Source organism: Serratia ficaria, assembly GCF_900187015.1.
Lineage (GTDB): Bacteria > Pseudomonadota > Gammaproteobacteria > Enterobacterales > Enterobacteriaceae > Serratia > Serratia ficaria.
The window spans coordinates 2,891,849-2,948,450 of sequence record NZ_LT906479.1 but is presented as its reverse complement, the minus strand read 5'-3'; the positions used below and the strand labels follow the sequence as shown (position 1 = coordinate 2,948,450).

The window sequence follows — 56,602 nt, the reverse complement described above, 5'->3', positions numbered from 1 at the left end:
ACCAGGGTCAATACCACAGTATAGGGCAACGCCATCCACACCATGCGGCCGTAGGATAAACGCACCAGCGGGGCCAGCGCCGAGGTCAGCAGGAACAGGAACGCCGCCTGGCCGTTCGGCGTAGCCACCGACGGCAGGTTGGTGCCGGTATTGATGGCCACCGCCAGCATTTCGAACTGCTTCAGTGAAACGGCGCCGCTCTCGAACGCCGCGCGCGCTTCGTTGATGTAGACCGTGCCGACAAACACGTTGTCGGATACCGAAGACAACAGGCCGTTGAACAGATAGAACAGCGACAGTTGGGAAGAGGGTTCCGACTGCAGGACGAACTGGATCACCGGGCTGAACAGGTGCTGCTCGATAATCACCGCCACCACGGTGAAAAATACCGTCAGCAGGGCGGTGAAGGGCAAGGCTTCCTGGAAGGCTTTGCCGATGGCGTGTTCGTCGGTCACGCCGCACAGCGAGGTGGCCAGTATGATCACCGACAGACCAATCAGGCCGACCTCCGCCAGGTGGAACGCCAGCGCCAGTACCAGCCAGACGCCGATCAGCGCCTGAACCACCAGCTTGAGCCGTTCCTGCTTGCTGCGGCCGGCGGTGGCCTTGCGATCGAACTCTTTCAGCACCTCGCGCACCGGCTCGGGCAGCTGCGCGCCGTAGCCGAACAGGCGGAAGCGCTCGACCAGCAGGCAAACCAGCAGGCCGCATACCAGCACCGGCAGCGTCACCGGAGCCATGCGCAGGAAGAAATCGATAAACCCCCAGCCGGCGCTTTTGGCGATGATCAGGTTCTGCGGCTCGCCGACCATGGTCATGACGCCGCCCAGCGCGGTGCCGACGCCGGCGTGCATCAACAGGCTGCGCAAGAAGGCGCGGAACTGCTCCAGCGTCCGCTTGCGTTCGTCGCAGCTGAAATCGCTGTCATCGCCGATATCGCCGTCCGCGCGGTTGGAGGTGACATTGTGATAGATGGAATAAAACCCGGTGGCGACGCTGATCACCACCGCTACTACCGTCAGCGCGTCGAGGAAGGCCGAGAGCAGCGCCGCCGCCAGGCAAAAGGCCAGCGACAGCAGCATCTTCGAACGGATGTTAAGCAGCAGCTTGGTGAAAACGAACAGCAGCAGCTGTTTCATAAAGTAGATGCCGGCCACCATAAAGATCAGCAACAGCAGCACTTCCAGGTTATGGGCGATTTCATCCGCCACCTGAGCCGGGCGGGTCATGCCGATCGCCACCGCTTCGATCGCCAGCAGGCCGCCGGGCAGCAGCGGGTAACACTTCAGCGCCATCGCCAGGGTAAAGATAAACTCGACCACCAACAGCCAGCCGGCCACGAACGGGCTGGCCAAAAAGAACACCAGCGGGTTGACGATCAGGAAAACGATAATGGCCAGTTTGTACCAGTCGGGGGATTGCCCGAGGAAGTTTTTCACCAGGGCGCTGCGCAGGGTTGTTTCCATGGTCCTTCATGCATCCTTAATAAATTAAATCATCAGCCCGTACCCTAACAACGCCGGATAGGCGGGCGCAACCGAAGCTTGTTTCACGGCGACAAATTTCTCCACCGCGGTGTTTTTTCCTATTTTTTGCCAGGTTATGCACACTTTCGTTTATTGTTTTCCGCTCACGCTATGTCATGCCATGGCGATCTGGTATGATCAGCCGACTACTATTACTGATTATCGTCGCAACGGAACGTCAAACACATGGTCATAAAGGCGCAGAGTCCTGCCGGTTTCGCGGAAGAGTACATTATCGAGAGTATTTGGAATAATCGCTTCCCTCCTGGCTCTATTTTGCCCGCGGAGCGTGAGCTTTCAGAGCTGATTGGTGTCACGCGCACCACGTTACGTGAAGTTTTACAACGCCTGGCGCGTGATGGCTGGCTGACCATTCAGCATGGCAAACCCACCAAAGTAAACAATTTCTGGGAAACCTCGGGCCTCAATATTCTCGAGACCGTGGCGCGCCTCGATCATAACAGCGTCCCGCAACTGATCGATAACCTGCTGTCGGTGCGCACCAACATCGCCTCAATCTTTATTCGCGCCGCGGTGCGCAACCACCCGGAGCAGGCGCAGGAAGTGCTGGCGAAAGCGACCGAAGTGGAAGATCAGGCCGATGCCTTCAACCTGCTGGACTACGAGATTTTCCGCGGTCTGGCGTTTGCCTCCGGCAACCCGATCTACGGGCTGATTTTCAACGGCCTGAAAGGGCTGTACACCCGCGTCGGCCGCTACTATTTCTCCAACCCGGAAGCGCGCAAGCTGGCGCTGACCTTCTACAGCAAGCTGTCTACCCTGTGCCATGAAAAATCGCACGATCAGGTGATGGACACGGTGCGTAGCTACGGGAAAGAGAGCGGGGCCATCTGGCAGAGCATGCAGGGCACTATGCCGAGCGATCTGACCGAAGCGCGCCGCTAGTCGCGTGGGGAAAGAAGGGCGCCTGTCGGCGCCCTTTTTCGTTGATGGCGGTTACAGCGGCGCCGGCCGCGGCGGGCAGCGGTCCAGCAATTCCACGCTGCCGTCTTCATTCTGCTGTTCGAGGATAATGTCGAAGCCCCACAGGCGATGCAGGTGCTTCAGCACTTCGCGGCGGCTTTTGTCCAACGGCGCGCGTTCCTGCGGGATGTAGCGCAGCGTCAGCGAACGATCGCCGCGCAGATCCACGTTCCAGATTTGAATGTTCGGCTCATGGTTGCTCAGGTTGTACTGCGCCGACAGCTCCTGACGGATCGCCCGGTAACCGGCTTCGTTGTGGATCGCCGCAATCTCCAGGTAGTTGTTGCGATCGTCATCCAGCACGGTGAACAGCCGGAAATCGCGCATCACCTTGGGTGACAGGAACTGGCTGATAAAGCTCTCATCCTTGAAGTCGCGCATGGCGAAATGCAGCGTCTCCAGCCAGTCTTTGCCGGCGATGTCCGGGAACCAGTAGCGATCTTCCTCGGTGGGCGATTGGCAGATGCGCTTGATGTCCTGGAACATGGCGAAGCCCAGCGCATACGGGTTGATGCCGTTATAGTAAGGGCTGTTGTACGGCGGCTGGTACACCACGTTGGTGTGGCTGTGCAGAAACTCCAGCATGAATCGCTCGGTGACCCGCCCCTCGTCATACAGATGATTGAGAATGCTATAGTGCCAGAAGGTCGCCCATCCCTCGTTCATCACCTGAGTCTGCTTCTGCGGATAAAAATACTGGCTTACCTTGCGCACGATGCGCAGCACTTCGCGCTGCCAGGGTTCCAGCAGCGGCGCGTTCTTTTCCATAAAGTAGAGGATATTTTCCTGCGGTTCGCTCGGATAACGGCGAGCCTGCTCCGGCGCCTCTTCGCGCTCGACCCGCGGCAGGGTTTTCCACAACGTGTTCACCTGGCTTTGCAGGTATTCTTCGCGGCTCTTTTGGCGCGCCTTCTCTTCGACCAGCGATATTTTCTGCGGCCGTTTATATCTGTCCACGCCGTAGTTCATCAGCGCGTGGCAGGAGTCCAGCAGGCGCTCTACCTCCTCCACGCCATAGCGTTCTTCGCACTGGCTGATGTAGCGGCGGGCGAACAGCAGGTAGTCGACGATCGAACTGGCGTCGGTCCAGCTGCGGAACAGGTAATTGTTCTTGAAGAAGGAGTTATGGCCGTAGCAGGCGTGCGCCATGACCAGCGCCTGCATGGTGATGGTGTTTTCTTCCATCAGGTAGGCGATGCAGGGGTTGGAGTTGATAACGATCTCGTAAGCCAGGCCCTGTTGCCCATGCTTGTAGCGCTGCTCGGTTTCGATGAATTTTTTGCCGAATGACCAGTGGGTATAGTTAATCGGCATGCCGACGCTGGAATAAGCGTCCATCATCTGCTCGGAGGTAATGACCTCTATCTGATGCGGGTAAGTGTCGAGCCCGTAATGCTTGGCTACGCGGTCGATATGCTCCAGGTAAACCTGCAGCAGGTCGAACGTCCAGTCCGGTCCATCGCTCAGACGTTTATCTTCCTTAACCTTTTCATGTGTCGAAGTAGTCATCAGCGCACCCTCGTTATTCACGGGCCTTGCTCAAACGGCAGGCCCTGTATCAATCGTAGCTCAATCTGCAGAGAGGGAATAATGATATAAAGCTTAAAAATTCAACGGTCTGCTGCCTTTCTGCCGTAAAGGGGAGCTTCGGCGGGCATCGGCGCCGGGTTTTTTGTGCTGCCGAGGCTCTGGCCGTCACGAGCGTCTTGTGTTGGTTAAGTGGCTTTTTATTGGTGTTTTATTCTGTTGTCTTGGGTGGGTTTCATTTTTATGTTCTGTTAAATCCTTGTTGCGGGCGGTGGCTTCGTGAGGTGCTTTCAATGATTGCATTGACGTCATAATGGGGCGGGTTTAGCGCTGGAAAACGCCTTTTACCGCAGCTTATCGCCTTTTGGGCTGAGCTATTGCAAAAAAAGCCGCCATCAACGATAAATTAATTGTGAATGTTGTCACGTTTGATAACGAAGTTGTTGGACGGATTTTTCCACTGAGTTAATTTCCTGTGAGCAGAAGATTATGCTTTGTGAAGCCTTGGGCCGGAGTCAGCGATGCGTGTGGTAATTTTAGGTAGTGGAGTGGTGGGCGTAGCCAGCGCCTGGTATTTGGCGAAGGCGGGTCACGAGGTGACGGTGCTCGATCGTCAACCGGGGCCGGCGATGGAAACCAGCGCAGCGAACGCCGGGCAGATCTCGCCGGGCTACGCCGCGCCCTGGGCGGCGCCGGGCGTGCCGCTGAAGGCCATCAAATGGATGTTCCAGCGCCATGCGCCGCTGGCGGTCCGCCTGGACGGCAGCAGCTTCCAGCTAAGCTGGATGTGGCAGATGCTGAAAAACTGCAACACCGAACATTACATGACCAACAAGGGCCGCATGGTGCGCCTGGCGGAATACAGCCGCGACTGCATCAAGGCGCTGCGCCAGGAAACCGGCATCCAGTACGAAGGCCGCCAGGGCGGTACGCTGCAGCTGTTCCGCACCCAGCAACAGTTTGAAAACGCCGCCAAGGACATCGCCGTGTTGGAAGACGCCGGGGTGCCTTACCAGCTGCTGGAGTCCAGCCAGCTGGCCACTGCCGAACCGGCGTTGGCGCAGGTGGCCCACAAGCTGACCGGCGGCCTGCGGCTGCCCAACGACGAAACCGGCGACTGCCAGCTGTTTACCCAGCAGTTGGCGAAAATGGCGCAACAGGCTGGCGTGACCTTCCTGTACAACCGCAGCGTCGATCGCCTGCTGGTGGACGGCGACAAAATCGCCGGCGTGCAGTGCGGCGAAGAGGTGTTCAACGCCGACAGCTACGTGGTGGCTTTCGGCTCTTACTCCACCGCATTGCTGCGCGGCCTGGTCTCGATCCCCGTCTACCCGCTGAAGGGCTACTCGCTGACCATTCCCATTACCGATGAAGCGGCGGCGCCGTTTTCCACGGTGCTGGATGAAACGTATAAAATCGCCATCACCCGTTTCGACCAACGCATTCGCGTCGGCGGCATGGCGGAGATCGTCGGTTTTAATACCCAGCTTGAGCAAAAGCGCCGTGAAACGTTGGAAATGGTGGTGCGCGATCTGTATCCGAACGGCGGACGGGTGGAAGAAGCGACCTTCTGGACCGGCCTGCGCCCGATGACGCCGGACGGCACCCCGATCGTCGGCCGCACGTCGTTGAAGAACCTGTTCCTCAATACCGGCCACGGTACGCTGGGCTGGACCATGGCCTGCGGGTCCGGGCAGCTGCTGGCTGATTTGATCTCCGGCGTCACGCCGGCGATCCCTTCCGAAGACCTGGCGGTGGCGCGTTACAGCGCCGGGTTTCGCCATCCGCATGCCGCCCCGTTGAACGACGCGCATGCCGCGCGTTAATCGCTGAATCGACATTTATGATGTTTAGGTCACCGGCAACGACCGGTGACCGGCATCCGCAGGTCCGAAGGAGAACTCATGCCTCGCCCGATAAGCGCCACGCTGCACCTTGGCGCAATTGCAAATAACCTACAGGTGGTTCGCCGCTTCGCCCCCGGCGCCAAAGTCTGGTCGGTGGTCAAGGCCAACGCCTACGGCCATGGCATCGCACGCGTCTGGCGCAGCCTGGCGCAAACCGACGGTTTCGCCATGCTGGATCTCGCCGAAGCGGTGCTGCTGCGAGAGTCCGGTTGGCAAGGGCCGATCCTGCTGCTGGAAGGGTTCTTTCAGCCGCAGGATCTGGCGCTGCTCGACCGCTATCGGCTGACCACGGCGGTGCACAGCGATTGGCAGCTGGCGGCGATAGCCGAAGCCCGGCTGTCAGCGCCGCTGGAGGTGTATCTTAAAGTGAACAGCGGAATGAATCGTCTGGGGTTCGCCCCCGAGCGCCTGCACGGCGTCTGGCAGCAGGCGCAGGGCATCGCCAATATCGCCGGCATGACGGTGATGAGCCACTTCGCCACCGCCGACGGCCCGGAAGGGGTGCAGCAGCAGATGGCGACCATTGAAAACGCGGCGGCGGCGATCCCCTTGCCGCGCTGCCTGGCCAACTCGGCCGCCACGCTGTGGCATCCGGATACCCACGGCGGCTGGGTGCGGCCGGGGATCGTGCTCTACGGCGCGTCGCCGAGCGGCCGCTGGCGTGACATCGCCGCCAGCGGGCTGCAGCCGGCAATGACGCTGAGCAGCGAAATTATCGGCATTCAGCGGCTGAAAAGCGGCGATCGCGTTGGCTACGGCGGCCGCTACGGCGCCACCGGCGCGCAGCGCATCGGCGTAGTGGCCTGCGGCTATGCGGATGGTTATCCGCGCCATGCGCCAACCGGCACGCCGGTCTGGGTGGGGGGCGTGCTGACGCGCACTTTGGGCACGGTGTCGATGGATATGCTGGCGGTGGATCTGGCGCCTTGCCCGCAGGCTGAACTGGGCACCGAGGTGGAGCTGTGGGGACGGCGCCTGCCGGTGGACGATGTGGCCACCGCGGCAGGCACGCTGGGTTATGAACTGCTGACGGCGCTGGCGGCGCGGGTGCCGGTCGCCAGCGAAATCTGAGCCTTACGCCACCTTCCTGATGTGTCCTTTAATCTGTTTGCTGCGCTGCCGCGCGTGCAGCGCCAGCAAGCAGCCCGCCAACATCACCAGCGCCAGAGAAAGCTTGGGCTGCAGCGGCAACGCCATCGCCATCAGGCCCAGCGCGGCGCCGCCCGCCATTTGCACAAAGCCCACCAGCGCCGAGGCAACGCCCGCTTCATTGGAGTAGGGCTCCAACGCATAGCTGGTCGCCGGCCCCATCATGAACGCCAGCCCGGCACAGGCGCTGGCCACCGGCAGCATATAGGCCAGCCAATGCGCCTGAGCCGCGTCGGGCAGCAGGGCGACGCCCAACAGCAGGCCCAGGCAGCCTAATCCCATCAGAACGCCGCCGGTCGCCAGGCAAACGGGGCGACCGACCTTATGGATAATGCGGTTGGCGAAGAAGCTGACCAGCATGATCCAGAAGCCGTTGGCGCCGAACGCCAGCGAGAACTGCAGCGGCGTCAGGCCGGCGGTGCCCATCAGAACGTTGGGCGCCAACGAGACATAGGTCAGCGCCATCCCCATGGCGCCGGCGTTTACCACGGCGAAGGACAGGAAGCGGCGGTCGCTGAGAATGCGGGCATATTGCCGCACCGGCAGTCCCTTGACCGGCACGGTGTCGGCCGGCCGCGTTTCCGGCAGGCGCAGGGCGATCAGCACCAGCACCAGCAGGGCATAGAGCACCAGGAACCAGAATGGCGCGCGCCAGCCGAAGGCTTCCGCCAGCAGGCCGCCGAGCAGCGGGGCCAGCGCCGGGATGATATTCAGCGTACCGTTGAGGAAACCGAAGGCGCGGGCGGCGTCATCGCCGTTCATGCGATCGCGCACGCCGCTGAAGGCGACGACGGCGGTGCAGCATACCGCCACCCCTTGCAGCAGGCGCGAGGCGATAAACACCGTCGGCGTCGTCGCCAGCGCGGCCATTGCCGCGCCGATCATATAGATGACGACGCCGGCCAGCGCCACAGGTTTGCGGCCATAGTTGTCCACCAGCGGCCCGGCGATGATCTGGCCGAGCCCCAGCACCAGGATGAACAGCGAGATGGTGGATTGGATCAGCGCTTCACTGCTGCCAAGGCCGACGGCGATGGCGGGGATGGTCGGCAGATAGAGATCAATGCCTAATGGGCCGAGCAACACCAGGCTGAGAAGCAGAAACAGAAACTTTTGCATAACGAAAAAGGCACGTCCGAGTGACAAAGAGGGCTAGAGTAGAGACTCCGGCGGAAAATGGAAAGGGGCAAGCGGGTCAGGCGTCCGGCGTCCGGCGGTAATACAGCGCGCAGACCGTATCCGCCACGTAGCGAGCCTGGTGTTTGGCGTCGTCCAGCGCGCGATGCGGCGTGCCTTCAAAGGGCCGCGCCTTTTTCGGGTTGAAGCCGTGCAGCTCCGCCAGGGTGATCACCGTGCGCACATCCTGAGTATCCCAGAATTTCCACGGACAGGGCATTGCCAACTGCTGAAAGGCGTGCTCGAGAATAGCGCAATCAAACTCTTTGCCGTTGCCCCACACTTTCACCGTATCGGTGCTGTGCATATGAATAAAACGGCTCAGGCCGGTCAGCACGCGCTTGAGGCTTTCACTGCCGCCGAACGCCAGCCTGCGCGCCTCATCGGACTGTTTCGCCCACCAGGCGACGGTATCCAGGCTGATGGTTCTGCCGGGCTGATCTTTCTGGCTGCTGACCGCCGCTTCGAATTCCGCGCCCAGCTCGCCGCTTTTGGGATCGAAAAACACCGCCGCGACCGCCAGGATCACCGCGCTGGGTTTTATATCCAGGGTTTCAATGTCTAACATCAGATGGTGCATCGGCGCTTCCTGCTGTGGGGATTATCGCCCTATGTTACTACAAAGAAAGCGCTTCAGCTCGCGGCGGGATCTGCCCCTGATGCGCGATAACGGCCGGTAGACTTATGAAATACTTCGAAACAGGTTAAAATGCGCGAATCAGGCTATGATGCTCTGGGTGCAATTTCAGGTTGGTCATTATCAGTGAGAACGCTTATTTTTGTTTTATGCATGCTGGGTTATCTGCTGGTACTGGGCTACCTTGGCGTGTTCGTCACTGACAAAATTTGTGAAAAATCGAACAACTACACCAAGGTCTGCCGGCTGGTGGACATTTCTGAACCCCATATTCCCGCCGTTCAGGCCAAATAATCGGTGGTGATCAACGGAGTCAGCACCGCCGCCAGCGCGAGCAGCGCGATCCATTGCTTCCACCCCAACTGCGCCAACCAATCCTGCCGCAGCGGCGGCGTCGCCAGTTGCCCCACCGCGACGGTGCCGGTAAACAGCAACGTCAGGAGGATCAGCACCAGCCCCCGACTCAGCGCATCAAATTCGACGTGCAACAGGTTGGCGTAATACAGACGCATCAGAATGAAGTAGGCCAACATCATCCAGGCGAAAATCACCTTTTTCTTCAGCACCTGTTGCAGCATGGCGCCGATGAACAGGCTGTGGGCCAGCGACAAGAGCGGCCGTTCAAAAGGGTGGCGCACGCACAGGTTATAAACCGCCATATAGATATTGAAGATCAACAGCGTATACACGGCATAGATATACCAGCCGTAGATGACCTTGAGTTTCTTGCGGGATGGCGGGGTAGATAAGTCGTCCGATTTCATTGATGCCTCCTGAACTGGCCGCGCGACGCCTGTCGTTTTCAAATGACGGTAGGGCGGTTTGATTGGAAATCCACAGGGTATATATCACCCGCTCGCTAAATGAAAATTAAACGCTGCGCCGGCTTTATTTTGGCCGATGCGGGGAACTTATTTCGGCTCTCCAGGTCTGCTTAAACGGAGAGACCGCAGCGCTTGCTGATGCAAGAATTTAAGAGTAATGCATTGATATGAAAGACTATAAAAACCATGCGACCACCAAGTTCCTGATGCTGTTCACCCTGGCCATCTATGGTTTTTTACCGCCGGTGCTGACCACCTATTTTTGCGAATACTTTAACCTTAATCCGTTCTCGATCATCAAATTCTGGCACTTCAATCCCTTTGCCGCCGATCGCGGCATTCCCACCTATCAAACCTTTCTCTATCTGCTGGCGCTGTGGTGGGTGCTCAACCTCGCGTTGTGGCTCGCCCTGTGGGCCGGCTTTCGCGGCTATGCCCGCTGGATCGGCCCACGGCGTTAACCGGCGGGGGCTGCAGTAAAGTTGCAGACAGAAAGCACTTTACATCTTTTGTTGAGAGCGATTATCATTATCGTCGTCGGTGAGGGGAAGAGGGTTGTCTCCTTATGTGCCCCCCGCATCGGCACGACATTGCTCACATTGCTTCCAGTTTAATTGCCAGCCTCGCGCTGGCATTTTTTTATCCCTATTATTTCAGCGTATTAATGCGGGCAGCGCCGGGAGGGAACCGGGCGCTTAGCCGGCTTATAAAAAGTCTCTATATATTTTAACTTTGTATTGATAAAGATAATAATTATCATTAATGTTTTCTTTTTGTTGCATACAGCACACCGATAATACCTCGGCGGTTGCCGCCAGCCAGCGTTGCTGACACGGGACCTCATACGGTGTGGTTTCATGGTTTTTACTAGGGATTACAGCATGTCCGCATCTTTTACGGTGAAACGGCCTCACCTTCTCTGCTCGCTGGCGATTTTCCTGCCGCTTGCCTCTTTCGCTGAAGATACGCTGGTCGTCACGGCGCAGCCCGCCGATACGGCGGATGCCGCCACCCAGGGCTATCAGGCGACCACCAGCCAGGGAGCCACCAAGACCGACAAGCCGCTGATCCTGACGGCGCAGTCGGTATCGGTCGTCACCCGCCAGCAGATGACCGACCAACATAGCCAGACGGTCAACGACGCCTTGAAATATACCCCGGGGGTATTCACCAATTTCGCCGGCGGCGCCACGCGCTATGACACCATCGCGCTGCGCGGTTTTCACGGCGGCGACGTCAACAACACCTTCCTCGATGGGCTGCGCCTGCTGAGCGACGGCGGCACCTACAACGCGCTGCAGGTCGACCCCTGGTTCCTGGAGCGAATAGACGTGATTAAGGGGCCGTCCTCGGTGATGTACGGGCAGAGCATTCCCGGCGGCCTGGTCGCCCTGACCTCCAAGCGGCCGCAGTTCGCCAGCGAGGGGCACCTCAACGCCATGGCCGGCAATAACGCCACCCAGGGCGCCGCCTTCGATCTGACCGGCCCGCTGTCGGAACACTGGGCCTATCGGTTGACCGGCATGACCCGCAGCAGCGACACCATGTACGATCATCAACGTGAAGAGCGTTACGCCATTTCGCCTTCGCTGCTGTGGCAACCGGATGAAAACACCTCGTTGTTGCTGAAAGCTTATCTGCAGAAAGATCCGTCCGGCGGTTATCACAGCGCGGTGCCGGCCGACGGCAGCATTTATTCCAGCAAGGGCGACAAGCTGGGGCGCGGGTTCTTTGACGGCGAGAGCAGCCGCAACCTGTTTAAACGCTGGGAACAGATCTACAGCTATGCTTTTTCGCACGCGTTCAACGATGTCTGGACCTTCCGGCAGAACGCCAGCTATACCCATTCCAACGTCGAGCTGCAGCAGGTTTACCAGATTGGCTGGAACGAGCAGCACAGCGAGCTGAACCGTTACTACAGCGGTTCGTCGACCTCTCTGGACGCCTTCGCCATCGATAACCAGCTGGAGGCCGATTTCGCCACCGGGCCGGTGGACCACAAGGTGATGCTGGGAGTGGATTACCAGCGTTTCCGCAACAATCTGTGGGATGAGTCGGCCGGGGCGACCCCGCTCAACCCTTACACCGGCGTCTCCGGCGGGCCGGCGCTGAGCAACCTGGTCCATACCGACTCCCGACGCCATTATGAACAGGCGGGCGTTTACCTGCAGGATGAAATCAGCCTGAATAGCTGGTATCTGAATCTGGCCGGGCGCTTCGATCGCATGGAATCGAAAAATACCGTGCTCAATACCGGCTCCAGCGACGCGCGCACCGACGACAACTTCAGCGGCCGCGCATCGCTGCTGTATCACTTTGACAACGGCTTCTCGCCTTACGCCAGCTACAGCACCGCGGTGACGCCGGAGGCCCTGGCCGATCAGAGCGGCCATATGCTGAAGCCGAGCAGCAGCGAGCAGTACGAAGTGGGGGTGAAATATCAGGCGCCGGGCAGTGCGTCAATTTACAGCGTGGCGCTGTACGATCTCACGCAGAAGGATGTCGCCAACCGCGTGGTGCAGCAAAGTTATTATGTCCCGGCGGGCAAAGTGCATTCCCAGGGCATAGAACTGGAGGCGCGCAGCAAAATCACCGATCGCCTGGACCTGATTGCCGGCTATACCTACAACAAAGTGAAATTCAAGGATGCGGTTGACGGCAACGATGGCAACACGCCGTATCTGGCGCCAAACCAAATGGCTTCCGTATGGGGCCAATACGACGCGGGCTACGGGCTGAATGTGGGCGCCGGCGTGCGTTATATCGGCAAGCAATGGGCGGATAACGAAAATACGCTGCGCATACCGTCGGTAACGCTGGTGGATGCGTCGTTAAGGATGAATCTGGACCGCGTCAACAGCGCGCTGAAAGGGGCCTACGTGCAGTTGAACGTCAATAACCTGACCGATCGTAAATATGTCGCCGCCTGTTATGGCACCGGCTATTGCTATTGGGGGGCCGAACGTTCGGTGGTGGCGAGCGTAGGGTACGACTTTTAAGCGCGGGCGATGGATGCCCCGTCGGTTGTCCGGCGGGGTAGTCAGGCTGCGTCAGAACAGGGAAAACAGCAACACCACCGGCAGGCTCAACGGCCAGGTTAAACCGATGGTCAGCGCGCTGATAAAGCGGATTTTGACGGTGTCCCGGCTAACCAGATAGGTGAAAACCATAGAAACTAAAAGGCCAATTAAATAAAAATATTGTGTTGCAACCCACAGCGACGACATGAAACCCGATCCCAGTTGTATTTTTCAGCCGCGAATTCTAGGAGCTTAATTTTTTATAATCAATGGCCGAAGGCCATTAATTCAAACCTTTATTTATAACCATTTATTTGGCATGGATATGAATAAATCCCCGTTATTTAGCCGATTTCCGCGATTACAACAGTAAATCAATAACATAGTTACCGGTAACATCGGTTGGCGCCCGACAGTCTGAACTTAACCCTGACTAATTCATGGGTATAAGCCGCGGGGACCTCGAACGGGCAGGGGCGCAAATTTGAAAATGGTAATCCGATGTAATATGTTGATCCGGCATCAACCCTTAAAGGAGAAGTGAGATGAGTTTCTGGAGGATCGTTTTCACCATCATTCTGCCCCCGCTGGGCGTATTGCTCGATAAGGGCATCGGCGGCGCTTTTATCCTCAACATCATCCTGACTCTGTTGGGTTATATACCCGGCCTGATCCACGCTTTCTGGATCCAGACCCGGCGGTCGTAACCCCGTACTGCACCAACAACCCTGGCCGACGCGCCGGGGTTTTTTATTCGCGAACATGATCAATGAATGTTAAGACCGTAGACGAATAGCCACGAAAACAGCAGCGCCAGCAGGCATGCCATAAAGAGTATGGAGATCATTTCCTTCACGTCTACATTCCTTTTCCCGATCTACTGAGTGATTTGTCTTTGTTTTTTCATGATATTTTAGATCGCGATAGGTAAAATTCCTAGTTCTAATGTTTTTTTTCGGCCGATGAGCCATAACGTGCCCGGCAGAATGAGGGAGGTGTATCCTGACAGTGCCAATGTTAACCACGCCCCGCCTGGTGTTGCGGCCGCTGACGATCGACGATGCCGGGGATATTCAGCGGCTGTTTCCCCATTGGGAAATCGTGCGGCATATGACCCGTCGAATCCCCTGGCCTTACCCGAAGGAGGGGGCGCTGAATTTTCTGCAGCACGCGGCATTGCCGGCCATGGCGAGCGGCAACGCCTGGTTTTGGTCCATCAGGCGCAGGGAGGCCGATGGCCAGCTGATTGGCGTCATCAATCTCAGCCTCGGCAGCGCCGACAACCGCGGCTTTTGGCTGGCGCGGGAATGGCAGCGCCAGGGGTTGATGAGCGAAGCCTGTTACGCCGTAACGGAATACTGGTTCAACGTTCTGGGGCAGGAACGCTTGCAGGTATCTAAAGCCGCAGCTAACGCCGCCTCCCGGCGGCTCTCGGAAAAAACGGGCATGCGGCTGGTGGCGACCGAACGGCGTGACTACGTCGGCGGGAGCATGGACACCGAGATTTGGTCGATTACCCGGGCAGAATGGAATGCCGGGCCCGGCCGGCGCTAACTATTCGCAGCTATTGCCGAATGGCTCAAGGGCAACTATATACAAAGGGTATGGCCTGGCATATCACTCGGATGTCGGGCTTCAGGGGGCCTATCCGCGTTTGCGCAAGGCCCTTCACGTGACACAAGGATTCGCAATGAGCACAAAACCTACCGTCGTTCTGGTTCACGGATTCTGGGGCGGAGCGGCGCACTGGAGCAAAGTCATTCTTGAACTGTCACGCCGGGGCTATGAGTCGATTCATGCCGTCGAGATGCCATTAACCTCCCTGGCTGATGATGCGGAGCGCACGCGCAAAATGGTCGCTCAGCAGCGCGGGCCGGTATTGCTGGTGGGGCATTCCTATGGCGGCGCGGTGATTACGGAAATGGGCAATCAGCCGAACGTGGTCGGGCTGGTTTATATCGCCGCCTTCGCGCCGGATGCCGGTGAAAGCGCCGGTGGCATCACGCAGCAGTATCCTCCGGCGGCGGCGGCGAACCTGGCGCCCGACAGCGACGGTTATCTATGGGTAAAAACCGACAAGTTCCACCAGAGCTTTTGCCAGGATCTGTCCGCCGATGAAGCGCTGGTGATGGCGGTGGCGCAAAAGGCGCCGCTGGCCAGCACCTTCGGCAATCCCGTCAGCGAACCGGCGTGGAAGCACAAACCCTCGTGGTATCAGATTTCCAGCGACGATCGGATGATTGCGCCTGAAAATCAGCAACGAATGGCGGGGCGGCTACGGGCGAAAAAGGTGATTACGCTGGGCGCCAGCCATGCGTCCCTGGCGTCGCATCCGCAGCAAATCGCGGCTTTGATTGATGAGGCCGCGGGCTCGCTATAAAACCGCCGGCGGTGACGGTCGGCAAGGACCGTCACTTCCTGGCGCGCAATTCAAGGATAAACGCTGGGGCCGGGATGACAGTTGATGATCAACATGAACCCGAAAACCACGGCGACGGCGATCAACGCATAAAGTTCGAATTTTCGCATCTCGCGCTACCGCCCGTTGACGCCGATAACCTCAATGGCGGCGCGGTACAGTTTCTGGAAGTAGTCATCGGACTGTCTTTCTACCTCGTGCAACAGGTAAGAGATCAGGTTTTGCTTGCTGATGGGCTTGTTGGATGAGAGCACCTGGATAACGCTTTTGCCAATCAGGCAACAGATTTGCGTACGGTATTCGTCAACGTCATTCTCGTTGAGACCGTAGAGGGAATAGTCGATCATTATCTAAACCTGGTGAAATTTAATTGCCCGCAGAAGCGGGCGGAGAAGCCATAAAAAATAAAATCGGGCAAATTTCACTTAGGTACATGCCTGAGTGACATGTTAACGATAACGTAATAAGAATATTCCTATCAAGCATCTCCGTCCTTCAGACGGCTGTTTCGGAAAAACCTCAAAAAAATCCCGAAACAGGTTCGGGAGAAACCACGGTATGAGTTCGAAGGCTTATAAGCGCCTTTGGTTATAAGTTTAGTTCGTTAGGTTATTAGCCGCTGAAAAAATAAAACTCCGCCCGATGTGAATGAGCGGTTTTCACGCCGCCGGCTCGCGAATAAAAAGCCGGCAAGATTTGCCGGCTGATTTTTAAAAGGGGAGTGACGCATTACGCGGTCTGTTTGTGGAACAGCTCGCGGAATACCGGATAGATATCGTCCGGCTCGCGGATGTGCTGCATGGCGAAATTGTCGAATTTTGCCTGCAAATCTTCATATTCGCGCCACAGCGTTTGGTGAGCGCGGCGGGTGATTTCGATATAGCTGTAGTAACGCACCATCGGCAAAATTTTCTTCGCCAGCAGCTCGTGACACAGCGGCGAGTCATCGGCCCAGTTGTCGCCGTCCGACGCCTGTGCGGCGTAGATGTTCCACTGCGCGGGGTCGTAACGCTCCTCGACCACGTCATTCATCAGCTTCAGCGCGCTGGAAACGATGGTGCCGCCGGTTTCCTGCGAGTAGAAGAACTCTTGCTCATCCACTTCCTTGGCCTGCGTATGGTGGCGGATATACACCACTTCAACGTTCTTGTAGGTGCGGCTCAGGAACAGATACAGCAGGATGTAGAAACGCTTCGCCATATCCTTGGTGGCCTGATCCATCGAGCCGGACACGTCCATCAGGCAGAACATCACCGCCTGGCTGGACGGTTCCGGCCGGCGCTCATAGTTTTTGTAACGCAGGTCGAAGGTGTCGATAAAAGGCACGCTTTCGATTTTCTTGCGCAGCTCGGCGATCTCTTTGCGCAGCCGTTCCTCCTCCAGCAGCTGCACCGGCTCGGTGTTTTCCAACTGGCTGAGCTCATCCTCCAGCTCGTGCAGGGCGCGCCTTTTCCCGGCGGTCATGGCGGTGCGCCGCGCCAGCGAGTTCTGCAACGAACGCACGACGCTGATGTTGGCCGGCACGCCGTTGGCGGTGTAGCCGGCGCGGTGAGTTTTAAACTCCGTCAGCTGCTTGTACTGATTTTTTTTCAGGTTGGGCAGCGCCAGGTCTTCAAACAGCAGGTCGAGATATTCATCCTTGGAGATCTGGAAGACAAATTCGTCTTCGCCTTCGCCGTCCTGGCTGGCGTTGCCCTGGCCGCCGCCGCCGCCACCGCCGCCCTGCGGGCGTTCGACGCGGTCATTTTGCACGAAGTGATCGTTGCCCGGATGCACACGGTGGCGCGTGCCGCCGCGCCCCTGATGGAACATCGGTTCGTTGATATCGTCCGTGGGGATCGAAACCGACTCCCCGCTGTCTACGTCGGTGACCGAACGCTTGTTGATGGCTTCGGCAATCGACTGTTTGATTTGCGACTTGTAACGGCGCAAGAAGCGCTGGCGGTTCACCATGCTCTTGTTTTTGCCGTTAAGCCGTCGATCAATGAAATAGGCCATACTTCCCCCAAACGACGTTGCCAACTCTTCATGTCCTTTACGCGGCGGCGCAATGGTCCGGTCCGTCCCTGGACCCCGCCGCAGCGTAAAAACGTTGGACATGGCCCTGATAATGCCGACTCGCTATGGCGTTATGAGGATTTTCTGACCCGCAGATACCATTCGCACAGCAGGCGAACCTGTTTGCGGGTATAGCCTTTCTCCATCATGCGATCGACGAAATCGTCGTGCTTTTTCTGCTCATCCGTCGAGGTCTTGGCGTTAAAGGAAATCACCGGCAGCAGCTCTTCGGTGTTGGAGAACATTTTCTTCTCGATCACCGTGCGCAGCTTCTCGTAGCTGGTCCAGTTAGGGTTGCGGCCGCTGTTGTTGGCGCGGGCGCGCAGCACGAAGTTGACGATTTCGTTGCGGAAATCTTTCGGGTTGCTGATGCCGGCCGGTTTCTCTATTTTCTCCAGTTCCGCGTTGAGGGATTCGCGGTCGAACAGTTGACCGGTATCCGGATCACGGTACTCCTGATCCTGGATCCAGAAGTCCGCATAGGTCACGTAGCGGTCAAAAATGTTCTGACCGTATTCCGAGTAGGATTCCAGGTAGGCGGTCTGGATCTCTTTACCGATAAACTCGGCGTATTTCGGGATCAGATAGCCTTTCAGGTGCTCCAGGTATTTCTCCGCCTGATCCTGCGGGAACTGCTCGCGCTCGATCTGCTGTTCCAGCACGTAGAACAGGTGTACCGGGTTAGCCGCCACCTCGGCGTGATCGAAGTTGAACACCCGCGACAAAATCTTGAAGGCGAAGCGCGTGGAGAGGCCGTTCATGCCTTCATCAACCCCGGCATAGTCGCGGTATTCCTGATACGACTTGGCCTTCGGATCGGTGTCTTTCAGGCTTTCGCCGTCATAGACCCGCATCTTCGAGTAGATGCTGGAGTTTTCCGGCTCTTTCAGCCGCGACAGCACGGTAAAGCGCGCCAGCGTTTCCAGCGTGCCCGGGGCGCATGGCGCATGGGTCAGCTCACTGTGGTCCAGCAGTTTGTCGTAGATCTTGATCTCTTCCGACACCCGCAGGCAGTAAGGCACCTTGACGATGTAGACGCGGTCGAGGAACGCCTCGTTGTTCTTGTTGTTGCGGAAGGTGACCCATTCCGATTCGTTGGAGTGCGCCAGAATAATGCCGCTGAACGGCAGGGCGGAGATGCCTTCGGTACCGTTGTAGTTGCCTTCCTGAGTGGCGGTCAACAGCGGATGCAGCACCTTGATCGGCGCCTTGAACATCTCCACGAACTCCATGATCCCCTGGTTGGCCCGGCACAGGGCGCCGGAGTATCCGTAGGCGTCGGGATCGTTTTGCGCGTGGTTTTCCAGCTTGCGAATATCCACCTTGCCGACCAGCGCGGAGATGTCCTGGTTGTTCTCATCGCCCGGTTCGGTTTTGGCGATGGCGATCTGTTCCAGAATGGAAGGGCGCACCTTCACCACTTTGAACTTGGTGATGTCGCCGCCGAACTCATGCAGGCGCTTCGCCGCCCACGGCGACATGATGGTGCCGAGATAGCGGTTGGGGATGTTGTATTCTTTTTCCAGAATAGAGGCATCCTCCTGCGGATTGAACAGGCACAGCGGATGATCGTTTACCGGGCTGCGCTCGCCGTTGGCGCTCAGGGTATAAATCGGCACGCGCTGCATCAGCGCCTTCAGGCGTTCAGCCAGCGATGACTTCCCGCCGCCGACCGGGCCCAGCAGGTACAGGATCTGTTTCTTCTCTTCAAGGCCCTGCGCGGCGTGTCTCAGGTAAGAAACGATCTGTTCGATCGCTTCCTCCATGCCGTAGAACTCCTCGAAGGCCGGATAGCGTGCGATCACGCGGTTGGAGAACAGGCGAGACATGCGTGACTCAAGCGCGGTGTCCACCATAACTGGTTCACCGATAGCCATCAGCAGACGTTCGGCCGCATTGGCATATGCACTGCGATCTTGCCGGCAAATGGTAAGAAATTCCTGCAGTGTGAACTCTTCGTCCTTGGCAGCTTCGTAGCGCTGGCGATAGTGGTCAAATATGTTCATGGCGATGCCCGTCCTTTCGTTATTAGCACAGGTTAAAAAGGGAACTGGTGATCGTGTTCTGGCTCCCGAAAGAATGAAGATATACCTGAGTACAGCAACCCGTATGCCAACTTGGTGCGCTTATTATCGCGAGTTGCGCTGTATTGCCACTGGGCTCAGGATAAATTCACCTTCTGATTTAAGCTTAGTTGGCATACCGAAAAATTTCCTGCGACAGAAAAAGCTTTTTTTAAGTCATATCAATGACTCAGTTATTTCGGCGGGGGCCAAATGCCTTGTCTGGCGCGGCCTGAGGCAGAAAACGTCATGCTTCTGCCATGATTAATTCATATTCCCGATCTAAGTTATTCGATCTTGGTTGTTTTCTATTGTAAAGATTAGGCGCGTAACTAAATTTTCACATAAACTAGGCCGGCTATTAACCCTGTTATTTATGGAAAAGAACCAGTGAAGATCTCTCAACTCAAAACGTTAGCCATTATCGCTTCCGCAATGGTTTGTGCGCACAGTGCTCAGGCTGGAACCTGGTCACTCGGCGCTTCCGCGCTGGTCAGCCCGGATCCGTATCGCGGTAATCAGGACCGCGTCTATCCGGTACCCGTCATTAATTATGAAGGCGACGACTTCTACTTCCGCACGCTGACCGCCGGTTATTACCTGTGGAAAGATCAGGAAAACCAGCTGAGCCTGATGGGTTACTACTCGCCGTTGGGCTTCCGTCCGGGCGACAGCGACGACGATCGCATGAAGCGATTGGACAAACGCCGCGGCACCCTGATGGCCGGCCTGGCTTACTCGCACAACGCCGAGTGGGGTACCCTCCGCACCACCTTCACCGGTGACACCCTGGACTACAGCAACGGCCTGGTGGGCGACGTCGCGTATCTGTACAAGTTCGACCTCGACGCTCTCACTCTGGTTCCCGGCGTGGGCGTCATGTGGAGCAGCAAAAACCAGAACAAATATTACTACGGCGTCAGCGAACACGAATCGCGCCGCAGCGGCCTGGACAGCTACACGCCGGAAGACAGCTGGGCGCCCTATGTTGAGCTGAGTGCCAACTACAAAATCAACAAGGACTGGAATGCCTTCTTTGTTGGGCGCTACGTTAAGCTCTCGGATGAAGTGAAAGACAGTCCGATGGTGGATAAATCATACACCGGGTTGTTGATGACGGGTGTGAGCTACACCTTCTAACGGCGCATTGCACGTTAATCGTGCAATGGCTGCACCACAAAGGGGCGCTCGCGCCCCTTTTGCTCGTTTGCGGTGCGCTGCGCCCAGGGCTAACCGCCAGGGCCGGTGAGCGCGCCGCGCCTTAACGGCTGAGCGGGTAGATAAGCGGGGCGGTAGCCAGCGCCGCCCCAAACAAGGTCAGGCGTTTTTGCGGCTGCGGAAGGTCACCGCCAGCCGTGCGGGCTGCTCGCCGGCGGCAACCAGCGGCTTGCCGACGCGGCCGGTTTCCACGCACACCATGGTTTTGTAACCGTCGTTGGTCATATCCGCCATGCTGCAGGAGAGCTCGACGCCGGGGTTCCAGGCGATCACGTCGCTCATATGGTGATGATGAACCTCGATGGTGCGCTGCAGCGCCGGATCTTTTATCAGGCTGAAGGCTTCGGGCCGGGTATAAACGCGGTCGGTCTGGCCGACGAACGTCAGCGCGCCGGTTTGGCGCGCTGGCGCACCGCCCGCCACTTTGTCGATATAGCTGTCGCCAAGGCCCGTCACCTTAACCTGTTCGATATCGCCGATCTGGAAGTAGGTGTGCAGCGCCGCAGTCGCCTGGTAGTCGCCGTGCGACTCCAGCTCGATCTCGCATTCTTCGCCCAGCTTGAAGCGGGCAATCAAGGTAAAGGCGTGCGGCCACAGTTTACGGGTTTGCTCGTTGTCCTTCAGCGTGAAGGTGAGGATAACGCCGTTGTCGTCTTCATCGTGCGCCGTCAGGCTCCAGGGTTGGTTGCGGGCAAAGCCGTGCGAAGGCTGCGCCACCGGGCCGAACCAGGGCCAGCAAATCGGCACGCCGCCGCGGACCGCCTTGCCTTTCTGGAACGGGGTATTGCCGCTGAGCCAGATAACCGGCCGATCGCCGCTGGGCTGCCAGGCTAACAGGTGCGCGCCCTGCAGGGCGATCGCCGCGCGCACTTTGGGGTGCGACACCACAACGACGCCCAGCTCATCGAGCTGCCGCTGGCTGATATACGGAGAAATCTGTTCGCTAACGGGCAGGGTGAAAATTTTTTCGTTCATCGGTTGGCCTTTTGTTCGCCTAAACACAAATAAAAAGGGCGACATAAATGTCGCCCTCGTCATCAGCTTAACATCATTCCATTATTTGGAGATGTGAGCGATCAGATCCAGAACCTTGTTGGAGTAGCCAGTTTCGTTGTCGTACCAGGAAACCAGTTTCACAAAGTTGTCGTTCAGCGCGATGCCGGCTTTGGCATCGAACACGGAAGTCAGGATTTCGCCGTTGAAATCGGTAGACACCACGTCGTCTTCAACGTAGCCCAGAACGCCTTTCATGGAGCCTTCGGCAGCGGCTTTGATGACTTTCTTGATTTCTTCGTAGGTAGCCGGTTTTTCCAGACGTACGGTCAGGTCAACGACAGAAACGTTAGGAGTAGGAACGCGGAACGCCATGCCGGTCAGTTTGCCTTTCAGCTCTGGCAGAACTACGCCTACCGCTTTCGCTGCGCCGGTAGAAGAAGGGATGATGTTCTGGGACGCGCCGCGGCCGCCGCGCCAGTCTTTGTGAGACGGGCCGTCAACGGTTTTCTGAGTGGCGGTGGTCGCGTGAACGGTGGTCATCAGACCTTCGATGATGCCGAAGTTGTCGTTGATGACTTTAGCCAGTGGCGCCAGGCAGTTGGTGGTGCAAGATGCGTTGGAAACGATGTCTTGGCCAGCGTATTTTTCAAAGTTTGCGCCACGCACGAACATTGGGGTCGCGTCTTTGGAAGGGCCGGTCAGAACAACTTTTTTCGCGCCAGCGGTGATGTGTTTGCGTGCGGTTTCGTCGGTCAGGAAGATACCGGTCGCTTCAGCGACCACGTCAACACCCACTTCGTTCCACTTCAGGTTAGCCGGGTCTTTCTCTGCGGTAACACGGATGGTTTTGCCGTTAACAACCAGATGGCCGTCTTTAACTTCTACCGTACCGTTGAAACGGCCGTGAGTAGAGTCATATTTCAGCATGTAAGCCATGTACTCTGCGTCCAACAGATCGTTGATTGCAACGATTTCGATGTCGGAACGTTCCTGAGCGGCACGGAAAACAATGCGACCGATACGGCCAAAACCGTTGATACCTACTTTGATAGTCATATATTCCACCAGCTATTTGTTAGTGAATAAAAGGTTGGTTGTAAAATTACAAAAACCTTACCAAGCGTCAAGCGGAATCGTGTCAATTCTTGCGGCAAGTCAAACCTGGGGGTCGGGTTTGCGCGCTTATTGCACAGTCCGTTTGCGTTCGGCCTCATCCGTAATATGGGGTCAAACCGCCAAGTATAAAGTCAGCATGCGCAAGATGTGTGATCGGTATCACATAACATCGCGGCGTGACCTTTATGGCGTACAGTTTAGGCCAAAAACCCCTGCAGCGGTGTTAATTTTTTGTTATTATTAATCATTGTTTTCGTTGACATTATCCACATTCAGAGAAACGCACAAATGGCTAAAGAGACAACCCCAGGTCAACCGGTCACGGAACTGAATGAAATCCAACGTTATGTGACCCAGGAGCGCGGCACCGAAGCGCCGTATTCCGGGAAATTGCTGCACAACAAACGCGAGGGCGTGTACCATTGCCTGTGCTGTAACCAGCCGCTGTTCTATTCGGAAACCAAGTATGATTCCGGCTGCGGCTGGCCGAGCTTTTATGAGCCGGTTTCCGATGATGCAATTCGTTATCTTGATGATAATTCACATAATATGCATCGCGTTGAGATCCGCTGCGGCCACTGCGACGCGCATTTGGGGCATGTATTCCCCGATGGCCCGCAGCCGACCGGCGAACGCTTCTGCGTTAACTCGGCGTCGCTGAGCTTTACCGACGGCGAGAACGGCGATAAGACCGTCGGCTAAGGGGGGCATTTGGCCAACAAAATCGATTCAGCTAATTATTCTTCCGCAGGTGGGAAATGCTCTGATGGATGTGAAAGATCTGATTGCGGCGATGACGCCGGAAATCTACCAGCGCCTGGCGCAGGCGGTTGAGCTGGGCAAATGGCCGGACGGCGTGGCGCTGACCCCGGAACAGAAAGAAAACAGCCTGCAGGCGGTGATGCTGTGGCAGTCGATGAACAATGCCGATCCGCAACATATGAGCATCGGCACCGACGGCCAGATCGTGATGAAAAGCAAGCAGGAGCTGAAACAGCAGTTCGTCGGCGAACCGCTGGTAAAACTGAAACCGCAATAATGCGCAAGGCAGGGCGATGCCGCCATCGCCCGCCGTTTTAGCGCTTCCCGCCGTTTATCCCCAAAGACCCGCCAGACGGTAGTGGCCGTCGGTACCCATTCCCAGAACATAGCGCCGCTCAAACCTTTGAAATGGCGAACAGCGATTGGCGATTTTCGCCGGAGAAAGCAGGGCGCCCCGGCTGTCAGCCGGCGATGAATTGTGACAAGGTAACCAGCTGCGCGCCGGCTTGCCGCATCGCCTGCAGCGCTTGCCGGCTGTCGCCCGGCTGCAAATCGACGCCGCGGCAGCCGTCGACGATTACCTGCGTCTGATACCCCAGCTCCAGCGCGTCCAGCACGCTGAATTTGACGCAGTAGTCGGTCGCCAGCCCCATGATCGCCAGCCGGTCGACGCCATGGCTTTGCAGCCAGTCGTTGAGCGCGGTTTGCGCCCGGTGGCCGTTGTCGAAGAAGGCGCTGTAGCTGTCGATATCCGGGCTTTGCCCTTTGCGGAACACCTCCGCGATGGCCGCCTGATGCAAATCGGGATGAAATTCGGCCCCGGGGCTCCCCTGCACGCAATGCACCGGCCACCAGACCTGCGGCAGGCCCTCCAACAGGCCCAGGGTGCCCGGCTGGGCATTGGCGTTGACCGCAAAGCTGCGGTGGTTGGCGGGGTGCCAGTCCTGGCAGGCGACCACCGGTTCACCGCGCGCGACACAGGCGGCGATGGCGCGATTGGCGACGGCGACGGCGGCGTCGCCGTCCGTTACCGCCAGCGCGCCGCCGGGGCAAAAGTCATTTTGCAGGTCAATCAACAACAGGGCCGTTTTCATCGCCGCTCCAAAATGAGGTTAACCGGTAATGCTCAGCTCGCCGCGCAGGTCTTGCTGCATCAGGCTGCGGATTTGTTCCGGCGTCAGCGGCTGGCTCAGCAGATAGTGCAGTTTAGTCAACGCCGCTTCCACCGTCATGTCGAAACCGCTGATCACGCCGGCATGCGCCAACGCATTGCCGGTGGCGTAACCTTCCATATTGACCCGCCCGGAGATGCACTGCGTCAGGTTGACCACCACGATGCCGCGCTCGGAGGCCGCGCGCAGCTCATCGACCAGCTCGGCTTTTTGCGGCGCATTGCCGACGCCGTAGGAACGCAGGATCAGCGCTTTAACCGGCTGCAGCAGGAAGTTACGCACTACCGCGCCGGAGATCCCCGGATAAATAGTCACTACGCCGATGGGCTGCGGCGTGATGTCGTGCACTTTCAGCTCGCCGTTGCAGGCCGGGCTGTCGATGCCGTTTTGGCGGCGAATGTGGATACCGGCCTCCAGCAGCGGCGGCAGATTGGGGGAGGCGAAGGCGTCGAAGCCGTCGGCGTGCGCCTTGGTGGTGCGGTTGCCGCGGAACAGCTTGTTGTTGAAGAACAGACTGACCTCGTTCACCGGGTGATTGGCCGCCAGATACAGCGCATTCAGCAGGTTGGTCTGGCCGTCGGAGCGCAGCTCCGCCAGCGGGATTTGCGAACCGGTGACGATCACCGGCTTGGCCAGGTTCTCCAACATGAATGACAGCGCCGACGCGGTGAAGGCCATGGTGTCGGTGCCGTGCAGAATGACAAAGCCGTCGTAGCGATCGTAATTCCGTTTGATGTCGTCGGCGATGTGCTGCCAGTCTTCCGGCGTCATGTCGGAAGAGTCGATCAGCGGCGCATATTCGTGGATGGTGAAATCCGGCATTTCCGGCCGATGGAATTCCGGCATCAGCGCCAGCTGACGCTGCAAATGGCCGGAAACCGGAATATAGCCGTGCTCGGAGCGTTGCATGCCGATGGTGCCGCCGGTGTAGGCGACGTAGATGGATTTCTTTTGCATGGTCATTGTTTTAACGGAGATAAGATGGGCTGAATTATAGGGGGATAACGGCAGAAAAAAAGCCCGGCGGCTGCCGGGCTGAAGATTTATTTGTTAGCGGACTTCTCCGCAGGTCAAACAGATAGCGTAACGGTTTTGCGGATCGTTCAGATTGTTGAACAGGCCCGGTTGCTCTTTCACCGCCATGGCGACGGAGGCCAGCGGCGCCGGCAGCACGGCCTGAACGGCGGCAGGCAGCATGGCGTGAATCGACACGCCGAACTGGCCGAGCACCATATCGGTCAGGCTTGGCGTATCGACGAACCAGTTCAACTGCCACTGTTTCAGCTTGGCCAGTTCGGCCGCTTTTTTCACTGCGTCGTCGAAATCGCCCAGCTGATCGACCAACCCGTTGGCCTTGGCGTCGCTGCCGAGCCACACGTGGCCCTGCGCGATGTGATCCACCTGCTGCGGCGTCATTTTGCGCGCTTTAGCCACCAGGCCGATAAAGTTCTGGTAACCGTTCTCGATGTTCAACTGCATCATCTGAGCGAATTCCGGCGGCAGCGCCTTGGTCACGGCAATATCGGCCAATGGCGAGGTCGCTACGCCGTCGGTGTGCACGCCGATGCTGTCCAGCGTCTGCTCATAGGTGTTGATGATGCCGAAAATGCCGATCGAGCCGGTCAGGGTGCTTGGGCTGGCGATGATGTAATCGGCCGGGGTAGAGACCCAGTAGCCGCCCGAGGCCGCCATGCCGCCCATCGAAACCACCACCGGCTTGCCGGCGGCGCGTACCGCCGCCAGTTCGGAGCGGATCACTTCGGAAGCGCTGACGCTGCCGCCCGGGCTGTTGACGCGGAATACCACCGCCTTGATGGCCGGGTCCAGACGCGCCTGGCGCAGTTCGTCGGCGGTGGTGTCGCCGCCAACGCTGCCGGGCGTTTGTTGCCCGTCCATGATGGCGCCGTTGGCGAAGATCACGGCTATCTTGCCGCCCTGATCCGCCGCCGGTTTCGGCTGGTAGTCATAGATGCTGATGGCGTTGAAATCATTGGCCTGCTTGTCCCAGCCAAAGGTTTTCACCAGCTGGTTTTCGATCGCGGTGCGCGAAGCCAGCTCATCCACCAGCTTGTTGTCCAGCGCATAGCGGGCGGTGTCGCCGCCAGCCGCCTGCAGGCCGGTCAGCACGCCGGCGGCGCCAGGGAACAGCTGCTGCGGGGTGAGCTGACGGTTGGCCGCCACGGTATCCAGATAGTTTTGCCACAAACCGCCGATCCAGCGGCTGTCCGCTTCGCGCGCGGCCGGCGACATATCGTCGCGGATCAAGGGTTCGACCGCCGATTTATAGGTGCCGACGCGGAAAATATGGGTGGTGACCTTGAGCATCTCCAGCAACGATTTGTAGTACAGGTTGTTGGTGGCGAAACCGTGCAGATCGACCGCGCCCTGCGGCGACAGATAGACCTTGTTGGCATAGCTGGCCAGGTAGTATTGCGTCTGGTTGTAGCTGTCGCCGATGGCGAAGATCGGTTTGCCGCTGTCGCGGAACTCGCGCAGCGCCTTGCCGATGTACTGCAGGGAAGGCTGATCGGCGCCGGCGAAGTCATTCAACTGCAATACCATGCCGGTAATGTTTTTGTCGTCTTTGGCCTTGCGGATGCTGTCCACCACGTCGAACAGCGAGTTTTCCTGCAGGCGGTTGCTGGAGGCGCCGAGCAGCTCGCGGCCCCACTGACGCACCTTGTTGTTCATTGACGGTTGATCGACCACCACGCCGCTCAGATCGACCAGCAGCGCGCCGCGCGCCGGCACCGTCGGGGTGGTGGAGCTTTGGAAGGACAGATAAATGCCGACCCCAACCAGGATCAGCAACACCAGGAACAGGTTAAGGATCAGTTCCCTGATAAAGTTCAGCAGACGCCATGTCCACCTGAATATGCCGGCAATAATTTGCCACAATGTGCGCATGTGCTCTCCAACAAGAGTCGAGAATGTTCCGCTATCCTAATGAGCGGCCGAAGAAATGTCAGCTTTAAATCGTGGCTCACAGACAGTATTGCCGAGGCTGTAACTCGCTGTTGAGCTATGTTAACGTGATCGTAATGAAAATTGTTATCAGGAGTTTACGATGGATGCACTGGATCTTTTACTGAATCGCCGCTCGGCCTCGCGGCTGGCGGAACCGGCGCCGGCGGGAGAAGTGCGCCAGAATATCATCAATGCGGGCCTGCGCGCCCCGGATCACGGCGCCCTGCAGCCGTGGCGCTTCGTGATGATTGAGAATCAGGGTCTGGAGCGTTTCAGTCAATTGTTACAAGCTGCTGCCAGGCAGGATCAGCTGGACGACGCGGCGATCGAAAAAGCCACCAAGGCGCCGTTCCGCGCGCCGTTGATCATCACCGTGATCGCACACTGTACCGAAGAAACCAAGGTGCCGCGCTGGGAGCAGGTGGTGTCCGCGGGCTGTGCGGTGCAGGCGATGCAGATGGCGGCGTTGGCGCAGGGCTTTAACGGCATCTGGCGCACCGGCGCCTGGACCGAGCATGCGCTGGTGCGCGAAGCCTTCGGCTGCCGCGAGCAGGATGAGATCGTCGGTTTCCTCTATCTGGGCACCCCGCAGCTGAAAGCCGCGACCAGGGTCATCGCGCCGGACAGCACGCCGTTCGTCAGCTATTTCTGATCCCGCGGCGGGAATGCGGCAAAAATGCGCCGTAACCCGCAGAATTGCCTTGTTTCTGAGCAGGCTGCACGCTAATCGGCGGCCTGCTCTTATCAATCCCTTCGGCAAGCGCTACCCTATGCTATCTTGAGTGCCGTTAATCGAAGGGAGTGGACTATGACATCGCCGGCGATCCGTTTAACCCAGTACAGCCATGGCGCTGGCTGCGGCTGTAAAATCTCACCGAAAGTTCTCGAAACCATCCTGCACAGCGAGCGTGAAAAGTTTGTCGACCCGCGCCTGCTGGTAGGCAATGAAACCCGTGACGACGCGGCGGTGTACGACATCGGCAACGGCGTCGGCATCATCAGCACCACCGACTTCTTTATGCCGATCGTCGACGATCCTTTCGATTTTGGCCGCATCGCCGCCGCCAACGCCATCAGCGACGTCTACGCCATGGGCGGCAAACCGATCATGGCGATCGCCATCCTCGGCTGGCCGATCGCCACGCTGCCGCCGGAAGTGGCGCAGCAGGTGATCGACGGCGGGCGCTTCGCCTGCCAGCAGGCCGGCATCGCGCTGGCCGGCGGGCATTCCATCGACGCGCCGGAGCCGATCTTCGGCCTGGCGGTGACCGGCGTGGTCAATACCGAGCGGGTGAAGAAAAACAGCGCGGCGCAGGCCGGGGCCAAGCTGTTCCTGACCAAACCGCTGGGGATCGGCGTGCTGACCACCGCCGAGAAGAAAAGCAAACTGCGTCCCGAACATCAGGGATTGGCGACCGAAGTGATGTGCCGGCTCAATAAACCCGGCGCGGATTTTGCCGAGGTGGCCGGGGTGACGGCGATGACCGACATCACCGGCTTTGGGCTGCTGGGCCACCTGAGCGAAGTGTGCCAGGGTTCCGGGCTGCAGGCTACGCTGTGGTTCGAGCAGGTGCCGAAGCTGCCGAACGTCGAGGCCTATATCGCCGAAGGTTGCGTGCCGGGCGGTACCGGCCGCAATTTTGACAGCTACGGTCACCTGGTCGGCGAGATGAGCAGCCTGCAGCGGCAGCTGTTGTGCGATCCGCAGACCTCCGGCGGCCTGCTGTTGGCGGTGCTGCCCGAAGCGGAGCAGCAGGTGCAGGCGATTGCCGAACGCCATGGCATTCCGCTCAACGCCATCGGCGAACTGCACGCCGCGGTCGCCGGCAAACCGCTGATTGAGGTCGTATAGTGTCCATCGCGCAGGGAAGGCCGGATACCGACGATTACCGAGGTATTTTTTTGCAGGATCTGCCGCTGATAGACCTGCGGGCGCCGGTCGAGTTTCAACAGGGCGCCTTCGCCCAGGCGGTGAATCTGCCGTTGATGAACGACAGCGAGCGGCAGGCGGTGGGCACCTGTTATAAACAGCAGGGGCAGCAGGCGGCGATCGCCCTGGGCCACCGCCTGGTGAACGGCAGGCTGCGCGAGCAGCGCACCCGGGCATGGCTGGCGCAATGTGCGCGTCAGCCCGAGGGCTATCTATACTGTTTCCGCGGCGGCCTGCGTTCGCAGCTGGTGCAACAGTGGCTGCGTGAGGCCGGGCTCGAGTATCCGCGGGTTATCGGCGGCTACAAAGCGCTGCGTCATTTCCTGCTCGACACGCTGGCGCAATGCGCGGAGATGCCGATGGCGCTGGTCGGCGGCAATACCGGCAGCGGCAAGACGCTGCTGGTCAACCAACTGGCCGATGGCGTCGATCTCGAAGGGGCGGCGCGTCACCGCGGCTCATCTTTTGGCCGAACGCTGGCCGGCCAGAGTTCACAGATTGATTTTGAGAATCGTCTGGCTGTGTTATTGCTGAAAAAACAGCATGGTGGCAGCCGCCGCTGGGTGCTGGAGGACGAAGGCCGGATTATCGGCAGCAATAATCTGCCGTTGCCGCTGTTCAACGGCATGCAGCAGGCGCCGGTGGCGGTGATCGACGATCCCTTTGAGACGCGCCTGGCCCGGCTGCAGGCCGAGTATATCGACGGCATGCGCGCGCAGTTTGAACGGGCCTATGGCGCCGATGAAGGCTGGCGGCAGTACGATGAGTATCTGCACCAGGGGCTGTTCGCCATCCGCCGTCGATTGGGTCTGGAGCGATTCCAGCAGCTGACGCTGCGGCTGGAGGCCGCGCTGAAGCAACAGCGGCTCAGCGGCAACGGCGAGGCGCACCGGCAGTGGCTGGCAGCGCTGTTGCAGCATTACTACGATCCGATGTATCACTTCCAGTTGGAAAAAAAATCCCGACGAATCGTTTTCCGCGGGAACTATGCTGAAGTAAGAGAATTCCTGATGACGTACAGCCAGAAAAACGGTGAATAATGCGACTGTTTATTGCCGAGAAACCGAGTTTGGCGCGCGCCATTGCCGACGTACTTCCCAAGCCGCACCGTCGCGGTGACGGTTTTATCGCCTGCGGCAGCAACGATGTGGTGACCTGGTGCGTCGGGCACCTGCTGGAGCAGGCGCAGCCCGATGCCTACGACAGCCGCTATGCGCGCTGGTCGTTGGCGGATCTGCCGATTATCCCAGAAAAATGGCGTCTCCAGCCGCGACCGTCGGTCAGCAAGCAGCTGAACGCCATCAAAAAACTGCTGCTCGAGGCCGACGAGGTGGTGCACGCCGGCGACCCGGATCGCGAGGGGCAGCTGTTGGTCGACGAGGTGCTGGACTACCTGGAGTTAACGGCGGACAAGCGGCAAAACGTCCGCCGCTGCCTGATCAACGATCTCAACCCGCAGGCGGTGGAGCGCGCCGTCGACCGGCTGCGCGACAACCGCGACTTTATCCCGCTGTGCGTGTCGGCGTTGGCGCGCTCGCGCGCCGACTGGCTGTACGGCATCAATATGACCCGCGCCTATACCCTGCTGGGGCGAAATGCCGGCTATGACGGCGTGCTGTCGGTAGGACGGGTGCAGACGCCGGTGCTGGGGCTGGTGGTGCGGCGTGATGAAGACATTGAGAACTTTGTGCCGAAGGACTTTTTCGAAGTTAAAGCGCATATCGTTACGCCGAAAGAAGAGCGCTTCGTGGCGGTCTGGCAGCCCAGCGATTCCTGCGAGCCGTATCAGGATGAAGAAGGGCGGCTGCTGCACCGGCCGCTGGCGGAGCACGTGCTCAAACGCATCGAAGGCCAGCCGGCGCTGGTCACGTCCTATAACGATAAACGGGAATCAGATACCGCGCCGCTGCCGTTTTCGTTGTCGACCCTGCAGATTGAGGCGTCCAGACGTTATAACCTCAGCGCCCAGCAGGTGCTGGACGTTTGCCAGCGGCTGTACGAAACCCATAAGCTGATTACCTATCCGCGCTCCGATTGCCGCTACCTGCCGGAGGAGCATTTCGCCGGGCGCCACGCGGTGCTGAACGCCATCAGCGTACATCAGCCGGATCTCTACCCGCAGCCGGTGATCGACAGCGATCGCCGCAACCGCTGTTGGGATGACAAAAAGGTGGATGCCCACCACGCGATTATTCCTACCGCGCGCGCCAGCAAGGTCAACCTGACTCAGGATGAGCTGAATGTCTATGGGCTGGTGGCCCGTCAGTATCTGATGCAGTTTTGCCCGGATGCGATGTTCCGCAAATGCGTGATCGAGCTGGATATCGCCGGCGGCAAATTTATCGCCAAGGCGCGTTTTCTGGCCGAGGCCGGGTGGCGCACGCTGCTGGGCAGCAAGGAGCGCGACGAAGAGAACGAAGGTGCGCCGCTGCCGGTGGTGGCGAAAGATGACGAGCTGCTGTGCGAGCGCGGCGAGGTGGTCGAACGCCAGACGCAGCCGCCGCGCCCCTTCACCGATGCCAGCCTGTTGTCGGCGATGACCGGCATTGCGCGCTTCGTGCAGGATAAAGCGCTAAAGAAAATCCTGCGGGCGACCGATGGTTTAGGTACCGAAGCCACGCGGGCGGGGATCATCGAATTGCTGTTCAAGCGTGCGTTTCTGTACAAGAAGGGACGCTATATTCACCCCAGCGAAACCGGCCGCGCGCTGATCCACTCGCTGCCGGACATCGCAGCACGCCCTGATATGACGGCCAACTGGGAAGCCACGCTGACGCAAATCAGCGAAAAATCCTGCCGCTATCAGGACTTCATGCAGCCGCTGGTCGGCACTTTGCAGGAGCTGATTTATCAGGCCAAGCAGAGCCGGGCGAGTATGGCGTTTCGTGGGTTGCCGCCGCCGCCTTCGGCGGGCGGCAAGAAACGCAGGAAGAGCGCCGGCAAGGCGCGGGAGAAGAGCGAATGAAACACGGGTTACTGATGCTGACGGCGGGGGTGTGGTTGGTTTCCGGCGCGGCCGGCGCCCATCGCGGTGACGTGGATGTGGTGCTGCCGGTTTCGCCAGAAATTTGGGGGGCGGCGAAAAACGCCGAAACTCAGGCCTGCAACCGCTGCTGCGTCTACCGGAATCAGAATTACTCCGAAGGGGCGGTGCTGAAAATCGACGATGAGGTACTGCAGTGCGTACGGGACCACAACGTGGTTGGCACCAATCCGCTCATCTGGGTGCGCCTGAAGAAGTGACGATGTAACCTGGATCCGGGCTCAGCGTGCTGGGCCCTGAGCGGCGATATAGGCTGCCAGCAGCGGAATATCCGCCGGTGCCAGGGCATAGCGCTGCGCCTGCTGCGGCGTAACCCAAACCAGTTCGGCATGGCAACGCCGCTGCAGTTCACCACGGAACGCCTCAACGCGCCAGGCGTGCAGCCGGATAATGCGCTCACCCTGTTGCCACTGGTTGCTGGCGACGTAATGCCCCACGCGGGCCAGGATCCCCAACTCTTCATCCAGCTCTCGCGCCAGCGCCTGCGGCTGGCTTTCACCCGCTTCAACCTTACCGCCGGGGAACTCCCACAGGCCGGCCTGATCGCTGCTGGCGTCGCGCTGGGCCAACAGAATTTCGCCGTCTTTTTCGATAATCGCGGCGACCACATCGATGATTTTCATTAGCACCACAGAGCAGAACCCCGGCGAGCGCCGGGGTGAACATATTACAGCGAGAATTCCGCCCACACCGGCGCGTGATCGGAGGGTTTCTCCATGCCGCGGATCTGATAATCGATGCCGGTAGCGGTGCAGCGCTCCGCCAGCGGCGTGCTGGCCAACAGCAGATCGATACGCAGGCCGCGGTTATCATCGAAACCTTTCGAACGGTAATCGAACCACGAAAACTGGTCGTTGCGCGCCGGGTTGGCGTGGCGATAGGTGTCCACCAGCCCCCAGTTCAGCAGGCGGTCCATCCATGCGCGCTCTTCCGGCAGGAAGGAGCATTTGCCGGTGCGCAGCCAGCGCTTGCGGCTTTCTTCACCGATGCCGATATCAAAGTCGCTGTGGCTGATGTTCATATCACCCATGATCAGCACCGGTGACTCCACCGACAGCTGCTGCTCCAGGTAAGTTTGCAAATCCTGGTAGAAGCGCGTCTTGGCCGGGAATTTGGTCGGGTGGTCGCGGCTTTCGCCCTGCGGGAAATAACCGTTGATCACCGTCAGCGTGCCTTGCGGGGTCGCCAGGTCGGCCATGATGATGCGGCGCTGCGCGTCTTCATCGTCGGTCGGGAAGCCGCGACGCACCGCCAGAGGCTGTTCTTTGGTCAGCAAGGCGACGCCGTAATGGCCTTTTTGCCCGTGATAGAACACGTGATAACCATATTGGCTAACGTCTTCAAGCGGGAACATGTCGTCGTGGACCTTGGTTTCCTGCAGGCCGATAACGTCGGGCTGGTGCTGTTCGATGATTGCCGCCAGCTGATGCGGACGCGCACGCAGTCCATTGATATTAAAAGAGACAAACTTCATGAGCGGTGCCGTTTTCACAAGAAAAATGTGTGGAGATAGTAGCAGAGTTTGGCGGGAAATGTAACGCAGGCAGCGGCTGCGCCGCTGGCTGCCGGCCGGATTATTTTGCCCAGCGATCGTAAGTTTTGGGTTGGTAATCGTCAAACTGTTGCAGCAGCGTTTGCGCCGACTCGCTGATATGCAGGGTGCCCAGATAATCGTGACGCATGAACCCCTGATCGGCGACGTGCTCGAGGAAATTGTTCAGCGGGCGGTAGAAATCGTTGACGTTCAATAGCCCGACCGGCTTGCTGTGGTAGCCGATCTGCCCCCAGGTCCAGATTTCAAACAGCTCTTCCAGCGTGCCGATGCCGCCCGGCAGGGCGATAAAGCCGTCCGCCAGCGCCGCCATGCGGGCTTTGCGGGTGTGCATATCGGGAACCACCTCCAGCTCGGTCAACCCCCGGTGCGCCGTTTCCGCCTCAACCAGCCTTTCAGGGATGATGCCCACGGCTTCACCGCCGGCGGCCAATACCGCGTCGGCGACGATCCCCATCAGGCCTTTTTTACCGCCGCCGTAGATCAGGCGCCGGCCTTGAGCGGCGAGGGTCTGGCCCAGCAGGCGGGCATGGTCGGCATAAGCAGGGTTAACGCCTTCGCTGGCGCCGCAAAAAACGCAGATGTTGTTACGCATGCACTTTTTTCCTTACTGCATTAAAGAAGCCAGTGGTATAGCGAATTGTGGGCCGGAGTTCAAGTTACGGTTTGGTGGAATGATAAAGAAAATTGAGGATTTATGCGGTTTGGAGGGTTTGATTCGGTTTGGGATGCTTATTCAAGGATGGTGGTGGGGGAAGGATGACTCGTCGCTGCGCTCCTCGCCCTGCGGGCCGCGCTGAAGCGCGTTGTCTCACTGCGTGAGACTCGAACCTTGTCGAAGCTTCTCATCCTCCCCCAATACGGAGAGATAGGAATGCGTCGAGTTTTTGATTCGGTTTGGGATGCTTATTCAAGGATGGTGGTGGGGGAAGGATGACTCGTCGCTGCGCTCCTCGCCCTGCGGGCCGCGCTGAAGCGCGTTGTCTCACTGCGTGAGACTCGAACCTTGTCGAAGCTTCTCATCCTTCCCCAATACGGAGCGATAGGAATGCGTCGAGTTTTTGATTCGGTTTGGGATGCTTATTCAAGGATGGTGGTGGGGGAAGGATGACTCGTCGCTGCGCTCCTCGCCCTGCGGGCCGCGCTGAAGCGCGTTGTCTCACTGCGCGAGACTCGAACCTTGTCGAAGCTTCTCATCCTCCCCCAATACGGAGCGATAGGAATGCGTCGAGTTTTTGATTCGGTTTGGGATGCTTATTCAAGGATGGTGGTGGGGGAAGGATTCGAACCTTCGAAGTCTGTGACGGCAGATTTACAGTCTGCTCCCTTTGGCCGCTCGGGAACCCCACCATGATATTCATGGGTTTACAAATTTTAGCCCGGTTTTATCCGGAAGAAACCTGGCCGGCTTCTTTACTGCGACTTCGCTCCAGGCGGAGAGAAGATGCGGGTGGAGGAAGGATTATTCGTCGCTTCGTTCCTCACCCTACGGGCCGCGCTAAAGCGCGCTATCCTTCCTTTTTGCCTTGCTGTAATTCAGCACGCATCAGCGGAAAGAAGATGGTGGTGGGGGAAGGATTCGAACCTTCGAAGTCTGTGACGGCAGATTTACAGTCTGCTCCCTTTGGCCGCTCGGGAACCCCACCACTGGCCTTGCTTGCGAAACCGCTGTCTCGGTAAGCGGGGCGCATCATATCAAATGAAGCGCATGTGTAAAGTATTGAAATGAAGAAAATGAATCGTTTGCCGCTTTTTTATTCGTGGCGGTGCATCCCTGAACGAAATGCACCGTTTTATTGAGCAATTACAGGATAACCGTCCGATTGCCGTAGACGAAGACCCGCTGCGCCAGGACCTGATACAGGGCGCGGCTGAGCACGTTTTTCTCTACGTCGCGCCCCGCGCGCATCATGTCCTCGGAAGAATAGGTGTGATCGACATTGATCACGTCCTGCATGATGATCGGGCCTTCGTCGAGGTTGTCGTTCACGTAGTGCGCGGTGGCGCCGATGATTTTAACGCCGCGTTCGTAAGCCTGATGATAGGGCCGCGCGCCGATAAAGGCCGGCAGGAAGGAATGGTGAATATTAATCACCTGATTCGGGTAGTGCTGCACAAAGGCGGGCGTCAATACGCGCATATATTTGGCCAGCACCACATAATCCGGCTGGTATTGATCGATTTTGGCGGTCATTTCACGATCGTGCTGTTCGCGCGTCAGCCCTTCATGGCTGACCAGATGGAACGGAATATCAAAGCGCTCCACCAGCGTTTGCAGGGTGTCGTGGTTGCCGATCACCGCGGCGATTTCCACGTCGAGACCGCCGTAGGCGCTTTTCATCAGCAGGTCCCCCAGGCAGTGAGCCTCTTTGGTGACCAGCACCACGATGCGGCGCCGACCGGTGCTGTGCAGTTCGCGCACTGAGCCTTCCGGCAGCGCGCCGTCAAGATCCGCCAGCAGCGTGGTATCGTTGAAAATGCCTTCCAGCTCGGTGCGCATAAAGAAGCGGCCGGTGCGATGGTCGACGAATTCGTTATTTTGCACGATGTTGAGTTCATGCTTGTAACAAATGTTGGTGATCTTGGCGATCAGCCCTTTGGCGTCCGGGCAGATAGTGCGTAAAACTTTTCTTTGTACGTTTTGGTGTGGCATTAGCGTGAGGATCCTGTCTGATACTGTACGTCCTGTCTGCGCAGGCGTGAATGTAAAGCGCCGGCCGGCTAGCGCCCGCAGCACTTCTTGTATTTTTTCCCTGAGCCACAGGGACAAATTGCATTTCTGCCGGGCTGCGGCTTGGTGCCGTCGATATAATACCAGCGTTGTTCAAGGCGAAGAAAGCGTGAACGTTCGTGCATCGCCTGCGGTTCGCCGCTGCCGTCGACGAAGCGGGCGATAAACTCGACGAAACCTTCGTCGGCGTGATGGCCGGTTTTTTCTTCCACGATCGTCAGGCCGAGCCATTCGGTGTCTTTAAAGCTGTCGCCGATCGCGCTGCGCGCTGCGCTGGCGTGGCAGTCGGGGTGCCAAGTGGCGATAAGGTAGTCGAGGCTGTGTTTGACATAGGCGCTGAAGCGCGAACGCATCAGCGCGCCGGGCGTCGGCGCTATCTGGCTACCGGCGATATAGGGACCGCAGCATGCGTTATACTCCAGTCCGCTGCCGCATGGGCATGATTCGGGCAAAATAACTCCTGGGAAGGCGGTGCAGAAAGTGAATTTAGCGCATATGTTACCTAACATCATTCGCTGGTGACAATCTACCCTGAGGGATGGGGCGAAACAATGGCTGAAAAAGGGCGGACGCTGTGCGAAAAATCAAAATTGGCTTGGCATTGGGGGCCGGATCGGCCAAAGGCTGGGCGCATATTGGCGTGATCAATGCGCTAAAGAAATTGGGCGTAGAGGTCGATATAGTGGCCGGCTGTTCGGTGGGCGCGCTGGTGGGCGCGGCCCTGGCCAGCCATCGGCTGCCGGCGATGGAGCAATGGGTGCGCTCATTCAGCTATTGGGACGTCATTCGCCTGATGGATCTCTCCTGGCAGCGGGGCGGCCTGCTGCGCGGCGATCGGGTGTTCAACGCGGTCGGGCAATTGCTGAAGATTGATGATATCGCCGAATGCTCGCTGAAGTTTGGCGCCGTAGCGACCAACCTCAGCACCGGCCGGGAGCTGTGGCTGACCAAAGGCGACATTCATCAGGCGGTGCGCGCGTCCTGCAGCATGCCGGGTTTGCTGGCGCCGGTGTGGTTCGACGGTTATTGGCTGGTGGACGGCGCGGTGGTCAATCCGGTGCCGATTTCATTAACCCGGGCGCTGGGCGCGGATATCGTCATCGCCGTCGATCTGCAGCACGATGCGCATTTGATGCAGCAAGACCTGTTCTCGGTGCGCAGCGAAGACGCCGGGCAGGCCGGGCCCCCGGCCGACAGCTGGCGCGGGCGGCTACGGGAACGCATCGGGAGGATGGGGTTGAGAAAACCCAACGCCACGCCGACGGCGATGGAAATCATGGGCACGTCGATCCAGGTGCTGGAAAATCGGCTGAAACGCAATCGCATGGCGGGCGACCCGCCCGACGTGCTGATCCAGCCTTATTGCCCGCAGATTTCGACGCTGGATTTCCACCGCGCCAGCGAGGCGATCGCGGCGGGGCAACTGGCGGTGGAAAAACAGCTGGATCGGCTTTTGCCATTGATAAAAAATAGATAATCATCGGTTCACAGGCGGAAAATGCGCGCCCGGCAGGTTTCAGGCAGGCATAAGTGACCTTTTTGAGCCACTATTACATGATGAAAAGGGATGAGGCTCGGCTGATGGCATTACCACTGACTCACAAGCGCATTTTGATCGTTGAGGACGAACAGGTTTTTCGTTCCGTGCTTGTTGGCTATTTGAAATCGTTGGGCGCAGAGACCCATGAAGCGAGCAACGGTTTGCAGGCGTTGAGTGCGGTGGACGACGTCAAGCCCGATCTGATCCTGTGCGATCTCGCCATGCCGGAAATGGGCGGCATCGAGTTTGTCGAACATTTGCGCCTGCAGGGCGTGCAGATCCCGGTGCTGGTCATTTCTGCGACCGATAAGATGGCCGATATCGCCAAGGTGTTGCGGCTGGGGGTGCAGGATGTGCTGCTGAAGCCGCTGACCGACCTCAATCGCCTGCGCGAAGCGGTGTTGGCCTGTTTGTACCCCAACATGTTTACCTCTCAGGCGATAGAAGAGGTTGAGCTGTTTCAGGACTGGGATGCGCTGAGTAAAAATCCCTCGGAAGCCGTCAGGTTGTTGAAGCAGCTGCAACCGCCGGTGCAGCAAAACATCGCCCATTGCCGGATTAATTATCGGCAGCTGACCACCGGCGAAAATCCTGGGCTGGTGCTGGACATCGCCGCGTTGTCGGATAAGGATCTGGCGTTCTATTGCCTGGACGTTACCCGGGCCGGCGATAATGGCGTTTTGGCCGCTTTGTTATTGCGCGCATTATTTAATGGGTTGCTGCAGGATCATTTGGCTAATCAGCGGCACCGGCTGCCGCAAATGTCCGCATTGTTAAAACAAGTTAATCATTTATTACGTCAAGGAAAACTCGAAGGTCAATTTCCGCTGCTGCTGGGCTATTATCACGCCGAATATAAAAACCTGATTCTGGTTTCGGCCGGGCTGCATGCCAATGTCAATACCGGCGATAACCAGATCCAGCTGAGCAACGGCGTGCCCTTGGGGACGCTCGGCGCGACCTATATGAATCAAATCAGCCAGCGCTGCGACGCCTGGCAGTGTCAGGTCTGGGGCAACGGCGGCAGGCTGCGGCTGATGCTGAGCGCGGAATAAAGCGGCGCTATAAAGAAATAGCCGGCGAAACCCCGATATTCAGAACGCTTATTTTCTCTCCAGGTTTACCTATTGGGTAATTGTCCTAAATTCTTTCTATTTGTGTTCCGGCTAATGCTCAGCAATCATAAGCTGGTATACTCCGAAGGTTTTTTGTGGAGTGCGTGAGGCTCATAAAATGAGCGTTTTAAGAGAGGAAATAATGCCTGCTGTAAATCGTAAAGTCAGAAAAGCGGTGATCCCGGTTGCAGGCTTGGGAACACGGATGTTACCGGCTACCAAAGCCATTCCCAAAGAAATGCTGCCGTTGGTGGATAAACCCCTGATCCAATACGTCGTCAATGAATGTATTGCGGCGGGCATTAACGAAATCGTGTTGGTGACTCACTCATCCAAGAACTCGATCGAAAACCACTTTGACACCAGTTTTGAACTGGAAGCGATGCTGGAAAAACGCGTTAAGCGCCAGCTGTTGGAAGAGGTTCAATCGATTTGCCCTAAGGGCGTTACCGTTATGCAGGTGCGTCAAGGGGTGGCCAAAGGATTAGGGCACGCCATCATGTGCGCCTATCCGATGGTGGGTGATGAGCCGGTGGCGGTGGTGCTGCCGGACGTGATCCTCGATGAGTACAGCGCCGATCTGAAAAAAGACAATTTGCACGAAATGCTGCAGCGTTTCGAAGCCACCGGCATCAGCCAGATAATGGTTGAACCGGTGCCCCATAAAGATGTCGGAAATTACGGCGTGGCCGATTGCCGGGGCTATGAACTGCAGCCCGGAGAAAGCGCGCCGATGGTCAGCGTGGTCGAGAAGCCGGCGCCGGATCAAGCGCCCTCGAATCTGGCGATCGTGGGCCGCTACGTGCTGTCCGCCGATATCTGGCCGCTGTTGGCGAAAACGCCGCCGGGAGCCGGCGATGAAATTCAGCTCACCGACAGCATCGAAATGCTGATGCAGCAGGAGACGGTGGAGGCTTACCACCTTAAGGGCACCAGCCACGACTGCGGCAACAAACTGGGCTATATGCAGGCCTTCGTCGAGTACGGCATGCGCCACGCCAGCCTGGGCAACGCGTTTTCTCAGTGGTTGCAGCAGTTGCTGACCGCTGAAAAGAAATAATTTATTTATCTTTCGTCTTAATTTGAAAAACTAGGATTTTCCCATGAAAGTAACCGTTTTTGGTATTGGCTATGTGGGTCTGGTACAGGCAGCGGTGCTGGCTGAAGTCGGCCATGACGTTATGTGCATTGACGTGGATGAGCGTAAAGTCGAAAACCTGAAAAAAGGGAATATCCCTATTTTTGAACCGGGCCTGACGCCGTTAGTGCAGCAAAACTACGAGGCCGGCCGTCTGCATTTCACCACCGACGCGAAAGCGGGCGTGGCGCACGGCGCCATCCAGTTCATCGCCGTTGGCACGCCGCCGGACGAAGACGGCTCTGCCGATTTGAAATACGTGACCGCCGTGGCGCGCACCATTGCCGAACACATGACCGACCGTAAAGTGGTGATCGACAAGTCCACCGTGCCGGTCGGCACCGCGGATAAAGTGCGCCAGGTGATGGCCGAGACGTTGGAAAAGCGCGGCAGCAGCGTGCCTTTCGACGTGGTCTCCAACCCTGAGTTCCTGAAGGAAGGGGCGGCGGTCGCCGACTGCATGCGCCCTGAGCGCATCGTGATCGGTACGGACAACAAAGACGTGATCGAACCCATTCGCGAACTGTACGAGCCGTTTAACCGCAATCACGATCGCATGATCCTGATGGATATTCGCAGCGCAGAGCTGACCAAATACGCCGCCAACTGCATGCTGGCGACCAAAATCAGCTTCATGAACGAAATGTCCAACCTGGCTGAAATGCTGGGCGCAGACATCGAAAAAGTGCGTCAGGGGATCGGCTCCGACTCGCGCATCGGTTACCACTTTATCTACCCAGGCTGCGGCTACGGCGGCTCCTGCTTCCCGAAAGACGTGCAGGCGCTGATCCGCACCGCCGAGCATATCGGCTACCAGCCGAAGCTGCTGCAGGCGGTGGAGCAGGTTAACTATCAGCAGAAATACAAGCTGACCAGTTTTATCAAAGACTACTTTGGCGACGATCTGCAGGGGAAAACCTTCGCGCTGTGGGGGTTGGCGTTCAAGCCTAACACCGACGACATGCGTGAAGCCTCCAGCCGCGTGCTGATGGAGCAGCTGTGGGAAGCCGGCGCTACCGTGCAGGCTTATGACCCAGAAGCGATGAACGAAGTTCAGCGCATTTATGGTCAGCGCGACGATCTGAAGCTGGTCGGCACCAAAGAGGCCGCGCTGCACGGGGCGGACGCCTTGGTTATCTGCACCGAGTGGCAAAACTTCCGCGCGCCGGATTTCGATGCCATCAAAGGCGCGTTAAAGCAGCCGGTGATCTTCGACGGGCGTAACCTGTTTGATCCGGAACGCCTGGAAAGCCGCGGCTTTACCTATTACGCCATTGGCCGCGGCGCTTCCATCAAGCCGGTTATTTAAGGGGTGAGCATGAAATTCCTGGTTACAGGCGCTGCGGGATTTATCGGTTATCACGTTGCAGAGCGTTTGTTGGCCGCCGGGCATCAGGTTGTCGGTATCGACAACCTGAATGATTATTATGATGTGGGCCTGAAAACGGCCCGCCTCGATCTGCTGGCGGATAAGCCGGGATTCCGCTTCATCAAGCTGGATTTGGCCGATCGCGAGGGGATAGCGGCGTTGTTCGCCGAGCATCGGTTCCAGCGAGTGATACATCTTGGGGCTCAGGCCGGGGTGCGTTATTCGCTGGAAAACCCGCTGGCCTATGCCGACGCCAATCTTATCGGCCATTTAAACGTGCTGGAAGGCTGCCGTCATAATAAGGTTGAGCATTTGCTCTATGCCTCTTCCAGTTCGGTATATGGTTTGAATCGCAAACTGCCATTCTCCACTGAAGATTCGGTTGACCATCCGGTTTCATTGTATGCGGCGACCAAAAAAGCCAATGAGCTGATGTCGCACAGCTATTCCCATTTGTACGGTATTCCGACCACCGGGTTGCGTTTCTTTACCGTGTATGGCCCCTGGGGCAGGCCCGATATGGCGCTGTTCAAGTTTACCAAGGCCATATTGGCGGGAGAGAGCATCGATGTATATAACCACGGCGAGATGCACCGTGACTTTACCTACATCGATGATATCACCGAAGCGATAGTGCGCCTGCAGGCGGTTATTCCGCAGGCGGATCCGCGCTGGAGCGTTGAGCAGGGATCGCCGGCTACCAGTTCCGCGCCTTACCATGTCTATAATATCGGCAACAGCGCTCCGGTAAAGCTGATGGAATATATCAGCGCGCTCGAGTCGGCGTTAGGTATCTCCGCCCGTAAAAATATGCTGCCTATGCAGCCTGGCGACGTTTTGGATACCAGCGCGGATACCGCCGAGCTTTATCGCGTTATCGGCTTTAAACCGGCAACCAGCGTACAGGATGGGGTGAAGCGTTTTGTTGATTGGTACAAGGCATTTTATAAAGTTCATTAATTGAACCGTCGACGAATGTCATAAGGGGCTGCGGCCCCTTTTTTACGTCTGCAATGGTTGACGCGGCGATTAATCGCCAGGGAAGGCGGGGTTTAGGATATTTACTTAAAAAGCCGGGAATGAATGAGAGAGGGCAAACAAAAAGGCCCTCCAGAGGAGAGCCTTTCGGATACGAAACTGTCGGCTATTACAGCAGGAAATCGTCCAGAGATTTACCTTGCTCTTCGATAGCTTTCTTAATCACCGCTGGCGTGCGGCCCTGGCCGGTCCAGGTTTTCAGTTCGCCATTTTCGTCTTTATATTGGTATTTAGCCGGGCGTGCTGCGCGTTTTGCTTTACCTGCGGCTTTGGTTGCAGCCATAGTTTGCAGCAGTTCATTTGGGTCGATACCGTCAGCAATCAGCATTTCGCGATATTGCTGCAGTTTACGCGTACGTTCTTCGATTTCTGCTTGAGCCTGGCTGTCTTCTTCGCGACGTTCGTTCACAACAACTTCCAGTTTCTCGAGCATTTCTTCCAGCGTTTCCAGGCTGCATTCTCTTGCCTGGGCGCGCAGAGTGCGGATGTTGTTCAAAATCTTTAATGCTTCGCTCATTGTCCTAGTCTCAAATTATATTGGTGGGGGGCGTCTGGATAATAATAGAGTGCTCTTTTCCTTTCTGCAATAGCCAAATTGGATTGAATACTCAAATTTACCTTTTAAAAAACGGTTAACTCAGATCTGTCCGACTAATATAGGAGAGGCTGTTAACTATTACCAGCATCCTTTTTAAGTCAAATTTTCAACAGCCGCGGTATGTTTGCCGCGCTAAAAGCCATTCAACGATAAGTTATAGTCGTAATTTATATCAATATTACAACGAGTTCTGTGGGCCTAATCACGCTGCGGATCCGCAAACACTGTAAACAATAGGGGTATACCGGTAAAGATTACGTCAAGATGTGTTGCCTGCGTCGTCTGGCGCCTTTAAATACCTCAGCCTCATGCGGGGAATTTTAAATGGGTTGCACTCCGGGTTAGCCGCAGCTCAGGCGCTAACTCCCTCAGTCATTACTGCGACGGCTTAATCATTAGCAGTAATTAATTGTGATGTCGAACAGACATTATCCTGTAAATAGATGTAAAACGCCGGCCGGGCAGAACGAAATGTTTCACTCGAAAGCGGGGGGTAACCCAATCGCGATATTGCGCAAGCAACGGCTGAGAAGGCCGCCCGGTTATGATACACTTGCCGTCTGAATCAACGTCTGAATATTTCTTATACCATTGGAGTTGCGGGCCCATGGCTCAACTTTATTTTTATTACTCTGCTATGAATGCAGGCAAATCTACCGCGTTGTTACAATCTTCATATAATTATCAAGAACGTGGTATGCGTACGCTGGTGTTTACCGCTGAAATCGATCACCGTTTCGGCGTGGGTAAGGTGAGCTCGCGCATTGGCTTGTCCTCCCAGGCGCAGCTTTATAATAACGACTCGATGCTCTACGCCATGATCGTTCAGGAGCATCAACAGCAACCGGTGCATTGCGTGCTGCTGGATGAAAGCCAATTTCTGACCAAGGCGCAGGTAGAGCAATTATGCGACGTCGTGGACCAGCTGGATATTCCGGTGCTGTGTTATGGCCTGCGCACCGATTTTCTGGGAGAGCTGTTCGTCGGCAGCCAATACTTATTGGCCTGGGCCGACAAGCTGGTCGAATTGAAAACCATTTGCCACTGCGGCAGAAAGGCGAACATGGTGCTGCGGCTGGATGAGAACGGCCAGGCGATGCATGCCGGCGAGCAGGTGGTGATAGGCGGAAATGAAAGCTATGTCTCCGTATGCCGCAAGCATTATAAAGAGGCTATCCATGCCCAGGAGTGAGGCGTCAGCGGCGCAGGAAGGATTCTGGCGCCTTTTAGCCGCGGGTTGATATATCGCCCCGGCTTGAAATAAAAAACCCGCCTTTCGGCGGGTTTTTTTATCGGTTCAGTCGACCGTTACTTTCTGGACTTCTTTACCGCTTTGGCCGCAACCGGGGCCGCCGCTTCTTCTTCAACCGCTTCGCTAAACTCGCGGCCGTAGAAGGTATCCAGCATGATTTGCTTCAGTTCGGCAATCAGCGGATAACGCGGGTTGGCGCCGGTGCACTGGTCGTCAAAAGCGTCTTCCGACAGTTTGTCTACGCGGGCCAGGAAATCGGCTTCCTGCACGCCGGCTTCACGGATGGAGGCCGGAATGCCCAGTTCGGTTTTCAGCTCGTCCAGCCACGCCAGCAGCTTCTCGATTTTCTGCGCGGTGCGGTCGCCCGGCGCGCTCAGGCCGAGGTGGTCGGCGATTTCAGCGTAGCGGCGACGCGCCTGAGGGCGGTCGTACTGGCTGAAAGCCGTCTGCTTGGTCGGGTTGTCGTTGGCGTTGTAGCGAATGACGTTGGAGATCAGCATGGCGTTGGCCAGACCGTGCGGGATATGGAACTCGGAACCCAGCTTGTGGGCCATGGAGTGACAAACCCCGAGGAAGGCGTTGGCGAAGGCGATGCCGGCGATGGTGGCGGCGTTGTGCACGCGTTCGCGGGCGACCGGGTTCTTCGCGCCTTCTTTATAGCTGGCCGGCAGATACTCTTTCAGCAATTTGAGCGCCTGCAGCGCCTGGCCGTCGGAGTATTCGTTCGCCAGCACCGAAACGTAGGCTTCCAGCGCGTGGGTCACCGCATCCAGGCCGCCGAAGGCGCACAGGGATTTCGGCATGTTCATCACCAGGTTGGCGTCGACAATCGCCATGTCCGGGGTCAGCGCATAGTCCGCCAGCGGGTATTTCTGGCCGGTGGCGTCATCGGTCACGACCGCAAACGGCGTCACTTCAGAACCGGTGCCCGAGGTGGTGGTGACGGCGATCATTTTCGCTTTCACGCCCATTTTCGGGAACTTGTAGATACGCTTGCGGATGTCCATAAAGCGCAGCGCCAGGTCTTCGAAGTGGGTTTCGGGATGCTCGTACAGCACCCACATGATTTTCGCCGCGTCCATCGGTGAACCGCCGCCCAGAGCGATAATCACGTCGGGCTTGAAGGAGTTCATCTGCTCGGCGCCTTTGCGTACGATGCTCAGCGTTGGGTCCGCTTCAACTTCGAAGAACACTTCAGTTTCAATGCCGTGCGATTTCAGAACCTTGGTGATCTGGTCTGCATAACCGTTATTGAACAGGTAGCGGTCGGTCACGATGAAGGCGCGTTTCGCCCCGTCGGTCGCCACTTCTTCCAGCGCGATAGGCAGGGAGCCGCGGCGGAAGTAGATGGATTTCGGAAGTTTATGCCACAACATGTTTTCTGCTCGCTTCGCTACAGTTTTCTTGTTGATCAGGTGTTTCGGTCCGACGTTTTCAGAGATGGAGTTGCCACCCCAGGAACCGCAACCCAGCGTCAACGACGGAGCGAGTTTAAAGTTGTACAGGTCGCCGATGCCCCCCTGAGAAGCCGGGGTGTTGATCAGGATACGCGCCGTTTTCATCTTGTCGCCGAAGTAGGCGACGCGCGCGGTCTGGTTGTCCTGGTCGGTATACAGGCAAGAGGTGTGGCCGATGCCGCCCATGGCGACCAGTTTTTCGGCTTTGCCGACCGCGTCTTCGAAATCTTTGGCGCGGTACATCGCCAGGGTAGGCGACAGTTTCTCATGGGCGAAAGGTTCCGTCTCATCGACCAGCTTCACTTCACCGATCAGCACCTTGGTGTTCGCCGGCACTTTAATGCCTGCCATTTCGGCGATTTTCGGCGCGGACTGGCCGACGATGGCCGCATTCAGGCCGCCGTTTTTCAGGATGATGTCCTGCACCGCCTTCAGCTCTTTCCCCTGCAGCAGATAGCCGCCGTGGGAGGCGAAGCGTTCGCGCACCGCGTCATAAATGGCGTCGACCACGATGACCGACTGCTCGGAGGCGCAGATTACGCCGCTGTCGAAGGTCTTCGACATCAGGATAGAGGCGACCACGCGTTTGATGTCGGCGGTTTCGTCTACCACTACCGGCGTATTGCCGGCGCCTACGCCGATCGCCGGTTTACCGGAGCTGTAGGCGGCTTTCACCATGCCCGGGCCGCCGGTGGCGAGGATCAGGTTGATGTCGGGGTGATGCATCAGCTGATTGGACAGCTCGACCGTAGGCTGATCGATCCAACCGACGATATCCTTCGGCGCACCGGCGGCGATGGCGGCCTGCAGCACGATGTCGGCCGCCTTGTTGGTGGCGTTCCTGGCGCGGGGGTGCGGGGAGAAAATGATGCCGTTACGGGTTTTCAGGCTGATCAACGCCTTGAAAATCGCCGTGGAAGTCGGGTTGGTGGTCGGTACGATACCGCAAATCAGGCCGATGGGTTCGGCGATGGTGATGGTACCGAAAGTGTCGTCTTCGGACAGGATGCCGCAGGTTTTTTCATCTTTATAGGCGTTGTAGATATATTCTGAAGCGAAGTGGTTTTTGATGACCTTATCTTCAACGATACCCATCCCGGACTCTTCTACGGCCATTTTGGCCAGGGGAATGCGGGCATCGGCAGCGGCGAGGGCAGCAGCGCGGAAAATTTTATCAACTTGCTCTTGAGTGAAGTTGGCATATTCGCGCTGGGCTTTTTTGACACGTGCGACTAGCTCGTTCAGTTCAGCGACATTCGTTACAGCCATAATGCTCTCCTGATAATGTTAAACTCTTTCAGTAAATAAGCCGTGCGAGCCACTAGTATAGTCTGAACGGGCACTGTCGTTGGTTTAATGACCAGGGCTTTCCCGCTTTATTTCATCGCATGATGCTGATTTGCTTAAAGAGCTTCACCTCGCGCCAGGCGGAGGCGGCAGACAGGAGAGGGAAGGCAACGGCGGCGTTTCGCTTAACCTGTTCTACTCCCTGACTACGACTAAGAGCTTACCCACAGTTGGGTAGGCAATTTGTGATCTAAATCATGAAAAGTGCAAGCTGACACCATTCAGCCGAGTGCGGTTGAGAGTTGTTCTCAACAACCGACTGGTAGCGGTCTTTTTAAAACATAAAAAATCAAAAATCCGAACATAGCTTTAACAACAGTCGTTTGTTTTTTTTGTTGCGCTGCTAACAGCCAAAAATGCCAGGTGAGCGGATGGATTAGCCGCGACATTTCCATTACATTAGCGCGCGTAGACAGCATCACTTATACAGCTATTAATGCGGAGCCATCTGTGGGCCAATCTTTGTTGGATTTTTCCGGCTACATCAAATTCTTTGTCGGCCTGTTTGCGCTGGTGAACCCGGTCGGCATTCTGCCGGTGTTTATCAGCATGACCAGCTATCAGGCGGAGGCGGGGCGTAATAAAACCAACCTGACCGCCAACCTGTCGGTCGCCATCATTCTCTGTACCTCGCTATTTTTGGGGGAAGGGATCCTGCGCATGTTCGGCATCTCTATCGATTCGTTCCGCATCGCCGGCGGCATTCTGGTGGTGACCATCGCCATGTCGATGATCAGCGGCAAGCTCGGCGAAGACAAGCAGAACAAGCAGGAAAAATCAGAGAGCGCGATCCGCGAAAGCATTGGCGTGGTGCCGCTGGCGCTGCCGCTGATGGCCGGGCCGGGCGCCATCAGCTCAACCATCGTCTGGAGCTCGCGCTACCACAGCTGGCAAAATCTGCTGGGCCTCACGCTGGCGATCGCGCTGTTCGCCTTCTGTTGCTGGCTATTGTTCCGCGCGGCGCCGTTGCTGGTGCGTTTGCTTGGGCAAACCGGCATCAACGTCATCACCCGCATCATGGGGTTACTGCTGATGGCATTAGGCATCGAGTTTATTGTCACCGGTATTAAGGCGATATTCCCCGGCCTGCTATGATTTATCGAAAGAGCCGCGAATGCGCCAGGTTCGCAGCTCAAATTAATTTTAAAGTTTAAATAATTCATTGGTTCGCATTATTATAGTGCGCAATATGAATGAATTTTCCGCGCTTGCACTATTATGTTGCATAAATCTCAGGTTGCTGTTCAATAAAAGCTCAAAGGGTTATTTTTGAGCCTTTTCTCTCGCCATTTCAGCGTTTTTCCTCCCGCCGTTGGTTAAACCTGCTGTTAAATTAATCACATCATTCTGTAGGGCTTGTCTCGCTTTCATCCAGGTGTTATTAGTGATTAACAGCCTATAAGCAGGTGTTTGTTCTTTGAACGCCTTCTTTGTTAACTGAATGTTTCTTTGTTTTGCCGCTTGGCAAATATCGTGGCCGACTTTAGATTGATTTGTCTGATTTTTTCATATAAATCAATGTGGTGACTTCTTCCTTCATCCGGCGGACTACGGGGCTGGCGAGCGGGGTTCGGTCAATAAAAGAGAATTGCTTAACATTTTCGTAAAATTTATTGGCTATGGAATTTGGCTTCTGCTAATTTCCGAGCAACTTTCTCGCGGTCAATTAACTGCAATGCGCCATGAAAACGGGAATGATTTTTGCTGGTATCCGTTTATTTAGAATTCTTATAAACACTTCACAAAGATCGATAAGCAATGCTTGTTGGTGAAAAGGAGCCTCGACTATGCAGCAAACCATGAAGCGCACATCTTTGGCCTTGTTGATTGGCGGCGCGCTGTGCGGCGGCCTGATTAATTCCGTTCAGGCGGCCGACGTGCCGGCCGGGGTGCAATTAGCCCGGCAACAGAACATCGTAATCAATAACGGCAGCGAAGTGGCCTCATTGGATCCGCATAAGGTCGAGGGCGTACCGGAAAGCAATGTCATTCTTAACCTGCTGGAAGGGCTGGTCAGCACCGACGCCAACGGGCATCTGGTGCCGGCGGTGGCCGTCAGCTGGGAAAATAAGGATTACCGCAACTGGACCTTCCATCTGCGCCCCGACGCGGTGTGGAGCGACGGTTCGCCGGTGACCGCGCAGGATTTCGTCTACAGTTGGCAGCGCCTGGTCGATCCCAACATCGCCTCGCCTTACGCCAGCTATCTGCAGTACGCCAAAATTGAAAATATCGACGATATCCTGACCGGCAAGAAAAGCCCGCAGACGCTTGGCGTGAAGGCCGTGGATGACGTCACGCTGCAGGTGACGCTGAGCGAGCCGGTGCCTTACTTTGTCAACATGCTGAGCCATACCTCGCTGAAACCGGTGAAACGTTCGGTGGTGGAGAAGTTTGGCGACAAGTGGACGCTGCCGGCCAACTTCGTCGGCAATGGCGCCTACCGCCTGAAAGAGTGGGTGGTGAATGAGCGCCTGGTGCTGGAGCGCAGCCCGAGCTACTGGAACAACAAGAAAACCGTCGTCAACCAGGCGACCTTCCTGCCGATAGCGTCCGAGGTCAGCGACGTCAACCGCTTCCGCAGCGGTGAAATCGACATCACCAACAGCGCCATTCCGCCGAATCTGTACGCCAAGATGAAGCGCGAAATTCCCGAGCAGCTGCACGTCAACCCGTACCTGTGCACCTTCTATTACGAGATCAACAACCGGAAAGCGCCTTTTACCGACGCGCGGGTGCGCGAGGCGGTGAAGTTAACGCTGGACCGCGACATCATCGCCAACAAAATCATGGGGCAGGGACAGATCCCGGCCTACAGCTTTACGCCGACCTTTACCGAGGGCGCCACATTCACCCAGCCTGAATGGGCCGGCTGGAGCCAGGAGCAGCGCAACGCCGCCGCCAAAAAATTGCTGGCCGAGGCCGGCTACAGCGACGCCAAACCGCTGAAATTCTCGTTGCTGTACAACACCTCCGATCAGAACAAACAGCAGGCGATAGCCGCCGCGTCTATGTGGAAGAAGAACCTTGGCGCCGACGTCACGCTGCGCAATCAGGAGTGGAAAACGTCGCTGGAAAGCCGCCATCAGGGCCAGTACGACGTCGCGCGCGCCACCTGGTGCGGCGATTACAACGAACCCAGCGCCTTCCTGAACCTGGTGCTCTCCAACAGTAGCATCAACACTATCTTCTACAACAGCCCGGCGTTCGACGCCATCATGGCCGCCACGCTCAAGGCGCCGGATGAGGCCGCGCGCGCCGCGCTTTACCAGCAGGCCGAGGCCCGGCTGGACAAGGATTCGGCGCTGATCCCGGTGTATTACCGCATCAGCGCCCGTCTGATAAAACCGAGGGTAGGCGGCTTCACCGGCAAAGATCCGCTGGACTACACCGACGTAAAAAATCTGTACATCATCAAGCAGTAAAGGGGTATTGCCTCACACAACGACGGTGGGTAATACAGGGAAGGCCGGTTGCCGCATTCGTTCCGCAGCGCTGGCATCACGAGGTCCGCTCACGGGCAACGCAGGCTCCACGACGAGCCTGTGATAATAAAAACTGGAGTATAACCATGACCAACATCACGAAGAAAAACCTCCTCGCCGCCGGCATTATTGCCGCGCTCGGCATCACGGCAACCGGCAGTGCCTGGGCGGCCGACGTGCCGGCGGGCGTGCAACTGGCAGAAAAACAGGTGCTGGTGCGCAACAACGGCGCGGAAGTGCAGTCGCTGGATCCGCACAAGATTGAAGGGGTGCCCGAGTCCAACGTATCCCGCGATTTGCTGGAAGGTCTGACCATCAACGATCAAAATGGCGCCATCATTCCGGGCGTAGCGGAAAGCTGGGATAATAAAGACTTTAAAGTGTGGACCTTCCACCTGCGTAAAAACGCCAAGTGGTCGAACGGCGAGCCGGTGACGGCGCAAGATTTCGTCTACAGCTGGCAGCGTTTGGCCGACCCGAAAACGGCATCCCCTTACGCCAGCTACGTACAGTACGCGCACATCACCAATATCGATGACATCATCGTCGGCAAACAACAGCCGACCGCCCTCGGGGTGAAAGCGATCGACGACCACACCTTCGAAGTGACCCTGAGCGAGCCGGTGCCTTATCTGCCCAAGCTGTTGGCGCACCCGTCTATGTCGCCGGTGAATAAGGCCGCGGTCGAAAAATTTGGCGAGAAGTGGACCCAGCCGCAAAACTTCGTGGCCAACGGCGCTTACAAATTGAAAAACTGGACGGTCAACGAACGCATCGTCCTGGAGCGTAACCCTGAGTACTGGGATAACGCCAAGACCGTGATCACTCAGGTGACCTACCTGCCTATTTCTTCGGAAGTGACCGATGTCAACCGTTACCGCACCGGCGAAATCGACATGACCTATAACAACATGCCGATCGAGCTGTTCCAGAAGCTGAAGAAAGAGATCCCGACGGAAGTTCACGTCGACCCGTACCTGTGCACCTACTACTACGAGATCAATAACCAGAAAGCGCCGCTGACCGACGTGCGCGTGCGCACCGCGCTGAAGCTGGGCATGGATCGCGACATCATCGTCAACAAAGTGAAAAACCAGGGTGACCTGCCGGCCTACGGTTACACCCCGCCATATACCGACGGCGCCAAGCTGACGCCGCCGGAGTGGTTTGGCTGGACCCAGGAGAAACGCAACGAAGAAGCGAAAAAACTGTTGGCCGAAGCCGGCTACGGCCCGGGCAAAGCGCTGACGCTGAACCTGCTGTACAACACCTCCGATCTGCACAAGAAGCTGGCGATCGCCGCCGCCTCTATCTGGAAGAAAAACCTGGGCATTAACGTGAAATTGGTCAACCAGGAGTGGAAAACCTTCCTGGACACCCGCCATCAGGGCAACTTCGATATTGCGCGCGCCGGCTGGTGTGCAGACTATAACGAACCTTCCTCCTTCCTGAACACCATGCTGTCGGACAGCAGCAACAACACCGCACATTACAAGAGCGCGGAATTCGACAAGCTGATCGGCGATACGCTGAAAGCCACCTCGGACGAAGATCGCGCTGCGCTGTACCAAAAAGCCGAAGTGCAGCTGGATAAGGATTCAGCCATTGTTCCGGTTTATTACTATGTGAACGCCCGTCTGGTAAAACCTTACGTTGGCGGTTATACCGGTAAAGACCCGCTGGATAATATCCACGTCAAAGATCTTTATATTATCAAACATTGATTCTAATGCCGGGGCGCTGCGGCGCCTCGTCACCGATCGACTGATAATGATAAAGCTGAAGTAAAGGCTAGAAATCTGCCGCCGATGCGCATGGCGACGGCCGGCAGATTCATGGAACAGGTACGGGCAATGTTAAAATTTATTCTACGCCGCTGTCTGGAAGCGATTCCGACGCTGTTTATTTTGATCACCATTTCATTCTTTATGATGCGCCTGGCGCCGGGAAGTCCTTTTACCGGTGAACGCGCATTGCCGCCTGAAGTGATGGCCAACATCGAGGCGAAATATCACCTCAACGATCCTATCTACAAACAATACTTCAATTATTTAGGCCAGCTCGCCCAAGGCGATTTTGGCCCGTCATTCAAATACAAGGACTATTCGGTCAACGATCTGGTGGCCTCCTCCTTCCCGGTGTCCGCCAAACTCGGCCTGGCCGCGTTCCTGCTGGCGGTGGTGCTGGGCGTCAGCGCCGGCGTGATTGCCGCGCTGAATCAAAATACCAAATGGGACTATACGGTGATGGGGTTCGCCATGACCGGGGTGGTGATCCCCAGCTTCGTGGTGGCGCCGCTGCTGGTGCTGATCTTCGCCATTACGCTGAAATGGCTGCCGGGCGGCGGCTGGAACGGCGGGGCGCCGAAGTTCATCATTTTGCCGATGGTGGCGCTGTCGTTGGCCTATATCGCCAGCATCGCCCGCATTACCCGCGGTTCGATGATCGAGGTGCTGCACTCCAACTTTATCCGCACCGCGCGCGCCAAAGGCCTGCCGATGCGTCGCATCATCTTCCGCCACGCGCTGAAGCCGGCGCTGTTGCCGGTGTTGTCCTATATGGGCCCGGCGTTTGTCGGCATCATCACCGGTTCGATGGTGATCGAAACCATTTACGGCCTGCCGGGCATCGGCCAGCTGTTCGTGAACGGCGCGCTGAACCGCGACTATTCCCTGGTGCTGAGCCTGACCATTCTGGTCGGCGGCCTGACCATCTTGTTTAACGCGATCGTCGACGTGCTGTACGCCGTTATCGATCCGAAAATTCGTTATTAATCTGGAGCACGCGAATGATGTTGACCAAAAAGAACAGCGAAGCTCTGGAACACTTCAGCGAAAAGCTGGAAGTGGAAGGGCGCAGCCTGTGGCAGGATGCGCGCCGGCGCTTTGTGCACAACCGCGCGGCGGTCAGCAGCCTGTTTGTGCTGGCGTTGATCACCCTGTTCGTGATTGTGGCGCCCTGGCTGTCGCAGTTCGCCTATGACGATACCGACTGGGCGATGATGTCGGCCGCGCCGAGCCTCGAATCCGCGCACTACTTCGGCACCGATTCCTCCGGCCGCGACCTGCTGGTGCGCGTGGCCATCGGCGGGCGCATCTCGCTGATGGTCGGCGTGGCGGCGGCGCTGGTGGCGGTGATCGTCGGCACCCTGTACGGCGCAATGTCCGGCTATCTGGGCGGCAAGACCGATTCGGTGATGATGCGTTTGCTGGAGATCCTCAACTCCTTCCCGTTCATGTTCTTCGTGATCCTGCTGGTGACCTTCTTCGGCCAAAACATCCTGCTGATCTTTGTGGCGATAGGCATGGTGTCGTGGCTGGACATGGCGCGTATCGTGCGCGGGCAAACGCTGAGCCTGAAACGCAAGGAGTTCATCGAAGCGGCGCTGGTGTGCGGGGTTTCTACGCGCAACATCGTGCTGCGGCATATCGTGCCGAACGTGCTGGGCGTGGTGGTGGTCTACGCCTCGCTGCTGGTGCCGAGCATGATCCTGTTCGAGTCCTTCCTCAGCTTCCTGGGGCTGGGTACGCAAGAGCCGTTAAGCAGCTGGGGCGCATTGCTCAGCGACGGCGCCAACTCGATGGAAGTTTCACCGTGGTTGCTGCTGTTCCCGGCGGGTTTCCTGGTTGTCACTCTGTTCTGTTTCAACTTTATCGGCGATGGCCTGCGCGACGCCCTCGACCCGAAAGATCGTTAAGGAGTGCAATCATGAGCACCATTGAAAATCCGCAGTTGCAAAGCAGCGTCGGCGCCAAATCTTCGCTGTTGTTGGATGTAAAAGACCTGCGCGTGACCTTCGGCACCCCGGACGGCGACGTCACGGCGGTGAACGATCTGAACTTCGACCTGCGCGCCGGCGAAACGCTGGGCATCGTCGGCGAATCCGGCTCCGGCAAATCCCAGACCGCCTTCGCGCTGATGGGGCTGCTGGCCAGCAACGGCCGCATCGGCGGTTCGGCCAGGTTTAACGGCCGCGAGATCCTCAACCTGCCGGAAAACCAGCTCAACAAGCTGCGGGCGGAAGAGATCTCGATGATTTTCCAGGATCCGATGACCTCGCTCAATCCCTATATGCGCGTCGGCGAGCAGCTGATGGAAGTGCTGATGCTGCATAAAAAGATGAGCAAGAGCGAAGCCTTTGAAGAGTCGGTGCGCATGCTCGATGCGGTAAAAATGCCGGAGGCGCGCAAGCGCATGCGCATGTACCCGCACGAGTTCTCCGGCGGCATGCGCCAGCGCGTGATGATCGCCATGGCGCTGCTGTGCCGGCCCAAGCTGTTGATCGCCGACGAACCGACCACCGCGCTGGACGTGACCGTACAGGCGCAGATCATGACGCTGTTGAATGAGCTGAAGCGCGAGTTCAACACCGCCATTATCATGATCACCCACGATCTGGGGGTGGTCGCCGGCATCTGCAACAAGGTGCTGGTGATGTATGCCGGCCGCACCATGGAGTACGGCAGCGCGCGCGACGTGTTCTATCATCCGAGCCACCCGTACTCGATCGGCCTGCTGAACGCGGTGCCGCGCCTGGACGCCGAAGGCGAGGCGCTGATGACCATCCCCGGCAACCCGCCGAACCTGTTGCGTTTGCCGAAAGGCTGCCCGTTCCAACCGCGTTGCCCGTACGCGATGGAGCAATGCGCGAGCGCTCCGCCGTTGGAGCAGTTTGGTGAAGGGCGCCTGCGCGCCTGCTTTAAACCGGTGGAGGCGTTGGTATGACAGCGGTAACCGACAAGAAAGTGCTGCTCGAAGTGGCCGATCTGAAAGTGCACTTCGACATTCATGATGACAAACAGTGGTTCTGGCAGCCGGCGAAAACCCTGAAGGCGGTCGACGGCGTGACGCTGCGGCTGTTCGAGGGCGAAACGCTGGGCGTGGTCGGCGAGTCCGGCTGCGGCAAGTCGACCTTCGCCCGCGCCATTATCGGCCTGGTGAAGGCCACCAGCGGCCGCGTCGCCTGGTTGGGCAAAGACCTGCTCGGCATGAACGACGCCGACTGGCGCAAGACCCGCAGCGATATCCAGATGATCTTCCAGGATCCGCTGGCCTCGCTGAACCCGCGCATGACCATCGGCGAAATCATCGCCGAACCGCTGCGCACCTACTACCCGAAAATGCCGCGCCAGGAAGTGAAAGACAAGGTGAAGGCGATGATGCTGAAGGTCGGGTTGCTGCCTAACCTGATCAACCGCTACCCGCACGAGTTCTCCGGCGGCCAATGCCAGCGTATCGGCATCGCGCGCGCGCTGATCCTCGAGCCGAAGCTGGTGATCTGCGACGAACCGGTCTCGGCGCTGGACGTATCGATTCAGGCGCAGGTGGTCAACCTGCTGCAGCAGCTGCAGCGCGAGATGGGGCTGTCGCTGATCTTCATCGCCCACGACCTGGCGGTGGTGAAGCACATTTCCGATCGCGTGCTGGTGATGTATCTGGGGCATGCGGTGGAGCTGGGCACCTATGACGAGGTGTACCACAACCCG

General features: G+C 57.6%; 51 protein-coding genes, 2 tRNA genes and 3 other RNA genes (2 of these 56 cut by a window edge). 30 read left to right on the top strand and 26 right to left on the bottom strand.

Translation table 11 applies throughout. The features are described 5' to 3' along the window. A protein-coding gene (gene nhaB / locus CKW09_RS13955) for a sodium/proton antiporter NhaB (protein WP_061794526.1) crosses the window boundary here: on the bottom strand, positions 1-1,466 show its 5' portion. 112 nt of this gene lie to the left of the window's left edge; the window shows 1,466 of its 1,578 coding nt (coding positions 1-1,466); its start codon is at positions 1,464-1,466; the stop codon falls past the left edge of the window. Between the two features lie 246 nt (positions 1,467-1,712). Here nhaB and fadR point away from each other — a divergent pair, with 246 nt between their 5' ends. Next, positions 1,713-2,432 carry a fatty acid metabolism transcriptional regulator FadR gene (fadR, locus tag CKW09_RS13950; protein ID WP_061794525.1) on the top strand — a complete coding sequence of 240 codons (720 nt, stop codon included), beginning with the start codon at positions 1,713-1,715 and terminating at the stop codon, positions 2,430-2,432. A 51-nt stretch (positions 2,433-2,483) separates the two neighbouring features. Here the strand turns inward: fadR and CKW09_RS13945 are convergent, their stop codons facing one another. Then, a complete protein-coding gene (locus tag CKW09_RS13945; protein ID WP_061794762.1) occupies positions 2,484-4,019 on the bottom strand; it encodes a SpoVR family protein in 1,536 nt (511 codons plus the stop codon). Between the two features lie 539 nt (positions 4,020-4,558). Between CKW09_RS13945 and CKW09_RS13940 the strand changes: the two genes are divergently transcribed. Continuing rightward, positions 4,559-5,863, top strand: coding sequence for a D-amino acid dehydrogenase (locus CKW09_RS13940; RefSeq protein WP_061794524.1), 1,305 nt, complete (start codon positions 4,559-4,561; stop codon positions 5,861-5,863). A 78-nt stretch (positions 5,864-5,941) separates the two neighbouring features. Beyond that, complete coding sequence (dadX, locus tag CKW09_RS13935; protein WP_095097852.1) at positions 5,942-7,015, top strand: catabolic alanine racemase DadX; 1,074 nt, start codon at positions 5,942-5,944, stop codon at positions 7,013-7,015. 3 nt (positions 7,016-7,018) lie between these two features. On the opposite strand, the gene CKW09_RS13930 is transcribed toward dadX, so the two are convergent. Further along, on the bottom strand, positions 7,019-8,212 hold the full coding sequence (locus CKW09_RS13930; protein WP_095097849.1) for a multidrug effflux MFS transporter: 1,194 nt from the start codon (positions 8,210-8,212) through the stop codon (positions 7,019-7,021). A 76-nt stretch (positions 8,213-8,288) separates the two neighbouring features. After that, positions 8,289-8,849 (bottom strand): 3'-5' exonuclease, encoded by a 561-nt coding sequence (locus CKW09_RS13925; RefSeq protein WP_061794521.1) that lies wholly within the window; start codon positions 8,847-8,849, stop codon positions 8,289-8,291. Positions 8,850-8,978: 129 nt separating this feature from the next. On the opposite strand from CKW09_RS13925, the gene CKW09_RS24565 reads away from it, so the two are divergent. Beyond that, positions 8,979-9,200 (top strand): hypothetical protein, encoded by a 222-nt coding sequence (locus CKW09_RS24565; protein WP_129544353.1) that lies wholly within the window; start codon positions 8,979-8,981, stop codon positions 9,198-9,200. Here CKW09_RS24565 and CKW09_RS13920 read toward each other — a convergent pair. Then, the gene (locus CKW09_RS13920) at positions 9,188-9,670 is read right to left on the bottom strand and encodes a hypothetical protein (RefSeq protein ID WP_061794520.1); all 483 of its coding nucleotides are present in this window, start codon (positions 9,668-9,670) and stop codon (positions 9,188-9,190) included. The genes CKW09_RS24565 and CKW09_RS13920 overlap by 13 nt on opposite strands. A 227-nt stretch (positions 9,671-9,897) precedes the next feature. Here CKW09_RS13920 and CKW09_RS13915 point away from each other — a divergent pair, with 227 nt between their 5' ends. Then, a complete protein-coding gene (locus tag CKW09_RS13915; RefSeq protein ID WP_095097846.1) occupies positions 9,898-10,191 on the top strand; it encodes a hypothetical protein in 294 nt (97 codons plus the stop codon). Between the two features lie 420 nt (positions 10,192-10,611). Continuing rightward, positions 10,612-12,729, top strand: coding sequence for a TonB-dependent siderophore receptor (locus CKW09_RS13910; protein ID WP_095097843.1), 2,118 nt, complete (start codon positions 10,612-10,614; stop codon positions 12,727-12,729). Between the two features lie 51 nt (positions 12,730-12,780). Here the strand turns inward: CKW09_RS13910 and CKW09_RS13905 are convergent, their stop codons facing one another. After that, positions 12,781-12,957 (bottom strand): GhoT/OrtT family toxin, encoded by a 177-nt coding sequence (locus CKW09_RS13905; RefSeq protein WP_073970211.1) that lies wholly within the window; start codon positions 12,955-12,957, stop codon positions 12,781-12,783. 338 nt (positions 12,958-13,295) lie between these two features. Here CKW09_RS13905 and CKW09_RS13900 point away from each other — a divergent pair, with 338 nt between their 5' ends. From CKW09_RS13900 to CKW09_RS13890, 3 genes are all read left to right on the top strand, one after another. Further along, positions 13,296-13,457 (top strand): YqaE/Pmp3 family membrane protein, encoded by a 162-nt coding sequence (locus CKW09_RS13900; RefSeq protein WP_095097840.1) that lies wholly within the window; start codon positions 13,296-13,298, stop codon positions 13,455-13,457. Positions 13,458-13,752: 295 nt separating this feature from the next. Beyond that, on the top strand, positions 13,753-14,304 hold the full coding sequence (locus CKW09_RS13895; protein WP_061794517.1) for a GNAT family N-acetyltransferase: 552 nt from the start codon (positions 13,753-13,755) through the stop codon (positions 14,302-14,304). A 136-nt stretch (positions 14,305-14,440) separates the two neighbouring features. Beyond that, on the top strand, positions 14,441-15,130 hold the full coding sequence (locus CKW09_RS13890) for an alpha/beta hydrolase (RefSeq protein ID WP_061794516.1): 690 nt from the start codon (positions 14,441-14,443) through the stop codon (positions 15,128-15,130). Positions 15,131-15,285: 155 nt separating this feature from the next. Here the strand turns inward: CKW09_RS13890 and CKW09_RS13885 are convergent, their stop codons facing one another. The 3 genes from CKW09_RS13885 to yeaG form a co-directional block, all read right to left on the bottom strand. After that, positions 15,286-15,516, bottom strand: coding sequence for a biofilm development regulator YmgB/AriR family protein (locus CKW09_RS13885; protein ID WP_095097837.1), 231 nt, complete (start codon positions 15,514-15,516; stop codon positions 15,286-15,288). A gap of 382 nt (positions 15,517-15,898) precedes the next feature. Beyond that, the gene (locus CKW09_RS13880; protein WP_061794514.1) at positions 15,899-17,167 is read right to left on the bottom strand and encodes a YeaH/YhbH family protein; all 1,269 of its coding nucleotides are present in this window, start codon (positions 17,165-17,167) and stop codon (positions 15,899-15,901) included. A 131-nt stretch (positions 17,168-17,298) separates the two neighbouring features. Beyond that, the gene (yeaG, locus tag CKW09_RS13875; protein WP_061794513.1) at positions 17,299-19,233 is read right to left on the bottom strand and encodes a protein kinase YeaG; all 1,935 of its coding nucleotides are present in this window, start codon (positions 19,231-19,233) and stop codon (positions 17,299-17,301) included. 492 nt (positions 19,234-19,725) lie between these two features. On the opposite strand from yeaG, the gene CKW09_RS13870 reads away from it, so the two are divergent. Next, on the top strand, positions 19,726-20,430 hold the full coding sequence (locus CKW09_RS13870) for a MipA/OmpV family protein (protein ID WP_061794512.1): 705 nt from the start codon (positions 19,726-19,728) through the stop codon (positions 20,428-20,430). 177 nt (positions 20,431-20,607) lie between these two features. Here the strand turns inward: CKW09_RS13870 and CKW09_RS13865 are convergent, their stop codons facing one another. After that, positions 20,608-21,483, bottom strand: coding sequence for a D-hexose-6-phosphate mutarotase (locus CKW09_RS13865; protein WP_061794511.1), 876 nt, complete (start codon positions 21,481-21,483; stop codon positions 20,608-20,610). 81 nt (positions 21,484-21,564) lie between these two features. Next, a complete protein-coding gene (gene gapA, locus CKW09_RS13860; protein WP_061794510.1) occupies positions 21,565-22,560 on the bottom strand; it encodes a glyceraldehyde-3-phosphate dehydrogenase in 996 nt (331 codons plus the stop codon). Between the two features lie 348 nt (positions 22,561-22,908). On the opposite strand from gapA, the gene msrB reads away from it, so the two are divergent. Together msrB and CKW09_RS13845 are read left to right on the top strand one after the other, a co-directional pair. Further along, on the top strand, positions 22,909-23,322 hold the full coding sequence (msrB, locus tag CKW09_RS13850) for a peptide-methionine (R)-S-oxide reductase MsrB (protein WP_061794509.1): 414 nt from the start codon (positions 22,909-22,911) through the stop codon (positions 23,320-23,322). 64 nt (positions 23,323-23,386) lie between these two features. Beyond that, positions 23,387-23,659: a YeaC family protein gene (locus tag CKW09_RS13845; protein WP_061794508.1), complete on the top strand. Its 273-nt coding sequence runs from the start codon at positions 23,387-23,389 to the stop codon at positions 23,657-23,659. A 184-nt stretch (positions 23,660-23,843) separates the two neighbouring features. On the opposite strand, the gene pncA is transcribed toward CKW09_RS13845, so the two are convergent. The 3 genes from pncA to sppA all read right to left on the bottom strand — a co-directional run bounded on the left by pncA (position 23,844) and on the right by sppA (position 27,461). Further along, complete coding sequence (pncA, locus tag CKW09_RS13840) at positions 23,844-24,476, bottom strand: bifunctional nicotinamidase/pyrazinamidase (RefSeq protein ID WP_095097834.1); 633 nt, start codon at positions 24,474-24,476, stop codon at positions 23,844-23,846. An 18-nt stretch (positions 24,477-24,494) separates the two neighbouring features. Continuing rightward, positions 24,495-25,511 carry an asparaginase gene (ansA, locus tag CKW09_RS13835; RefSeq protein WP_061794761.1) on the bottom strand — a complete coding sequence of 339 codons (1,017 nt, stop codon included), beginning with the start codon at positions 25,509-25,511 and terminating at the stop codon, positions 24,495-24,497. A 93-nt stretch (positions 25,512-25,604) separates the two neighbouring features. Beyond that, on the bottom strand, positions 25,605-27,461 hold the full coding sequence (gene sppA / locus CKW09_RS13830; protein ID WP_061794506.1) for a signal peptide peptidase SppA: 1,857 nt from the start codon (positions 27,459-27,461) through the stop codon (positions 25,605-25,607). Between the two features lie 160 nt (positions 27,462-27,621). Between sppA and CKW09_RS13825 the strand changes: the two genes are divergently transcribed. The 5 genes from CKW09_RS13825 to CKW09_RS13805 all read left to right on the top strand — a co-directional run bounded on the left by CKW09_RS13825 (position 27,622) and on the right by CKW09_RS13805 (position 32,694). Continuing rightward, positions 27,622-28,173, top strand: coding sequence for an NAD(P)H nitroreductase (locus CKW09_RS13825; RefSeq protein WP_061794505.1), 552 nt, complete (start codon positions 27,622-27,624; stop codon positions 28,171-28,173). A 156-nt stretch (positions 28,174-28,329) separates the two neighbouring features. Continuing rightward, on the top strand, positions 28,330-29,373 hold the full coding sequence (gene selD / locus CKW09_RS13820) for a selenide, water dikinase SelD (protein ID WP_061794504.1): 1,044 nt from the start codon (positions 28,330-28,332) through the stop codon (positions 29,371-29,373). After that, the gene (mnmH, locus tag CKW09_RS13815; protein WP_061794503.1) at positions 29,373-30,491 is read left to right on the top strand and encodes a tRNA 2-selenouridine(34) synthase MnmH; all 1,119 of its coding nucleotides are present in this window, start codon (positions 29,373-29,375) and stop codon (positions 30,489-30,491) included. Before selD ends, mnmH begins: the two co-directional genes overlap by 1 nt. Then, on the top strand, positions 30,491-32,416 hold the full coding sequence (locus CKW09_RS13810) for a DNA topoisomerase III (protein WP_167387249.1): 1,926 nt from the start codon (positions 30,491-30,493) through the stop codon (positions 32,414-32,416). The genes mnmH and CKW09_RS13810 overlap by 1 nt, the downstream gene beginning before the upstream one ends. Then, positions 32,413-32,694 (top strand): DUF1496 domain-containing protein, encoded by a 282-nt coding sequence (locus CKW09_RS13805; RefSeq protein ID WP_061794501.1) that lies wholly within the window; start codon positions 32,413-32,415, stop codon positions 32,692-32,694. Before CKW09_RS13810 ends, CKW09_RS13805 begins: the two co-directional genes overlap by 4 nt. A gap of 21 nt (positions 32,695-32,715) precedes the next feature. Here the strand turns inward: CKW09_RS13805 and CKW09_RS13800 are convergent, their stop codons facing one another. The 10 genes from CKW09_RS13800 to CKW09_RS13755 all read right to left on the bottom strand — a co-directional run bounded on the left by CKW09_RS13800 (position 32,716) and on the right by CKW09_RS13755 (position 37,229). After that, positions 32,716-33,117 carry a pyrimidine (deoxy)nucleoside triphosphate diphosphatase gene (locus CKW09_RS13800; protein ID WP_061794500.1) on the bottom strand — a complete coding sequence of 134 codons (402 nt, stop codon included), beginning with the start codon at positions 33,115-33,117 and terminating at the stop codon, positions 32,716-32,718. Between the two features lie 44 nt (positions 33,118-33,161). Then, positions 33,162-33,968, bottom strand: coding sequence for an exodeoxyribonuclease III (xthA, locus tag CKW09_RS13795; RefSeq protein WP_095097828.1), 807 nt, complete (start codon positions 33,966-33,968; stop codon positions 33,162-33,164). Positions 33,969-34,068: 100 nt separating this feature from the next. Then, positions 34,069-34,641, bottom strand: coding sequence for an LOG family protein (locus CKW09_RS13790; RefSeq protein WP_061794498.1), 573 nt, complete (start codon positions 34,639-34,641; stop codon positions 34,069-34,071). 148 nt (positions 34,642-34,789) lie between these two features. Beyond that, positions 34,790-34,916, bottom strand: a non-coding RNA gene (locus CKW09_RS13785) — RtT sRNA. Positions 34,917-34,963: 47 nt separating this feature from the next. After that, a non-coding RNA gene (locus tag CKW09_RS13780) (RtT sRNA) lies at positions 34,964-35,090 on the bottom strand. 47 nt (positions 35,091-35,137) lie between these two features. Continuing rightward, positions 35,138-35,264, bottom strand: a non-coding RNA gene (locus CKW09_RS13775) — RtT sRNA. Positions 35,265-35,311: 47 nt separating this feature from the next. Continuing rightward, positions 35,312-35,396: transfer RNA gene (locus CKW09_RS13770), tRNA-Tyr, on the bottom strand. A 211-nt stretch (positions 35,397-35,607) separates the two neighbouring features. Further along, positions 35,608-35,692: transfer RNA gene (locus CKW09_RS13765), tRNA-Tyr, on the bottom strand. A gap of 158 nt (positions 35,693-35,850) precedes the next feature. Beyond that, positions 35,851-36,699: a formyltetrahydrofolate deformylase gene (gene purU, locus CKW09_RS13760; RefSeq protein WP_061794496.1), complete on the bottom strand. Its 849-nt coding sequence runs from the start codon at positions 36,697-36,699 to the stop codon at positions 35,851-35,853. 68 nt (positions 36,700-36,767) lie between these two features. Next, positions 36,768-37,229, bottom strand: a complete 462-nt coding sequence (locus CKW09_RS13755) for a YchJ family protein (RefSeq protein WP_061794495.1) — start codon at positions 37,227-37,229, stop codon at positions 36,768-36,770. Positions 37,230-37,351: 122 nt separating this feature from the next. Here CKW09_RS13755 and rssA point away from each other — a divergent pair, with 122 nt between their 5' ends. The 5 genes from rssA to CKW09_RS13730 all read left to right on the top strand — a co-directional run bounded on the left by rssA (position 37,352) and on the right by CKW09_RS13730 (position 42,899). Further along, entirely contained in the window at positions 37,352-38,254 is a 903-nt protein-coding gene (gene rssA / locus CKW09_RS13750; protein ID WP_095097825.1) for a patatin-like phospholipase RssA, read from the top strand. A gap of 104 nt (positions 38,255-38,358) precedes the next feature. Further along, positions 38,359-39,372, top strand: coding sequence for a two-component system response regulator RssB (rssB, locus tag CKW09_RS13745; protein WP_061794497.1), 1,014 nt, complete (start codon positions 38,359-38,361; stop codon positions 39,370-39,372). Between the two features lie 202 nt (positions 39,373-39,574). Then, positions 39,575-40,492, top strand: coding sequence for a UTP--glucose-1-phosphate uridylyltransferase GalU (galU, locus tag CKW09_RS13740; protein ID WP_061794493.1), 918 nt, complete (start codon positions 39,575-39,577; stop codon positions 40,490-40,492). Positions 40,493-40,535: 43 nt separating this feature from the next. Next, on the top strand, positions 40,536-41,879 hold the full coding sequence (locus CKW09_RS13735; RefSeq protein ID WP_061794492.1) for a UDP-glucose dehydrogenase family protein: 1,344 nt from the start codon (positions 40,536-40,538) through the stop codon (positions 41,877-41,879). 9 nt (positions 41,880-41,888) lie between these two features. Then, positions 41,889-42,899, top strand: a complete 1,011-nt coding sequence (locus CKW09_RS13730) for an NAD-dependent epimerase (RefSeq protein WP_095097822.1) — start codon at positions 41,889-41,891, stop codon at positions 42,897-42,899. 187 nt (positions 42,900-43,086) lie between these two features. On the opposite strand, the gene hns is transcribed toward CKW09_RS13730, so the two are convergent. Next, positions 43,087-43,494 carry a histone-like nucleoid-structuring protein H-NS gene (gene hns, locus CKW09_RS13725; RefSeq protein ID WP_061794490.1) on the bottom strand — a complete coding sequence of 136 codons (408 nt, stop codon included), beginning with the start codon at positions 43,492-43,494 and terminating at the stop codon, positions 43,087-43,089. Positions 43,495-44,182: 688 nt separating this feature from the next. On the opposite strand from hns, the gene CKW09_RS13720 reads away from it, so the two are divergent. Further along, a complete protein-coding gene (locus CKW09_RS13720; protein WP_061794489.1) occupies positions 44,183-44,767 on the top strand; it encodes a thymidine kinase in 585 nt (194 codons plus the stop codon). 116 nt (positions 44,768-44,883) lie between these two features. Here the strand turns inward: CKW09_RS13720 and adhE are convergent, their stop codons facing one another. Continuing rightward, positions 44,884-47,553, bottom strand: a complete 2,670-nt coding sequence (gene adhE, locus CKW09_RS13715) for a bifunctional acetaldehyde-CoA/alcohol dehydrogenase (RefSeq protein ID WP_061794488.1) — start codon at positions 47,551-47,553, stop codon at positions 44,884-44,886. Positions 47,554-48,081: 528 nt separating this feature from the next. Between adhE and CKW09_RS13710 the strand changes: the two genes are divergently transcribed. The 7 genes from CKW09_RS13710 to oppF form a co-directional block, all read left to right on the top strand. Further along, the gene (locus tag CKW09_RS13710) at positions 48,082-48,726 is read left to right on the top strand and encodes a YchE family NAAT transporter (RefSeq protein WP_061794487.1); all 645 of its coding nucleotides are present in this window, start codon (positions 48,082-48,084) and stop codon (positions 48,724-48,726) included. 692 nt (positions 48,727-49,418) lie between these two features. Beyond that, positions 49,419-51,056, top strand: a complete 1,638-nt coding sequence (locus CKW09_RS13705; protein WP_095097818.1) for an ABC transporter substrate-binding protein — start codon at positions 49,419-49,421, stop codon at positions 51,054-51,056. A gap of 146 nt (positions 51,057-51,202) precedes the next feature. Beyond that, complete coding sequence (gene oppA / locus CKW09_RS13700; RefSeq protein WP_095097815.1) at positions 51,203-52,840, top strand: oligopeptide ABC transporter substrate-binding protein OppA; 1,638 nt, start codon at positions 51,203-51,205, stop codon at positions 52,838-52,840. 129 nt (positions 52,841-52,969) lie between these two features. Beyond that, a complete protein-coding gene (gene oppB, locus CKW09_RS13695; protein WP_095097812.1) occupies positions 52,970-53,890 on the top strand; it encodes an oligopeptide ABC transporter permease OppB in 921 nt (306 codons plus the stop codon). Positions 53,891-53,904: 14 nt separating this feature from the next. Further along, positions 53,905-54,813 carry an oligopeptide ABC transporter permease OppC gene (gene oppC / locus CKW09_RS13690; RefSeq protein ID WP_006321181.1) on the top strand — a complete coding sequence of 303 codons (909 nt, stop codon included), beginning with the start codon at positions 53,905-53,907 and terminating at the stop codon, positions 54,811-54,813. A gap of 11 nt (positions 54,814-54,824) precedes the next feature. After that, a complete protein-coding gene (gene oppD / locus CKW09_RS13685) occupies positions 54,825-55,841 on the top strand; it encodes an ABC transporter ATP-binding protein (protein ID WP_061794483.1) in 1,017 nt (338 codons plus the stop codon). After that, positions 55,838-56,602, top strand: the 5' portion of a protein-coding gene (oppF, locus tag CKW09_RS13680; RefSeq protein ID WP_061794482.1) for a murein tripeptide/oligopeptide ABC transporter ATP binding protein OppF. The gene runs 237 nt beyond the window's last position; only the first 765 of its 1,002 coding nucleotides appear in the window; the start codon lies at positions 55,838-55,840; its stop codon lies beyond the right edge, outside the window. Before oppD ends, oppF begins: the two co-directional genes overlap by 4 nt.

What these genes read in the sequence shown, in the direction of transcription:
- CKW09_RS13865 (WP_061794511.1), bottom strand. Translation starts at nt 21,483, where the DNA reads ATGAACGAAAAAATTTTCACCCTGCCCGTTAGCGAACAGATTTCTCCG.
- oppA (WP_095097815.1), top strand. Translation starts at nt 51,203, where the DNA reads ATGACCAACATCACGAAGAAAAACCTCCTCGCCGCCGGCATTATTGCC.
- ansA (WP_061794761.1), bottom strand. Translation starts at nt 25,511, where the DNA reads ATGCAAAAGAAATCCATCTACGTCGCCTACACCGGCGGCACCATCGGC.
- CKW09_RS13845 (WP_061794508.1), top strand. Translation starts at nt 23,387, where the DNA reads ATGGATGTGAAAGATCTGATTGCGGCGATGACGCCGGAAATCTACCAG.
- CKW09_RS13945 (WP_061794762.1), bottom strand. Translation starts at nt 4,019, where the DNA reads ATGACTACTTCGACACATGAAAAGGTTAAGGAAGATAAACGTCTGAGC.
- CKW09_RS13805 (WP_061794501.1), top strand. Translation starts at nt 32,413, where the DNA reads ATGAAACACGGGTTACTGATGCTGACGGCGGGGGTGTGGTTGGTTTCC.
- CKW09_RS13920 (WP_061794520.1), bottom strand. Translation starts at nt 9,670, where the DNA reads ATGAAATCGGACGACTTATCTACCCCGCCATCCCGCAAGAAACTCAAG.
- yeaG (WP_061794513.1), bottom strand. Translation starts at nt 19,233, where the DNA reads ATGAACATATTTGACCACTATCGCCAGCGCTACGAAGCTGCCAAGGAC.
- selD (WP_061794504.1), top strand. Translation starts at nt 28,330, where the DNA reads ATGACATCGCCGGCGATCCGTTTAACCCAGTACAGCCATGGCGCTGGC.
- CKW09_RS13730 (WP_095097822.1), top strand. Translation starts at nt 41,889, where the DNA reads ATGAAATTCCTGGTTACAGGCGCTGCGGGATTTATCGGTTATCACGTT.
- galU (WP_061794493.1), top strand. Translation starts at nt 39,575, where the DNA reads ATGCCTGCTGTAAATCGTAAAGTCAGAAAAGCGGTGATCCCGGTTGCA.
- dadX (WP_095097852.1), top strand. Translation starts at nt 5,942, where the DNA reads ATGCCTCGCCCGATAAGCGCCACGCTGCACCTTGGCGCAATTGCAAAT.
- CKW09_RS24565 (WP_129544353.1), top strand. Translation starts at nt 8,979, where the DNA reads ATGCGCGAATCAGGCTATGATGCTCTGGGTGCAATTTCAGGTTGGTCA.
- CKW09_RS13880 (WP_061794514.1), bottom strand. Translation starts at nt 17,167, where the DNA reads ATGGCCTATTTCATTGATCGACGGCTTAACGGCAAAAACAAGAGCATG.
- pncA (WP_095097834.1), bottom strand. Translation starts at nt 24,476, where the DNA reads ATGAAAACGGCCCTGTTGTTGATTGACCTGCAAAATGACTTTTGCCCC.
- CKW09_RS13735 (WP_061794492.1), top strand. Translation starts at nt 40,536, where the DNA reads ATGAAAGTAACCGTTTTTGGTATTGGCTATGTGGGTCTGGTACAGGCA.
- CKW09_RS13870 (WP_061794512.1), top strand. Translation starts at nt 19,726, where the DNA reads ATGGTTTGTGCGCACAGTGCTCAGGCTGGAACCTGGTCACTCGGCGCT.
- purU (WP_061794496.1), bottom strand. Translation starts at nt 36,699, where the DNA reads ATGCCACACCAAAACGTACAAAGAAAAGTTTTACGCACTATCTGCCCG.
- xthA (WP_095097828.1), bottom strand. Translation starts at nt 33,968, where the DNA reads ATGAAGTTTGTCTCTTTTAATATCAATGGACTGCGTGCGCGTCCGCAT.
- CKW09_RS13720 (WP_061794489.1), top strand. Translation starts at nt 44,183, where the DNA reads ATGGCTCAACTTTATTTTTATTACTCTGCTATGAATGCAGGCAAATCT.
- CKW09_RS13800 (WP_061794500.1), bottom strand. Translation starts at nt 33,117, where the DNA reads ATGAAAATCATCGATGTGGTCGCCGCGATTATCGAAAAAGACGGCGAA.
- rssB (WP_061794497.1), top strand. Translation starts at nt 38,359, where the DNA reads ATGGCATTACCACTGACTCACAAGCGCATTTTGATCGTTGAGGACGAA.
- msrB (WP_061794509.1), top strand. Translation starts at nt 22,909, where the DNA reads ATGGCTAAAGAGACAACCCCAGGTCAACCGGTCACGGAACTGAATGAA.
- CKW09_RS13825 (WP_061794505.1), top strand. Translation starts at nt 27,622, where the DNA reads ATGGATGCACTGGATCTTTTACTGAATCGCCGCTCGGCCTCGCGGCTG.
- CKW09_RS13705 (WP_095097818.1), top strand. Translation starts at nt 49,419, where the DNA reads ATGCAGCAAACCATGAAGCGCACATCTTTGGCCTTGTTGATTGGCGGC.
- hns (WP_061794490.1), bottom strand. Translation starts at nt 43,494, where the DNA reads ATGAGCGAAGCATTAAAGATTTTGAACAACATCCGCACTCTGCGCGCC.
- CKW09_RS13900 (WP_095097840.1), top strand. Translation starts at nt 13,296, where the DNA reads ATGAGTTTCTGGAGGATCGTTTTCACCATCATTCTGCCCCCGCTGGGC.
- CKW09_RS13940 (WP_061794524.1), top strand. Translation starts at nt 4,559, where the DNA reads ATGCGTGTGGTAATTTTAGGTAGTGGAGTGGTGGGCGTAGCCAGCGCC.
- CKW09_RS13910 (WP_095097843.1), top strand. Translation starts at nt 10,612, where the DNA reads ATGTCCGCATCTTTTACGGTGAAACGGCCTCACCTTCTCTGCTCGCTG.
- CKW09_RS13905 (WP_073970211.1), bottom strand. Translation starts at nt 12,957, where the DNA reads ATGTCGTCGCTGTGGGTTGCAACACAATATTTTTATTTAATTGGCCTT.
- CKW09_RS13890 (WP_061794516.1), top strand. Translation starts at nt 14,441, where the DNA reads ATGAGCACAAAACCTACCGTCGTTCTGGTTCACGGATTCTGGGGCGGA.
- CKW09_RS13925 (WP_061794521.1), bottom strand. Translation starts at nt 8,849, where the DNA reads ATGCACCATCTGATGTTAGACATTGAAACCCTGGATATAAAACCCAGC.
- sppA (WP_061794506.1), bottom strand. Translation starts at nt 27,461, where the DNA reads ATGCGCACATTGTGGCAAATTATTGCCGGCATATTCAGGTGGACATGG.
- oppD (WP_061794483.1), top strand. Translation starts at nt 54,825, where the DNA reads ATGAGCACCATTGAAAATCCGCAGTTGCAAAGCAGCGTCGGCGCCAAA.
- CKW09_RS13790 (WP_061794498.1), bottom strand. Translation starts at nt 34,641, where the DNA reads ATGCGTAACAACATCTGCGTTTTTTGCGGCGCCAGCGAAGGCGTTAAC.
- oppB (WP_095097812.1), top strand. Translation starts at nt 52,970, where the DNA reads ATGTTAAAATTTATTCTACGCCGCTGTCTGGAAGCGATTCCGACGCTG.
- CKW09_RS13930 (WP_095097849.1), bottom strand. Translation starts at nt 8,212, where the DNA reads ATGCAAAAGTTTCTGTTTCTGCTTCTCAGCCTGGTGTTGCTCGGCCCA.
- CKW09_RS13915 (WP_095097846.1), top strand. Translation starts at nt 9,898, where the DNA reads ATGAAAGACTATAAAAACCATGCGACCACCAAGTTCCTGATGCTGTTC.
- gapA (WP_061794510.1), bottom strand. Translation starts at nt 22,560, where the DNA reads ATGACTATCAAAGTAGGTATCAACGGTTTTGGCCGTATCGGTCGCATT.
- CKW09_RS13810 (WP_167387249.1), top strand. Translation starts at nt 30,491, where the DNA reads ATGCGACTGTTTATTGCCGAGAAACCGAGTTTGGCGCGCGCCATTGCC.
- fadR (WP_061794525.1), top strand. Translation starts at nt 1,713, where the DNA reads ATGGTCATAAAGGCGCAGAGTCCTGCCGGTTTCGCGGAAGAGTACATT.
- oppC (WP_006321181.1), top strand. Translation starts at nt 53,905, where the DNA reads ATGATGTTGACCAAAAAGAACAGCGAAGCTCTGGAACACTTCAGCGAA.
- adhE (WP_061794488.1), bottom strand. Translation starts at nt 47,553, where the DNA reads ATGGCTGTAACGAATGTCGCTGAACTGAACGAGCTAGTCGCACGTGTC.
- CKW09_RS13885 (WP_095097837.1), bottom strand. Translation starts at nt 15,516, where the DNA reads ATGATCGACTATTCCCTCTACGGTCTCAACGAGAATGACGTTGACGAA.